The sequence below is a fragment of the Taibaiella helva genome (genome assembly GCF_003545695.1).
Classification (GTDB): Bacteria; Bacteroidota; Bacteroidia; order Chitinophagales; family Chitinophagaceae; genus Taibaiella; species Taibaiella helva.
The window spans coordinates 1-57,671 of sequence record NZ_QUZZ01000015.1 but is presented as its reverse complement, the minus strand read 5'-3'; the positions used below and the strand labels follow the sequence as shown (position 1 = coordinate 57,671).

45 protein-coding genes (1 of these 45 running past the window's edge) are annotated in these 57,671 nt (G+C 52.7%); 17 read left to right on the top strand and 28 right to left on the bottom strand.

Annotation, left to right across the window (positions count from 1 at the left end; translation table 11 throughout):
• The 3 genes from DZC79_RS18880 to DZC79_RS18870 form a co-directional block, all read right to left on the bottom strand.
• Nucleotides 1–2,750, bottom strand: partial view of an RHS repeat domain-containing protein gene (locus DZC79_RS18880; RefSeq protein WP_118953179.1) — the 5' portion only. It extends 856 nt beyond the left edge of the window; the window shows 2,750 of its 3,606 coding nt (coding positions 1–2,750); the start codon lies at nucleotides 2,748–2,750; the stop codon falls past the left edge of the window.
• A gap of 47 nt (nucleotides 2,751–2,797) precedes the next feature.
• A complete protein-coding gene (locus DZC79_RS18875) occupies nucleotides 2,798–4,330 on the bottom strand; it encodes a hypothetical protein (RefSeq protein WP_157977274.1) in 1,533 nt (510 codons plus the stop codon).
• Between the two features lie 129 nt (nucleotides 4,331–4,459).
• Nucleotides 4,460–7,510, bottom strand: coding sequence for a BamA/TamA family outer membrane protein (locus DZC79_RS18870; RefSeq protein ID WP_118953177.1), 3,051 nt, complete (start codon nucleotides 7,508–7,510; stop codon nucleotides 4,460–4,462).
• A gap of 69 nt (nucleotides 7,511–7,579) precedes the next feature.
• On the opposite strand from DZC79_RS18870, the gene DZC79_RS18865 reads away from it, so the two are divergent.
• Entirely contained in the window at nucleotides 7,580–8,446 is an 867-nt protein-coding gene (locus DZC79_RS18865; RefSeq protein WP_118953176.1) for a hypothetical protein, read from the top strand.
• Between the two features lie 11 nt (nucleotides 8,447–8,457).
• Here the strand turns inward: DZC79_RS18865 and DZC79_RS18860 are convergent, their stop codons facing one another.
• The 8 genes from DZC79_RS18860 to DZC79_RS18825 form a co-directional block, all read right to left on the bottom strand.
• Nucleotides 8,458–8,826: a rhodanese-like domain-containing protein gene (locus tag DZC79_RS18860; RefSeq protein WP_118953175.1), complete on the bottom strand. Its 369-nt coding sequence runs from the start codon at nucleotides 8,824–8,826 to the stop codon at nucleotides 8,458–8,460.
• Nucleotides 8,823–9,125, bottom strand: a complete 303-nt coding sequence (locus DZC79_RS18855; protein WP_118953174.1) for a DUF3817 domain-containing protein — start codon at nucleotides 9,123–9,125, stop codon at nucleotides 8,823–8,825. Before DZC79_RS18855 ends, DZC79_RS18860 begins: the two co-directional genes overlap by 4 nt.
• 2 nt (nucleotides 9,126–9,127) lie before the next feature.
• Entirely contained in the window at nucleotides 9,128–9,625 is a 498-nt protein-coding gene (locus DZC79_RS18850) for a hypothetical protein (protein ID WP_232831882.1), read from the bottom strand.
• An 80-nt stretch (nucleotides 9,626–9,705) separates the two neighbouring features.
• Entirely contained in the window at nucleotides 9,706–10,296 is a 591-nt protein-coding gene (locus tag DZC79_RS18845; protein ID WP_118953172.1) for a TetR/AcrR family transcriptional regulator, read from the bottom strand.
• 89 nt (nucleotides 10,297–10,385) lie between these two features.
• Nucleotides 10,386–12,179 carry a choice-of-anchor Q domain-containing protein gene (locus tag DZC79_RS18840; protein WP_157977273.1) on the bottom strand — a complete coding sequence of 598 codons (1,794 nt, stop codon included), beginning with the start codon at nucleotides 12,177–12,179 and terminating at the stop codon, nucleotides 10,386–10,388.
• Between the two features lie 306 nt (nucleotides 12,180–12,485).
• A complete protein-coding gene (locus DZC79_RS18835; protein ID WP_118953170.1) occupies nucleotides 12,486–12,902 on the bottom strand; it encodes an SRPBCC family protein in 417 nt (138 codons plus the stop codon).
• Between the two features lie 45 nt (nucleotides 12,903–12,947).
• The gene (locus DZC79_RS18830; protein WP_118953169.1) at nucleotides 12,948–13,451 is read right to left on the bottom strand and encodes an SRPBCC family protein; all 504 of its coding nucleotides are present in this window, start codon (nucleotides 13,449–13,451) and stop codon (nucleotides 12,948–12,950) included.
• Nucleotides 13,448–13,768, bottom strand: a complete 321-nt coding sequence (locus tag DZC79_RS18825) for an ArsR/SmtB family transcription factor (RefSeq protein WP_118953168.1) — start codon at nucleotides 13,766–13,768, stop codon at nucleotides 13,448–13,450. The genes DZC79_RS18830 and DZC79_RS18825 overlap by 4 nt, the downstream gene beginning before the upstream one ends.
• 267 nt (nucleotides 13,769–14,035) lie before the next feature.
• Here DZC79_RS18825 and DZC79_RS18820 point away from each other — a divergent pair, with 267 nt between their 5' ends.
• Nucleotides 14,036–16,006: a tetratricopeptide repeat-containing sensor histidine kinase gene (locus tag DZC79_RS18820; protein WP_118953167.1), complete on the top strand. Its 1,971-nt coding sequence runs from the start codon at nucleotides 14,036–14,038 to the stop codon at nucleotides 16,004–16,006.
• A gap of 65 nt (nucleotides 16,007–16,071) precedes the next feature.
• Here DZC79_RS18820 and katG read toward each other — a convergent pair whose 3' ends face one another.
• On the bottom strand, nucleotides 16,072–18,309 hold the full coding sequence (gene katG, locus DZC79_RS18815; protein WP_118953166.1) for a catalase/peroxidase HPI: 2,238 nt from the start codon (nucleotides 18,307–18,309) through the stop codon (nucleotides 16,072–16,074).
• 402 nt (nucleotides 18,310–18,711) lie between these two features.
• Between katG and DZC79_RS18810 the strand changes: the two genes are divergently transcribed.
• Nucleotides 18,712–19,446, top strand: a complete 735-nt coding sequence (locus tag DZC79_RS18810) for a siderophore-interacting protein (protein WP_157977272.1) — start codon at nucleotides 18,712–18,714, stop codon at nucleotides 19,444–19,446.
• Nucleotides 19,447–19,511: 65 nt separating this feature from the next.
• Here DZC79_RS18810 and DZC79_RS18805 read toward each other — a convergent pair whose 3' ends face one another.
• Nucleotides 19,512–20,399, bottom strand: a complete 888-nt coding sequence (locus DZC79_RS18805; RefSeq protein WP_118953164.1) for an SDR family oxidoreductase — start codon at nucleotides 20,397–20,399, stop codon at nucleotides 19,512–19,514.
• Nucleotides 20,400–20,476: 77 nt separating this feature from the next.
• The gene (locus tag DZC79_RS18800; protein ID WP_118953163.1) at nucleotides 20,477–21,058 is read right to left on the bottom strand and encodes a Crp/Fnr family transcriptional regulator; all 582 of its coding nucleotides are present in this window, start codon (nucleotides 21,056–21,058) and stop codon (nucleotides 20,477–20,479) included.
• A 163-nt stretch (nucleotides 21,059–21,221) separates the two neighbouring features.
• On the opposite strand from DZC79_RS18800, the gene DZC79_RS18795 reads away from it, so the two are divergent.
• A complete protein-coding gene (locus tag DZC79_RS18795) occupies nucleotides 21,222–21,545 on the top strand; it encodes a DUF3175 domain-containing protein (protein ID WP_118953162.1) in 324 nt (107 codons plus the stop codon).
• Between the two features lie 26 nt (nucleotides 21,546–21,571).
• Here the strand turns inward: DZC79_RS18795 and DZC79_RS18790 are convergent, their stop codons facing one another.
• A complete protein-coding gene (locus tag DZC79_RS18790; protein WP_118953161.1) occupies nucleotides 21,572–22,000 on the bottom strand; it encodes an SRPBCC family protein in 429 nt (142 codons plus the stop codon).
• Nucleotides 22,001–22,267: 267 nt separating this feature from the next.
• On the opposite strand from DZC79_RS18790, the gene DZC79_RS18785 reads away from it, so the two are divergent.
• Entirely contained in the window at nucleotides 22,268–23,959 is a 1,692-nt protein-coding gene (locus DZC79_RS18785) for a hypothetical protein (protein WP_157977271.1), read from the top strand.
• A gap of 267 nt (nucleotides 23,960–24,226) precedes the next feature.
• Nucleotides 24,227–29,077 (top strand): PKD-like domain-containing protein, encoded by a 4,851-nt coding sequence (locus DZC79_RS18780; protein ID WP_118953159.1) that lies wholly within the window; start codon nucleotides 24,227–24,229, stop codon nucleotides 29,075–29,077.
• Between the two features lie 155 nt (nucleotides 29,078–29,232).
• Here DZC79_RS18780 and DZC79_RS18775 read toward each other — a convergent pair whose 3' ends face one another.
• Nucleotides 29,233–29,940: a hypothetical protein gene (locus DZC79_RS18775; RefSeq protein WP_118953158.1), complete on the bottom strand. Its 708-nt coding sequence runs from the start codon at nucleotides 29,938–29,940 to the stop codon at nucleotides 29,233–29,235.
• A 194-nt stretch (nucleotides 29,941–30,134) separates the two neighbouring features.
• Here DZC79_RS18775 and DZC79_RS18770 point away from each other — a divergent pair, with 194 nt between their 5' ends.
• A complete protein-coding gene (locus DZC79_RS18770; protein ID WP_157977270.1) occupies nucleotides 30,135–30,383 on the top strand; it encodes a hypothetical protein in 249 nt (82 codons plus the stop codon).
• 152 nt (nucleotides 30,384–30,535) lie between these two features.
• Here DZC79_RS18770 and DZC79_RS18765 read toward each other — a convergent pair whose 3' ends face one another.
• From DZC79_RS18765 to DZC79_RS18745, 4 genes are all read right to left on the bottom strand, one after another.
• On the bottom strand, nucleotides 30,536–30,925 hold the full coding sequence (locus DZC79_RS18765; protein WP_118953156.1) for a hypothetical protein: 390 nt from the start codon (nucleotides 30,923–30,925) through the stop codon (nucleotides 30,536–30,538).
• 186 nt (nucleotides 30,926–31,111) lie between these two features.
• Complete coding sequence (locus DZC79_RS18760; protein WP_118953155.1) at nucleotides 31,112–33,244, bottom strand: gliding motility-associated C-terminal domain-containing protein; 2,133 nt, start codon at nucleotides 33,242–33,244, stop codon at nucleotides 31,112–31,114.
• 400 nt (nucleotides 33,245–33,644) lie between these two features.
• Nucleotides 33,645–34,349 carry a hypothetical protein gene (locus DZC79_RS18755; protein WP_118953154.1) on the bottom strand — a complete coding sequence of 235 codons (705 nt, stop codon included), beginning with the start codon at nucleotides 34,347–34,349 and terminating at the stop codon, nucleotides 33,645–33,647.
• Between the two features lie 368 nt (nucleotides 34,350–34,717).
• The gene (locus DZC79_RS18745; protein ID WP_118953152.1) at nucleotides 34,718–34,993 is read right to left on the bottom strand and encodes a hypothetical protein; all 276 of its coding nucleotides are present in this window, start codon (nucleotides 34,991–34,993) and stop codon (nucleotides 34,718–34,720) included.
• Nucleotides 34,994–35,141: 148 nt separating this feature from the next.
• Between DZC79_RS18745 and DZC79_RS18740 the strand changes: the two genes are divergently transcribed.
• Nucleotides 35,142–35,558, top strand: coding sequence for a helix-turn-helix domain-containing protein (locus tag DZC79_RS18740; RefSeq protein WP_118953249.1), 417 nt, complete (start codon nucleotides 35,142–35,144; stop codon nucleotides 35,556–35,558).
• Nucleotides 35,559–36,111: 553 nt separating this feature from the next.
• Here the strand turns inward: DZC79_RS18740 and DZC79_RS18735 are convergent.
• A complete protein-coding gene (locus tag DZC79_RS18735) occupies nucleotides 36,112–37,662 on the bottom strand; it encodes a M28 family peptidase (protein WP_118953151.1) in 1,551 nt (516 codons plus the stop codon).
• A 23-nt stretch (nucleotides 37,663–37,685) separates the two neighbouring features.
• On the opposite strand from DZC79_RS18735, the gene DZC79_RS18730 reads away from it, so the two are divergent.
• The 4 genes from DZC79_RS18730 to DZC79_RS18715 all read left to right on the top strand — a co-directional run bounded on the left by DZC79_RS18730 (nucleotide 37,686) and on the right by DZC79_RS18715 (nucleotide 41,304).
• Nucleotides 37,686–37,868 carry a hypothetical protein gene (locus tag DZC79_RS18730; RefSeq protein WP_157977269.1) on the top strand — a complete coding sequence of 61 codons (183 nt, stop codon included), beginning with the start codon at nucleotides 37,686–37,688 and terminating at the stop codon, nucleotides 37,866–37,868.
• Nucleotides 37,853–39,829 (top strand): tetratricopeptide repeat-containing sensor histidine kinase, encoded by a 1,977-nt coding sequence (locus DZC79_RS18725; protein WP_118953149.1) that lies wholly within the window; start codon nucleotides 37,853–37,855, stop codon nucleotides 39,827–39,829. The genes DZC79_RS18730 and DZC79_RS18725 overlap by 16 nt, the downstream gene beginning before the upstream one ends.
• Complete coding sequence (locus DZC79_RS18720; protein ID WP_157977268.1) at nucleotides 39,814–40,686, top strand: hypothetical protein; 873 nt, start codon at nucleotides 39,814–39,816, stop codon at nucleotides 40,684–40,686. The genes DZC79_RS18725 and DZC79_RS18720 overlap by 16 nt, the downstream gene beginning before the upstream one ends.
• Before the next feature lie 108 nt (nucleotides 40,687–40,794).
• Nucleotides 40,795–41,304 (top strand): VOC family protein, encoded by a 510-nt coding sequence (locus tag DZC79_RS18715; protein WP_118953147.1) that lies wholly within the window; start codon nucleotides 40,795–40,797, stop codon nucleotides 41,302–41,304.
• Here DZC79_RS18715 and DZC79_RS18710 read toward each other — a convergent pair.
• The 5 genes from DZC79_RS18710 to DZC79_RS18690 form a co-directional block, all read right to left on the bottom strand.
• Nucleotides 41,301–42,032 (bottom strand): alpha/beta fold hydrolase, encoded by a 732-nt coding sequence (locus DZC79_RS18710; protein WP_157977267.1) that lies wholly within the window; start codon nucleotides 42,030–42,032, stop codon nucleotides 41,301–41,303. The two genes, DZC79_RS18715 and DZC79_RS18710, sit on opposite strands and share 4 nt — an antisense overlap.
• A 422-nt stretch (nucleotides 42,033–42,454) precedes the next feature.
• Nucleotides 42,455–43,435 carry a T9SS type A sorting domain-containing protein gene (locus DZC79_RS18705; protein WP_118953145.1) on the bottom strand — a complete coding sequence of 327 codons (981 nt, stop codon included), beginning with the start codon at nucleotides 43,433–43,435 and terminating at the stop codon, nucleotides 42,455–42,457.
• 98 nt (nucleotides 43,436–43,533) lie between these two features.
• Nucleotides 43,534–44,283, bottom strand: a complete 750-nt coding sequence (locus tag DZC79_RS18700; protein ID WP_118953144.1) for a hypothetical protein — start codon at nucleotides 44,281–44,283, stop codon at nucleotides 43,534–43,536.
• A gap of 222 nt (nucleotides 44,284–44,505) precedes the next feature.
• Nucleotides 44,506–45,147, bottom strand: a complete 642-nt coding sequence (locus tag DZC79_RS18695) for a response regulator (RefSeq protein WP_157977266.1) — start codon at nucleotides 45,145–45,147, stop codon at nucleotides 44,506–44,508.
• A gap of 16 nt (nucleotides 45,148–45,163) precedes the next feature.
• Entirely contained in the window at nucleotides 45,164–47,011 is a 1,848-nt protein-coding gene (locus tag DZC79_RS18690; protein WP_118953142.1) for a tetratricopeptide repeat-containing sensor histidine kinase, read from the bottom strand.
• A gap of 147 nt (nucleotides 47,012–47,158) precedes the next feature.
• On the opposite strand from DZC79_RS18690, the gene DZC79_RS18685 reads away from it, so the two are divergent.
• From DZC79_RS18685 to DZC79_RS18670, 4 genes are all read left to right on the top strand, one after another.
• Nucleotides 47,159–47,458, top strand: coding sequence for a hypothetical protein (locus DZC79_RS18685; RefSeq protein ID WP_118953141.1), 300 nt, complete (start codon nucleotides 47,159–47,161; stop codon nucleotides 47,456–47,458).
• A 3-nt stretch (nucleotides 47,459–47,461) separates the two neighbouring features.
• Nucleotides 47,462–50,713 (top strand): DUF7948 domain-containing protein, encoded by a 3,252-nt coding sequence (locus DZC79_RS18680; RefSeq protein WP_118953140.1) that lies wholly within the window; start codon nucleotides 47,462–47,464, stop codon nucleotides 50,711–50,713.
• A 170-nt stretch (nucleotides 50,714–50,883) separates the two neighbouring features.
• A complete protein-coding gene (locus tag DZC79_RS18675; protein ID WP_118953139.1) occupies nucleotides 50,884–53,037 on the top strand; it encodes an SBBP repeat-containing protein in 2,154 nt (717 codons plus the stop codon).
• A gap of 171 nt (nucleotides 53,038–53,208) precedes the next feature.
• Entirely contained in the window at nucleotides 53,209–53,856 is a 648-nt protein-coding gene (locus tag DZC79_RS18670) for an START domain-containing protein (RefSeq protein ID WP_118953138.1), read from the top strand.
• Nucleotides 53,857–53,890: 34 nt separating this feature from the next.
• On the opposite strand, the gene DZC79_RS18665 is transcribed toward DZC79_RS18670, so the two are convergent.
• Both DZC79_RS18665 and DZC79_RS18660 read right to left on the bottom strand, forming a co-directional pair.
• On the bottom strand, nucleotides 53,891–54,550 hold the full coding sequence (locus DZC79_RS18665) for a response regulator (RefSeq protein WP_118953137.1): 660 nt from the start codon (nucleotides 54,548–54,550) through the stop codon (nucleotides 53,891–53,893).
• A gap of 73 nt (nucleotides 54,551–54,623) precedes the next feature.
• Nucleotides 54,624–56,303, bottom strand: coding sequence for a sensor histidine kinase (locus DZC79_RS18660; RefSeq protein WP_157977264.1), 1,680 nt, complete (start codon nucleotides 56,301–56,303; stop codon nucleotides 54,624–54,626).
• A gap of 621 nt (nucleotides 56,304–56,924) precedes the next feature.
• Between DZC79_RS18660 and DZC79_RS18655 the strand changes: the two genes are divergently transcribed.
• A complete protein-coding gene (locus tag DZC79_RS18655) occupies nucleotides 56,925–57,275 on the top strand; it encodes a response regulator transcription factor (protein WP_198666949.1) in 351 nt (116 codons plus the stop codon).
• Nucleotides 57,276–57,671: the final 396 nt, after the last annotated feature.

Genomic DNA, 57,671 nt, shown 5'->3' with positions numbered 1-57,671 from the left:
GGACTGCCGCTGCCCGGTAGCCAGAGCTGGGTATATTGTTCTATGGGTATGCTGTGCATGTGCTTTTGCTGTAGCTGACTGATGAACGCAGCATCGCCGATGGGTGCACTGCTAAGGGCATAATCTGTAGGATATTTGATAAACGTCGTACGGCGGCTGCCATCTGAGTTATAGGTCGTTGAACGGGTCGGCTGCCGATGGTTGGGATTATCATAATCGGTCACTGCGATAGTGCTGGTCCCGGCAACGAGGTCATAAGTCTTTATGGTATCCACATAAATCCAGTCGCAGGGGAAACTATATGTCCTTTGGCGATATAAGGGGGCGAAATCAGAAACGCCGATAAGGCCACTGTTAAAGCAGGGATAAGAAGTGATGAGCTTAGCGGTATGGCCGGCGAAATTCTGTGCCGGGTTGAGCACCGTCCTGTTATTGTAGATCGTGCGCTGTACTTCTACATTGGCGTTAGTGAAGACGCTTTTGGTTAGCATCCTGCCAAAACGCCAGGATGCGGGAAATTCACCAGCTGGTTCTGTAAAAGGGGTAAAAGTATATACATTGTAACCGCCTTCTCCGTGTTCCCCGATCACCTCTCTCACGGTATCATAGGCGGCCTGCGGACCGGCCTGGAAATTATGGGTGCTGTTGGAGCTTACAACCAGGCCCTGCGTTTTACCATATTGACAATCGTTAGGATCATTGGTCGGCAACTTGTACCATTTATAGATTTCTTCGGTATAATTGGGTGCACTATATGCCCGGCAATTGGGGTAGCCATACTTTTTGATGATACTTTTATCTGTGAAATTATCGTATAGCGTGATCTTCGCTATGCGTAAGCCACCCACAAATTCTGTGGGCGGTGTATAGGTATTCAATACCTTCTTTGGCCATTTCACTTTAAGGGTTTGTCGTACGCCCCAGCCTTCATCCAATACGTGGCCAAAAAACTTATAGGATTTCCCGGGATAAAGGGTCAGGTTGGTGGAATAAGCCCAGTTGGCTGTATTTGTATTATAATTATAGGTAAGGTCATATTGCGCCCTTGTCACAGGACTGCTCATCGGGTTAAGGCTGCTATATTCATAAAGCTTTCCCTGGACACTCGCATGGGTCAGTAGTAAAGGATAGTTACCACCACCGCCAATGCCTACGCCGCTTGCCGTGTACTTAGCAGACAATCCAGCGCCAAACATATCTGTAGGTAGTGTGGGAATAGTAATGATGTCTTCCCAGGTGCCATTGACCGGATGGCCGGTATGGATCATTTCCGCGTACATCGTCGAGTCAAAATAGATAATGGCGCTATCCAGCAGCTGTGTCGGATAAACTTTGGCATGGGACTGCCAGCTGAATTCGGCGTAGCCTCCTGTCGGGTAATTGACCTTGGTCAGCATAGCAGCCTTTGCATAAAAGGGATTAACGTTTCTGTCGGCGCCGTAGTAATGAATGCCAGGCTTTGTAAAGCTGGGAATTAAGCCCCTGCTTTCATTACCAATGGCTCCGTTGTAGAAGCCCCAATGATCGATCTGGTTGGAAAGCTTGCCGGGCAGTGGCGTCTCGTTGTATTCAAAGCTGTATTGATAAGCATCCGGCGAGGTCAGTGTCGCCAGGCTGGGCGCAAAGGTTACCTTCTGCAGGCGGAGGCGCTTGCCCATATAAGGTTCGTTGTTACCCGGCGTCACAAAGTAATCCTGGTCAAAATGGATCACGCGTTTCAATAGCGCATCTGTACCGTACAACAATAGATTTTTAATACGCGGCACCCGGTCGCCGCCAAGGTCTTCCCTGTCGCCCCAGGCGATGTCATATTCCAGGCTGCCATTGTTCCATATGATCCGCTTCAGCTGCCAGCCCGTTGTGGTCTGGCTGATCTGGCTAAAGGTACCGGGTATGGGCGGATCGTTCGGCGCCATATCGATGCTGTAGGGAGATAAAGGAAACCCATCTGGCCGGAAAGTGGTGAAGGAATAGCTGCGGCCTACAGCTTGTCCTTCCTTCATATTCTCATATTCCAGCACAATAGAATCCACATTGTTAGCGTCCCTGATCTTGGTGAGGTACCATGCCCTCGAAAAAGAGCTGGAAGATGCATCACGGTTATGGGTATACTCCGTAAGGGTGAAAAAATATTGTGTACCATTCTGGTCAACGATCGTCCAGGATTGATCAGGGCCGTTGTATGCTGTAGAAATGGCAAGATTTTGCTGGGGCAGGCAGCGGAAGGAATCGGCATAGATAAATTTACCACCATTGCCCGGGAAGCTAAAGGTATACACATCTGGTACGCCATCCAATCCGCCCGTATTAAGCGACTCTAAAAGGTGGTAGTCGTCTGTGCTGGTAGGCAATAGAGCGGCATTGGTCCATTGCAGTCCATATTGCCGGTAGGTACCGTCATCCTCTAGACCAAAAATTCCTTGCTGAATGGCACCTTCAGCCGAAAGCGACCATCCCAGGCCAACTGAACCTGAGTTTTCCGCGACGCGGATACCTGAAGCAACATACTTCAGCGTGACCGGCAGGGTCAGCTTACCCGTATTGATCGTATATATCGGGATGGAAATATCGGGCGTGCCCGTCGAGTAGTTGACCGGCAGCTCCGTAAACTTCAACAGGCTGGATACATTACTCGAAGGCGTTGTGATCTTGGTCAGGTCTTCACCATAGTCATTTCCCTGCGCCATCGCAGTACCACCTCCAATAAGCATGGCAATGACCATAGCTGCTTTACCAAAACTTGTTTTCATATTGTGATAGCCGTTTTTTGTTATGATATTTTATTTCTGTTTTCTTATCATTTACCCCACCCAAACCGTAATACCCACGGGCTTCTCAGGTTTTCCTGCTGCCAGAGGAAGTTGTAGCCGATCAACAGTGTGCCGCTCCAGCGGCTGCTGATACGGTAGCGTTTCATTACGCCGATATAGGCCGTTTGCTGCTGGCCGCCAAAGGCTTCTTTGAGGGCGTTATCATTATTGTTGTCCGGCTGCGGCTTGTTCTGCTGCTCCGGCAGGTAAGCCCGGTTACCCGGCCGGAAGCTGCGCTCGTAGCCGGCCTGGAAGCTGAAGCCATAGATCCATTTCCAGTCGGCGAAAGCGCGCGCGGTCAGTCCTTCATAGCTGAAGCGTATATGCTGCCAGTTTTGTCCCAGTCCTGCGCTGAGTCCCAGGCCCAGGCCATAGCTCAGACGCGGCGTATGCTTAAAGGCTACGGAAGCGCCCAGGTCCAGCATGGCCGGGCGCAAGCCATCGGTGCCGGCACGGCTGGTCTGGAAATTATATTGTGTCTCCAGCCGCTGCCAGAAAGGTTTTCCCCGCTCGGGGTTCTTCCTGAAGGAAGGTTTTTCGATATGCTTTAATTTGTCTTTGGCCTGACGGGCTTCCTGCACACCCTGCCTGGCCTGGTCTACACCGCTCTTCACTTCGCTGAGCTTTCCTTTCACGCCCTCCAGCTGAGCAGTATAATCCTGAATCTGCTGACCCATCTGCTGCTGCACGGCGCCGAGGCTGCTGCCGAGCTTTTCCTGCAGCATGCCGTTCACCTGGTCTTTGGTTTGGTAGCCGATGCGCTGCAGGTCGGCGGCAGTGGCTTTGTTGCCCAGTCCGCTGAAAGCCTTATCGGTATTGAGATAGCCCGAAAAGCCTTCGGTACCCTGCAGGTATTCCAGGGCTTTTTCTTCCGCAGCATCCGGGTCATCGGAAAGCTGCTTCCAGGCTTTCATTTTCTCCTGTGCATAGTAAACGTTTTTCTGTATCTGCTGCAGGCCGCCCAGGTTCTGGTTTCCGGCCAGGCGCTCCAGCGAGGAGGTCCGTTGCCGGATAAGCTCGTCGAGCTGCTGCCCCGAACCCAATTGCTGCTGCAGCTGATCCAGCTTATCGGTATAGGGAAGGTCCACTCCGGCTTTACCGGCCAGCGAAGAAGCTGCGCCCAGCTTGCCCGATTGCCGCTGCAGGAATTGCTGTACCCCGCGCAGGCTGTCGATCACACGGCTTTTCTTATGCGACAGCCGGGCCAGCGCTGTGGTATCGTTGGACAGGTTCGCTATAGAATCATAGCTGAGCTTTTGCCCCATATACTGCCGGTACAGCGCAGAATCTTTTGCCGCCAACTGCCGGGCGATCTTTTCTTCCTTGCGCTTGAGCTTGCGCAGCAGCCGCTGCCGTATCTTATCGCTGTGCTTCAGATACCGGTCCAGTCCTTTGGTGCGGCTATTAAGATAGGTGGTCGCGGCTGCAATAGACGCCTCTGTCTCCTGGGCAGGGCTGCGCAGGGGCATACACAGGATAAGCGCCAGGATAAGGGCACAGGCCCGGGAGCGGTTTTTCATAAAATCATTTAGCCACTGTCCGGCTTGCTTCATGACAGCAAACCGAACCAGAAATGACAACGGGAAATTAGCCATAATTTTTAATACTAAAAAAAATTAAAGATATTTTTTAGTTATAAAATACAAATATTATTTGATTGTCATCGACAGGTACCATACGGGCTGCTTACCGAAGCTGCCCGGCCAGGCCATATCGAAGCGCAGGGGATAACCGGCCAGCAGCGTCCTGGCACTGAAGCCATAAGCGTATTTAGGGCTGCTTACAGCCGGCAAAGTCTTATCGGAAGACACTGCCGCGATATCGGCAAATAAGCCCAGCTGCAGGTTGTACACCGCGCTGATACCGGTACGCAGCGGGACCAGGTTCCGGAACAGGGGGACATACAGATCGGCGTTCATCAGGGCAAAGCGACTCCCGTAAAGGCTGTTCTGCTCATATCCCCGCAGGGGGGTAATGAGCGACTGGAAAGCATAGGACGACTGCTGCGGAAAGCGCACCGATGTATCTGCCCGTGGTACGATGTTGTTGTCCAATCCGCCGAAGTTGTACAGGATATGGCTCTGTCCGCCACTGTAGCCGGCCTGCGCCTGAAGCACCAGGGTAATGTGGCTGACGAGCGGCTGATGCCAGGCCAGCTGGCTGCGCAACCCGTATAGCAATGTCGACTGCTTGCCGGTAGAAGCCATACCATCAACAAGCATTTTACCTTCCCAGCCTTTGTACAGGAAAGGTACCGTCGGCTGCAGCTTCTTCACCTGCAGCGCGAGGCTGCTGATGCTCCACCACGATTGCAGGGCTTCGAAGTTGAGGCTGTAATGGTCTGTGGCCAGGAAGACGGTACGGTCGCGCCGGGCCGCCGTATTGAAGTCCAGCGACCAGTCGTAATGCAGGGGATAATGAAAGCCGAGTTCGTAATAATGCGTCTTTACCTTAGCTGCCTGTGGGTAAGGAAAGCCCTGCTTGTCTTTCCAGTCGCGGCCGGGATCGGGCTCCAGGCTTTCCACCTTGCGGAAAAACAGGACATGCCAGTCGAGCTTGCGCGCCGTGTTCTCATAGCGCACGAAAAAGTCGCTGCCCTCCGTTCCGGCCGGCAGCCGGTAGCCGATATTGAAATGATGGTTCTCAAACAGGTCGCTGAAGCCGCCGCTGGCCATCGCCCCCACGGAAGGAAATTTAAAGGTGCCCAGATAGGCCTGGAACGGCTGATAACGGTTGATGTAATAGTCGTTGTTGATCTGCGCCGAAAAATAGGCGCCGTAGAGCTGCAGCAGGTAAGGCTTTACCTTTTTGCGGCTGTAGGCGAGCACCCTGCGCAGGCTGTCCCTTTGCCGGCCTGCCAGCCCGGGGTCCTCGCCCGGACTCAGGATGCCGCGCAGCAGGGAAGGCGTTTCCGCAGCCTTGGCTTTTCGTAAGAGGGCATCGATACTGTCTTTACGTGCCAGAGCGCTAAGGTAGTCCTTCAGCCAGGGCGCCTCATTCGCAGTAGTCCCTCCCATACATCGTTCATGGGCAGGATCCATAGCAAACACGCCTGTGCAGTTGCTGCCTGTATACAGGACTCCGTCTCCCGCATATACCGGCCGCTCCCGGCGCAGGTAGCCGGTATCCTTCAGGATAAGCAGGCCCTTGTTCCCCTCGGCCATTTTCGGACTATGGATCATTTGCTCATAAACACCGTAGGCCCTTACAGCCGTATCCTTGTGAAAAAGGCTATCGGGCGGGTAGCCCGAGCGGTAGGCTATACGTGTCCTCCCGCCGTATTCACTTACTGCAAGCTGGATATGCTCTGCGAGGCCCGATGTGAGCGGCTCATAGCGCAACCGCTGTCCGTCGAAGATCACGATGTCGCTGCGCCCTCTGCGCGAAGCCGCCAGCAGCCATTTATTGTTATCGTAAGGGAACAGGCTGCTTACACCATCCACACCATATAAAGTGCGGCTGTCTTTAAACGTGCCGTCGGGCCGGAACACCTTCAGCAGCAGCCTGCCTTTGTCCGGCATCACCACGCTAATGTCGCTGCGCACCACAGGCCAGCAGATCACCGGGTAAGGATCATTACCGCCATCATTCAGCCAGGGTGGCAGCAGGTAAGACAGGAAGGGCCTGGGATGATAGCGGCGATCCCCGAGTTGCGCAAAGCGCAGGCTGTACGCCTCCCGCCGGTTATCCCGCTGCAGTACAAAATAAAGGTAGCCATCAGCATCGTTCCGGGCCAGCGACAACAGCTTCGCGTTAAAGCGTTGCTCCAGGTACAAGGGCATCGTGTCGGCCGGCAGGCTGTCGCGCCAGCAAAAGCGGCCCAAAGAATCCGGCTCCGCTCCGGGTTCCGGCACCTTACGATAAAGTGATCCCGATACGGCAGCATAACGTTCCCTGTAATAACGTTCGCATTGTACCAGCAAGGTATCCATGCTGCGCTTCGTGACCAGCCGCAGCGAACGGGCAAGGCTCTTCTTTTGCTTCAGCTGGAAAAATACCTGCAGAGCAGCATGTTCTCCATAACGTTGCTCCATGAAATAGCAGAAGGCCTTGCCGCCACCGGGCGCCGCTTCCACAAAAGGGGCGTTGTCTCTAAAAAGATAACGCAGATAGTAGTATAGTTTCGTTTCTTCTTCCGCGCTCCAGCCGGCAGCAAAATAGCCGGTCATGCCCAGCCGGAACCAGGCCGGTATTGGTGGCTGAGGGGTGTTGAGCTGGTCGGTCATGTCGCCCTGCAGCTGCTCTTCCCAGGTAAGGTTGACCCAGGCTTCCTTCAGCTGCCGCCTGAATTGTTCGTAGGAACCGCCGAAGGCCAGCACCACGCGATTCCCTTTCATTTGAATAGTAGGAAAGGTTTGCTGTTGCTGGCTGTACAAGCCTATATTGGACTCGTACAGCTGATCCGTCGAGGGATAAATAACCAGGTTGGGAATGCCTTTGACCGGCACACCCATTTCCTGCTTTACCGTAGTCATAATATCGGGTAGCTGTACCGAGGCAAAGCTGGCCAGGCTGTCGTATCCTTTGGGAAAATAGAGATGGGAAGCCGGTGTATGCAGCGTCTTCCAGGAATAATGATGGTACTGAAAGCGGTTATAGACGGCGGGTTGCTGTGCTCCCAGGACAAGAGGTAGCAGCAGTACTCCTATCAGCAGATAGGTAATAAGTCCGCCGGAGCAATGTCGTGATTGGGGTGTCATGGTAACGGGCGCTGCAAAAATCAATAATTTATTCAGAAACCTGTAACATTGCAGTGTTTTTTTATCCCCATGAAAAAAAATATAGAACTTATTCTTATTCTGATGCTATCCTGCTGTCCCGCCGGCCGGGCGCAGCAGGTATGGGAAGGGGGTAAAGAAAAGCTGGAGCAGGTAAAAGAGAAGGGTGAAAAGAAGATCAGCCGCCTGAAACAATGGAAGCAGCACATAGCGGAATGGGGCCTGGATCCTGATTTTAACCATGCGTTGTCCCTGTCGGGAAGGCTCAACACCAACGGCTGGAGCACAGGGCTTTGCTATCTCCACCAGAAAAGTCCCGGCAATAAAGTCCTTTGGCAGCTTCATTTTTCCGAGATCAGGCACGAGAAGGAGGCTAAGCAGGAGCAGACCCGCGACCTCTATCCCGGCCTGGGCAAAAGAACTGCTTATATTTTCGGCAAGATCAATAATGCTTACACCCTGCAGCTGGCTTACGGCAGAGAGCAAATGCTCTTCCCTGCCCTGCTCGACGGCAACCTGTCGGTAAGCCTGCGCTATTCCGGCGGGCCAGCGCTGGCACTCCTGAAGCCTTATTACCTCAACCTTATTTATGTCGACTATGTACCGGAGCCACAGGCCCATATCCAGACAGAACGCTACAGCAGCGGCAACAGCGACCACTTCCTGCAGCCCGGCTTTATCCGGGGCCGGGGCAAATGGAGCAAGGGATTGGGTGAGATCCGGTACTGTCCGGGCCTCCTTGCCGAGCTGGCCTTTGTTATAGAGCCGGAAAAGCCGAAAGCCTTTGTAAAGGCCATCGTCATCGGCGGCAATGCGGCGTTCTACACTTCCCGTATCGAGATCATGGCCGAACGCAAGGCCTATCCTTACCAGGCCGCCTTCTTCGTGGGCCTTACCCTCGGTAAACGCTGGCGCTAGGCACTGCAACGCTATCTTCCCCGCACCTTCAGCACAACCTGTTCCAGGTCGGTCCAGGCTCCGCCATTATAAACATGCCTGAAGCCCCGCGCCTCCAGGAGCTGCTGTACCTTCACGCTGCGCAGGCCATGCGAGCAGCAGGTGATATAAGTCTTACCTGTATCCAGCATCGTATAGCGCTCGCGTATCGTTCCCAGGGAAATATTAACCGCCCCGGCAATGTGACCGGTCGCAAACTCGCTTTTAGTGCGCACATCGAGGATCACGGCGCCGGCAGCGATCTTTGCTTCCAGGCCTTTGTCGAGCTTTACAAAACGATAAGTACGGTAAGCGATATAGATCAGCAGGACGATACCCACAGAAAGAAACATGGTCTTCATAATTTGCGCAGGATCTTTTTGTCGATGTAAAAAGTACCGAAAGGAATAATACAGGCCAGGAGTACCTTCCAGGTTACCGAGCGGAAACGCCAACCCTGCTCCACGCCCATACTCAGGGTATTGAACACAAAAAGCAGGAAGAAGACGCCGTGTACCGGTCCCAGCGCCTGGGTCAGCCGCGGGTCGGAGCAGCCGTACTTTAAGGGCAGGGCAATAAAGACCAAGGCCAATAAGGAAAGGCCTTCCAGGAAGCCGACAAGACGCAGCCTGCCGATTTTGGTTTCGAATAGATAGAGCATTACTATCGGAGATAAGGCCGGTAGGCCAGTGGAGAAAAAGGCCAGGGAATGGCCAGGAGTATGATGAAAAGAGCCAGCGAATACCAGGCCAGCATGGTGCGGAACTGTCCTCTGCCTGCCGGTCTTCGTTTCGTTAATGCCGATCCAGCAGTAATGATTGCAATAGCAGTAAGCATGAGCAGGATATGGATTGTACCAAAGAATAAGGTGTCCGGGTTTTTCTTTGCTTCATCAAAGTGCTTCCAGAAATACTGCACGATAGGGCTGCGTATATACAGCAGCATGCCGATCACCAGCTGGATATGGGCTACCGTGGCCGTCCAGTGCCGTACGGCATTGTCGGTAGGGGTAAAAGATCGGTTGCTCCTGTAGCCTCTGGAAGCCCTGCAAACCGCGTAGAGTAAGGCGATCAGTACGAGCCAGCGTATAATGGAATGGTAAAAAATAAGCGCCTGGTACATGAGTAAAAAACTTGCGGAGCAAAGGTAAAACAAAAACATACTAGTCGGTATGTTTTTGTTTTAAAAAAACTGCAGCCAGGTCTTTGGCTGCAGTTTTTTACGGTTTTGTAACGAAGCGTTTAGCGGAGCGCATCGAGGTATTGCTTCAGCGCTTTCAGGAAAGGAAGATAAACCGACTTGCTGTTTTCCAGCTTCCCGAAATTGCGGATACCCCAGTAGCCGGACATCACGAATAAAGTGACCTGCTTTGCATGCACGTCTTTCCGCACCAGACCACCTTTTTTTCCTTTTTCGATAGCAGCGCTCATAACCTTTTGCCACTGCTGCGTCAGCTCCTCCAGGGCCTTGCTGAAATCCTCGTTCCAGGGTGTCATCTCCTGTGTAAGATTGGCTGCCGGACAGCCATATTCCACTTTGAGAAAATCGTTCTTCATCAACAGCCCATACATCATATCATAGATGGCCTTCAGCGGGTCGGGCTGCCGGAGCAACGGCTCTATCAGGCCTTCAGTCAGGGCAGGCTTCATGATCTCTTCGATAATAGCCAGCCCCATTTCATCCTTATTCCGGAAATGATAATAGAAAGCACCTTTGGTTACCTGCGTGGTCGCCAGTATATCGTCGATGCTGGTGGTCTGATAGCCCTTCGTATAGATCAGCCCGAAAGCTTTCTGCAAAATATCGCGCCGTGTCGCCGCTGCTTTTTTCATAAAAGATACCGCCTGGTCTTTTTTGCAAAAGAAAGGAATATTCCTTGCTTTATCAAGAAGACCAGGCGGCAGACCAGCTGTGATGAGGCTTAGTGATGTACAAAGGAAGCTGTTCCTTTCAGGGTCTCATCCCACCATTGCACATAGTAAAGACCGGGAGCAAAGGATTTCAGCGAAAAAGAAGCTTCGCGTTGCCCGGCTGCCCGGCTGGACAGGATCTTTCCCGTCGCATCGGTGATCCTTAAAGTACCGCCAATGGCCGGCAGATTAAACGTAATGCGATCAGTAGCAGGATTGGGATAGCCTACCAGGGCGATCCCGCGGGATAGCTCTCGCTCTCCTATACCTGTGGTGGTGTTTTGGAGCTCATAAGCACCGATGTCGATTTTACCCAGCGCTATACGGCTATGGCCGGCAATGTCCGTACCCAGCATATGACACTCGAGCGTATCGCCTTTATTGATGCAGGTTGAAACGGTCTTCAGGTTAAAATTGGCGACGGTGGCATCAACGCTTCCGCCGGGTACAAAGGTCGGCGCCTGCAGCCCGGGGTCACTGCCGGTGATGTTCGATGTCGTGTCGCCCAGCAGGTGCACCATGCCCGGGTCGCCGCTAACCATATCGGCAACAGCGGTATTGATGAAATTATGGTCAAACGTGATCCTGGCTTTCATTTCAGCGTAGACCTCGCTGGTATTATAAAGCTGTGCGGTATTTCCCTGGAAAATATTATTCCGGATGAGGGCCTTGCAGGTATCATTCTTCTGCGGACCGCCGCCATCAGGGCCGATATGGATGGAGGTGCCATGATGCCGCGCCGTATTGTTGATGATCGTGTTGTTGGTGATAACAGCGCTGGCATCTTCCAGGTTAATAGCGCCACCTTTATAGGTCGAGGCATTGTTGGCAAAAACATTGTTGCGTATCCGGGTCATGAATTTTGTGCTCAGGATCTCGATCGCACCGCCCCCGTTGTCACACAGGTTGGCTCCCCAGGCATAGTTGTTGCAGAAAAAATTGTTGTCGATATCCACGGGGCCTTTGGGCTCCTGGATAAACAAGGCCCCGGAACGTTCCCCTTCGTTGTGATGGATCTTATTGTTTTTAATCACGATCTCATCTGTCCAGCCGATAAACATAGCGCCTCCCGATTTACCCAACCGGTCGCCCCCCGGGTTATCGAAAATCTCACAGCCGGCTACGGTTAGCTTGCCACCGTTGGTATAGATGGGCGTAACATCCCGCTCCGTATTGTGGATCTTGCTGTTGCGGAAGTAGGACATCCCTTCCGTTTCAGACATGAACACATAGCCGCCCAGTATGGTATGCCCATAATTAGCGTCAAAATCACAGCTGTCGACAGTTATAGAGACTGCCGGATCTTCGGAGAATAATCGCACAGCCGGCATATCGCGGTTGTGTGTAAACCGGCAATGTACAATGCTCATACTGCGTTCCATCCGGATACCTTCGGCAAATGCAGCGGTGCTCTTGATATCCCTGATATCGCAATAGCGCAGAACGGAAGGATCGGCCAGGCTGCCGCCCGCTTTGAAGTATATGCCCCGCCAGCCGCCGGTAGAGGCCAGGTAATTGCTCCAGCCTGTAGTATCCTTTACGCTGAAGCTGATCCGCTGCGTTGCATTGCCATTGGCCTGCAAGGTGCCGTTGACCGTGATCAGGTAAGGGCCGTCGACCACCACTTGCACACCGGGATCGATGCGCAGCTTGCTGCCGGCCGGTACCGTAAGATCGGTACGTACAAGATAAGGCGATCCCGATAAGGTCCAGGTGCCGCTGACCGTGGGGCTGGTTATTGAGGTTTGTGCCTGCGCCGGCTGCAAGCCGAGCGCAACAGCGATCATCAAGTAGATCTTTTTCATTTTGGGTTGGTTTAGTGAATGGCTTGGAAAAATGTAGCAATAGCTGGCTCTGTTCAGGAACATAGACCGTTGGTACGCTGTCCCGGAACGGATTACGATCCGGCTCTTCCCGCAAAGACCGCTGCCCCATCAGTCCCTGTTGGTACAGGAAAGTGGGTATATTCCTGTAGCTTTATCCCGGTAGCACGCAAAGCTGTCCGCTCAATGAAACAAAAATGAACACTTTGCAGACAGGCTCAGGTACAGCAAAGCCGGGCAAATAGCTGCCCGGCTTTGCGTTGAATAAGATCTAATGCTCTTCAGACCTTAATGCGATTCGGTGTACTTCTTAAAATTATCGAGGATCGCCTGCCAGCCGCCCTTCTGCATGTCCACCGGGTTCTGTTCTTCCGCATCGAAGGTCACCACAACCTCAGTCTGGCTGCCCTGGCCGTTGAACACGACATTGGCCTTCCTGCCATCGCCCATGGTATAGGTAAATTCTTTGCCCTCATCTACCTTATCGTACACGGCTTCGAAGTCAAATCCCCAGCTGCCGTCCTTAGCCTCCATGCGGGCGCTGTATTTACCGCCCGGCCGCATATCATTCTCAGCACGGGGACATTGCCAGTCGTCTGAAGCAAAGTTCCATTTGGTGATGTGTTCGGGGCTGTTATAATAATTCCATACTTTTTCCGCGTCTGCCGCGATAACGTTCTGAACTGTGATCTGAGTTGCGCTCATTGCTTTCAATTTTTAGAGGATATTGATTTAAAAAAATAGATGGATTTATGGGTTCAGGGAAGCCAGCAGCTCGTCGAGGCGTTCCAGCGTTGAAGTCAGGCCTTCCTGCATGCCCATCTGCACCACGGTTTCGAGATCGGCAAGCGAACCATAAGTTACTACAGTGTCTACCCTGGCATGTTCGCCCAGGTCGGTGAAGCTGACAACCCAATTGGCGCGGGGCAGCTGCGGGTTGACTTCGCCCTGCTCATTACAGAAAGCGTCCATTGCGGTATAGCTTTCGATCGGCTGAATACTGAGGTAGTCCATACGCCCCCAGTATTCCGTACCATTGGGCTCTATCATGGCATACAGCCAGTAGCCGCCTTCCCTGAAGTCCATGGACCTGGTTTTGGTCGTAAACGGCTTCGGGGCAAACCACTGGTCCAGCAATTCGCTTTTGGTATAAGCATCCCATACCAGCTGGCGGCCGGCCCCGAACGCTTTCCTGATGGTAATTGTGTTTCTTTCTCTGTCGACAAGGAAATCGAAAGGCAGGCTGTTTCTCATTTGTTTTGATTCTTTAAGGTTAATAATAAGCTGTCAAGCTGGTCGAACCGGTCTTCCCAGATCTTCCGGAACTGCGCCAGCCAGTGATCGATCTCTTTCATTTTAGCGACTTCAAGCTGATAATAGATCTCGCGTCCTTCATGCCGCTGATGCACCAGCTCGCATTCGGTCAGTATTTTTAAATGTTTCGATACCGCCTGGCGCGTGGTATCGAAGTGGGCAGCTATTGCGTTGGGCGTCATTGCCTGCAGGGCAATGAGGGCAATAATGGCGCGCCGTGTAGGATCGGCGATGGCCTGGAAAACATCTCTTCTCATAATTTCGCAACTATTCAGTTGCAAATATAAATGCAACTTTTCAGTTTCGCAAATTTTTTATGGAAAATTTTCATTAGCCTCTTCCGCCTTCTTCACAACGGACGTTGCGCCCGGACAGCATTGCGGACCGTGTCGCCTCCCGAAGTCCGAATGTCCTCATTTCTATCAGACGCCTGTCCTAAAAATAATTTTTTTGTACAGGTTTATGTATAAAATTTGCGTGCGTGCCGGCAAGCGGCGCGTAACTTTATATTCTATTCCTGTGTCATGAGATATTTGCTTAGTTTCCTGGCAATGCTGCTTTGCCTGCTGACGGCTGTCAGCGCACAAATACCGGTGAATGAGGACGCTTACAGCGACAGCCTCAGCACCTTACTGTCCCATACACAGCCCGACAGCGCCAAAGCGCGGATATGCTACCTGCTGGCCGATGCCTGGACCGGCCGCGATAGCGCCAGGGCGCAACGCTACCTGCAGCAGGCAGCAGCCCTAAGCGGATCCAACCCCTACCTGCGTGCCCTGGCGCCACTTTATACCGCCATGTCCTGTTTCCAGCGCAATCCCGCGAAGGCCGAAGGCTTGTTTATGGAAGCTGAGCAGCTGCTGAAAGCTTTTTCTTCCAGGGAAGCCCTTCTTTTCCGCGCTAAGCTATGGACCAATTACGGGATCCTGCAGCAGATCAAAGGCAATACCAGCGGCTATCTCAAAATATTAATGGAGCAGGCCATCCCCTATGCGCAACGTTCGGGCAACGAAGGGCTGCTGGCCAATATTTATACCTATGTCGCCCATGTCTTCAAAGAGCAAGGCTATTACCGCAAAGCCGAAGACTATTATACGATGGCTTTCCGGCTGTTTGAGAAAGATGCCTCCTATGAGCAGGCGCTGGTCTTTGCCTGTCTTTCCGCTGCCGAAACCTACCTGCTGGACAGCAATACACACCAGGCCGGCCTGCTGCTGACCAAAGTCCGGAACAAGCTGCGCTATGGCCCGCCCTCCCGGCTGAAAGCGACCTTTTATAAGATCAATGGTGAATATCTTATCCGCCGGGAGCAGTACCGCGACGCGATCAGCAGCCTGGACAGCGGTATCCTGATCGCAAAGGCTTCCGCCTCGCCTTCCTATACCATCAGGAATATGCTGATTGAAAAGTATAAGGCGCTGAAAGCCTCCGGGCAATACAGGCAGGCGAAAGAACAGCTGCTCCGGACAGTGAAGGAATATCCCCCTTTACCCACTAACCGGATCGTGGATGCCTATGAGCTTGCGGATATTTATGCGCTGACCGGCGATATGCGCTTGGCTTACCAATGGCAAAAAGAATATGGCCGGTTGAGCGACAGCATTTACGACAGCAAGCTCAGGAACGAGCTGAGCGAGCTGGATCTTAAATACAGGACGGCAGAAAAAGAAAAAAGCATTATACGCCTGCAGTCGGAAAAGGATAAAGCCTTGCTGACGGCACGCAACCACCAGGCCACGACCTGGTTCCTGGGCGCGGTGAGCCTGCTGCTGCTGATAATGCTGATATTGGTCTTTCTTTTTTACCGAAACAAAAAACGTACGCTGGCGCAGAAGGAACAGATCAGAATGGCACAGGCCATGCTTACGGCACAGGAAGAAGAGCGTACAAGGATCGCACGCGACCTGCACGACGGCCTGGGCGGTATGCTGGCCGGCGTTAAGATCAGCCTTTCAGGCCTGTCTCTCACCGGGGAAGAACGCATCGATGCGCAGGCGCTACACAGCGTTACCAGCCAGCTGGATCATTCGATAACGGAGCTGCGCCATATCGCGCACAATATGATGCCTGAAATATTGCTGAAGCTGGGATTGGAAACAGCGCTGGGCGATCTTTGCGGCTCATTGCAGCGCCACGGCCTTTCCATACGGTTCCAGAGCCTGGGCATACAAAATGATATTCCCCGGGAAAAGCAGGTAACGATCTACCGCATTGCCCAGGAGCTGCTCAACAACATTGTCAAACATGCGCAGGCCCGCAATGTATTGTTCCAGTGCTCGCAGAATGGCTCCGTCTTCCTGCTCACTATCGAAGATGACGGCAAAGGCTATACCATGGACCGCTTACCGGCCGGACAAGGCATGGGCTTAAAGAATATTGTGAGCAGGGTCGCCTACCTGCAGGGCAAGATGGAGATCGTCCCTTCCGACCATCACGCTGCCGGAACAGCCGTCAATATTGAGCTGGACGTCAGCCATCAGGGCGCCATCCCGTAGCTTATATAATGAGACACGAAAGCGGGCTGTTTCCAGCCCGCTTTCGTGTGCGCTATTGCTTTATCTTACTGCAGATCGAAACGATCCAGGTTCATCACTTTAGTCCAGGCCGACACGAAATCCTTCACGAACTTCTCTCTGGCATCGTCGCAGGCATAAACTTCGGCAACGGTTCTCAGCTCTGAGTTGGAGCCAAAGATAAGGTCAGCGCGGGTGGCCGTCCACTTTACCGTACCGTCTGCACGGTTCCGGCCTTCGAACAGGTCGCCGGCATCGGAAGTAGCGTGCCAGGTAGTGCCGCTGTCGAGCAGGTTCACAAAGAAATCGTTGCTCAGCGTTCCCTGCTGCTGCGTGAAGACGCCGTGTCTTGAATGATCGAAATTGGTATCCAGCATGCGCATCCCCCCGACCAGCACCGTCATTTCAGGTACCGTCAGTGTCAGCAGCTGTGCTTTGTCGACCAGGAAAGCTTCAGCCTTGCCGGCATACCGCGGCTCGGCATAGTTGCGGAAGCCATCGGCTACAGGTTCCAGCGCATCAAAAGATTCTACGTCGGTCTGTTCCTGTGTCGCATCGCCGCGGCCGGGTGTAAACGGTACCTTCACGGGGTAGCCGCCATTTTGTGCGGCCTGCTCCACGGCGGCACAGCCGCCCAGTACGATCAGATCGGCCAGGGATATCGCTTTACCGCCTGTTTGTGCGTCGTTGAATTCCTTTTGGATCGCTTCCAGCTTTTCCAGTACTTTGGCCAGTTGCGCAGGATCATTTACCGTCCAGTCTTTCTGAGGCGCCAGCCGGATACGGGCGCCGTTAGCGCCGCCGCGACGGTCGGAGCCACGGAACGTTGATGCAGATGCCCATGCAGTGCCTGCCAGCTGCGACAATGTAAGGCCTGACTGCAGCAGCTTCGCTTTTAATGCGGTAATATCCGCTTCATCGACAAGGGGATGGGTTACGGCGGGAACAGGGTCTTGCCAGATCAGCTCCTCTGCCGGCACTTCAGCGCCGAGATAGCGGTTGCGCGGTCCCATGTCGCGATGTGTCAGCTTGAACCAGGCGCGGGCAAAGGCGTCAGCGAACTCGTCGGGATGCTCGTAGAAACGGCGTGATATTTTTTCATAGGCAGGATCAACCCTTAAGGATAAATCGGTGGTCAGCATGGTCGGCGCATGCGTCTTTCCCTGCTCATGCGCATCGGGCACAGTGCCAGCGCCGGCGCCATCTTTGGGTTTCCACTGGAAAGCGCCCGCCGGGCTTTTGGTGAGCTCCCATTCATACTCAAACAAGTGCTTGAAAAAATCGTTGCTCCATTGCGCCGGCGTAGTGGTCCAGGCGCCTTCGAGACCGCTGGTAATGGTGTGGCTGCCATGGCCATTGCCAAATGAATTGCTCCAGCCCAGACCCATGGCTTCAATGCCGGCCGCAGCCGGCTCTTTGCCTACATGCTTTCCCGCCTCGGCCGCGCCGTGTGTCTTACCGAAGCTATGTCCCCCGGCGATCAGGGCTACCGTCTCTTCATCATTCATCGCCATACGGCCAAAGGTTTCGCGGATGTCCCGGGCGGCGGCCAGGGGGTCGGGATTGCCGTCGGGACCTTCGGGGTTCACATAGATCAAACCCATCTGCACTGCGCCCAACGGGTTTTCCAGTTGGCGGTCGCCTTCATAGCGCTTATTGCCCAGCCATTCCCTTTCCGAGCCCCAGTAGGTATCCTCATTCGCTTCCCAGGCGTCTTCGCGACCTCCGCCAAAACCAAAAGTCCTGAAGCCCATGGATTCCAGCGCGCAGTTACCAGCCAGCACGATCAGGTCGGCCCAGGACAGCTTCTTGCCATATTTCTGCTTCACCGGCCACAGCAGTCGGCGGGCCTTGTCCAGGTTGGCATTATCGGGCCAGCTGTTCAGCGGCGCAAAGCGCTGCATGCCCCTGCTGGCGCCACCCCGACCATCCTGGATACGATAGGTTCCGGCGCTATGCCAGGACATGCGGATCATGAAGGGACCATAATGCCCGTAATCAGCGGGCCACCAGTCCTGTGAGGTGGTCAGCACATCAATAATGTCTTTTTTAACAGCACCCAGGTCCAGTGTTTTAAAAGCTTCCGCATAATTGAAGTCCTTATCCATCGGGTCCGAGAGGGAGGAATTCTGTCTCAGGATGTTCAGGTTCAGCTGTTCGGGCCACCAGTCTTTGTTCCTGGTGCCGCTACCTGCGCTCTGTTTCAGCAGCCCCCCGGTAAACGGGCATTTGCCGGGCGTACCCGGATGATGTTCCGACGCGTAATGAAGTGTGTTGTTTTCCATAATTGATTGTTATGTGCTTTTGTACAACTCAAATTTATCGAAGTTTGCCCGGGCGGGCTAACCTGCAGGGATAGGTTAATTCAAAGCAGGAATAGAGCATCTCGATAGCCAGGTACCTCCCCGGCTCAGGAAAAAGCAGCCGTAAAGATGGTTTATGTATGCTGTCTTTTTTGTTTTTACAGGCGAAGCAAAGGACACCTTTCGATCATAACGACCCCGCGATAAGCGTGTCGGTCGTTCTGTAAAAGGCCTGCACATTGCAAAAGGAGATAACCTTATGTCACGGGCTTGTCAAAACAAATACAGCATTCCCGATTTTGAAAGTCTTTCCCATTTGTGCCGGCTACCTTTGCCCGCGCAACGGTTCCGGTCGCAATTGATGACAGTAAAAAAATCAAACCTATGCCCAGCGTTCCCAAATGGATCGGTAATGTAATGGAAAGTGTATTCAGCGGCAGCTTCACGCCCGTAACGGTCGACACGGTATCTCTTCCTGACGAAGGATTAAAGCAGGTCCGTTTCAAGGGAAATTTTTCGAAGAGCAATATCAGCTTCGTTCCCGGTCAGAAGATCGAGTTCAGGGTCAGCGATACGGATTACAGGCATTATACACCTGCTTATTTCAACAAGGAAGAAGGCATATGCGATGTCTTATTCTATCTGCACGACCAGGGCCCGGGAAGCCGCTGGGCCGCTGCCCTGAAGGCCGGTGATGAAACGAAGCTGATGGGACCGGGAGGCCGGATGCGGTTGGACCGGCAAGCGGCTATGCATGTCGTGTATGGAGATGAAACCTCGCTGGGATTGTTTCAGGGTATGGCCCATGAAGCGGCGCATCTGAAAGTCCCCTATTTCTGTATTGCAGAGATGGATGCTGCTCATCAGCATTGGGGACACCTGGTGCCGGCAGCCATCCATGCAGTAGAAAAGCATACGGCATTTAAGGCGTACAATGCGAAGAACCTTTTGCAGCAATGGCTGCAGGACTATAAAGAACCAAAAGAACAAATTGCTTTTTATCTCAGCGGGAATGCCAGGGCCATACAGGAGTTCCGGAAAGCGCTCTTCAGCCAGGGCTTTAAAAGCAGCCAGGTACAGGCTGATCCCTATTGGTCCGAAGGCAAGCACGGACTATAATCGTCTCCTTCTGCCATAAGCATCCTCCTCCGGCGCGCCGGAGGAGGATGCAGTTGTATACAGTCTTAGCGATAGACACCTGCATTCAGTTCAGCAAGCAATCCCGGCTGCTCTGGCTTCCAGCCGGTCGCCTCCTGTGTTTTTACTGCAGATGCCGGGCAATCCATACCGGCAAAGTGTGTGAACCAGGTGAAATGTGCTTCGGCCTCCAGCCCGCTTTTGCCAGCTACCGGGAGCTGCAGCTGCTGTCCGATGGCGGCGGCAATTTGCCTGAAGGGAATACCTTCTTCCGCCACAGCATGATAAACACGCTGCTCCGGCTGCTGTTCAATAATAAGGCGATAGAGCACGGCGGCATCGTGGCGATGCACTGCCGGCCAGCGGTTACCGCCTTCGCCGATGTACGCCGATACGCCATTTTCTTTAGCCATAGCCACCACCATAGCAATAAAGCCATGATCGCCTTCGCCATGTACCGTAGCCGGAAGCCGTACGATATAGGTATTGACGCCTTGTGCAACTACAGCCCGCGCGGCTTCTTCCGTAGCAGCACGTGGTACGGTAGCCGAGCCGGCAGGTACATCCTCTTCCGTCACCGGCCGCGCTCCATGCAACAGACCTACACCTGAGGTAATCACCAGCGGCCGGTTGGACCCGGCGAGTATTTTACCCAGGGAAAGAATGACCTTGCGGTCGTCTTCACAATTTTCTTTATAACGGCTGAAATCATGATTAAAGGCCGTATGGATAACCGCATCGCAGTGCGCAGCGCCGCTTTCCAGGCTGCCGGGATCATTGACATCTCCCCGATGCGCCTCTGCGCCCATGTCGGCCAGTGTCTGTGCCGCTTGTTCCGAGCGGACCAGTCCGAGCACCTGGTGACCGGCATCCAATAATTGCTTAATGATGGCGGAGCCTACAAAGCCTGAGGCTCCTGTTACAAATACACGCATAAAATGTCTGATGTTTTATCAGCACAAAATTGCGTCGGCATGCCGGACTAAAGATGGTCATTTGACCATAATCGGATTTAACGTTGCTGCCATTGGGCATGGCGGATACGGGTCAGCGTCTTCAACGAAATGCCCAGGTAAGCAGCGATCATGTGCAGGGGCAGCCGGGATACCAGGTCGGGACAATCCCGGACAAAACCATTGTACTTTTCTTCGGGCGTGGCGCTGAGCGCGGCGAACAGGCGTTGCCGGCTGTTGTAGCCGTTCCTGGAGATCAGCTGCAGGGAAAGTGCATGCAGCTCCGGTATTTCTTCCAGCAGCCGGTTAAAGACAGGCCTGGTCCAGAGCAGCAGCTCGCTGGGTTCTATGGCCGCGATATTGAAAGCCGAAGGTGTGCTGCGGTCATAGCTTTCTGCGTCGAGCGTCCAGGTATCTTCCGGTGAGAACTGCAGGATATGCTCGCTGCCGTCGGCAACAACACCGAAGTTGCGTAGCAGCCCCTTTACCACGAAAGCCTTATGGCGGCAGATCTGCCCTTCCTGCAGCAACAGCTCGTTGCGGCGAAGCGAGCGGGGCGTGGCTGCCAGGGCAATCCGGGCAATTTCTTCATCGCTCAGCCGGGTATGCGTGTGCAGGTAAGCTTCTATTCCGGTCGTCATCAGAACAAAATTAACGGATCCGGACGGATTGGAAAAGTAGCCGGGAAGATGCTCTTAAAGGACCTCCTGCTGTGCGCACCGGCGGTCATTGCAAAGAAGCGGGAGCTTATGAAACATTTAAGAGCGGCCATTTGTTTTCGCAGCAAATCAAACTTATCATACAATGGCCAGACCCCAACCCAGGCACAACAAACAGAAGAAGACCGGCAGGAAATGGTCGGCAAGGGTAACCCAAACCAGTGATGCCCTGGATATTAAAGGTGGCATCTTCGCTTCCGATGATCCCGCCAGGATCGCCCGCTCCCTGAAAAAATCGGCGCAAAAGAGCCGGCGCAGGAAAGGTACACCCTTCCGGTCAGCCATGTCGATGCTTAACTTTTATATTAATCGTGCCGGCGACAACCTAACGGCAGCACACAAACAAGTGCTCGAGCAGGCCAAAGACGAGCTGCGGCGTGTTTTCGGAAAAGAACCTAAAAATGGCTAAGCGATACCGATGCAAGCCGCTGCCTTTTAAAGATACTGATGCGGATAAGGCAGACCCTTGCCGGTTTCACAAAGGATCTTCAGGCTTCTTAAGAACATGGCCCAATCGTAGCTGCATACGGCAAAGCCCCTGGAGTAGGCTTTCCAGCCATCGTGATGAAAAGTCAATACCGCTCCCTGCTCATGGGATTCAATGTCGAACGTGATCGTGGTCCCGATCCACTCTTCAAACCCGGTAATGCAAAGCCATTGCACCTGCTTTGAGGGTTCAAGTGTCGTTACTTTCATTTCCTTGTAGTAGTCGGGGCCGAAAGCAAAGCGGGCAATGCTGCCCGTTTCGGGAGTCGCGGTGGTCTCGGGCGTCCACCAGCCGGCAAGCCCCTGCTGTGTGGCCAATGCCTGGTAAACGGTTTCAGGTGAAGCTTTGATCGTTAGTCTGTGCCAGATGCTGTTCATGATTCTTTTATTTTGTTGCTACAAAATTATCATACTACGATGGGCTTAAAGAGGTGCATACCGGACTTTGTCAAGGGCTGATCCGGACAAAAATTATTTTCATCCTGCTGAACGCTAATAGGAAGCTCCCGGCCAAAGAAAGGTTATGAGATGAGCGGACTTTTTACCATCTTTGTGCCGATTTAACCGCCTCTACCATTTCCTGTGATGCCTTTTCCCCCGAAAACCGACAGTGCCTTTATGAAGGCTGCTTGTGTCCGGTTATTCATGAGCATGCTGTTACTGGCGACAGCCGTTTTTGAAAGCAGGGCATCAAACTACAATGCGATCCTTCATAAGCCTTATAAGGATAAGGTATGGTGGATCGACTCGTTTTACCGCGCCGTAGTAGCCATCAGGGATTCATCGCAGGCCTTTGCGGTCAGCAGCCGCCTGAGGGAGGAAGCCATCGCCGCCAAAGACAGGGAGCTGGCGCTGGAAGCCGATCTGTTCGATGCTTATTATCGCTGGTACCATTACCGCGAGGATAAGACGCACCTGCTTGACCGCTTTATGCAGCTGCGGGAAACCGGCCGCAAAGAGCATTACCTCCATATAGAAGCCAGATCACTCTATGTAATTGCCAAAACGTACTGGCGCATCATCCAGAATTACGAGCTTGCCTTTGAATACTACCTTCAGCTCGATCAGCTGATGCAGCAGACAAATGCTTACAGCTTTCCCGACATTACCGAATATTATCATGAGATCGGCAAGGCCTATTATATTTTTAAAGATTACCGGACGGCCCTGGCTTATCTGCACAAGGCTTCCGCCATCAAAGAAACCCGTTTTAGCTACAATGCGCACTGGGCCTCCGATAATACAATGGGACTTTGCTACCAGAAGCTGAACCGCCTCGACTCTTCAGATCATTATTTCAATAAGGTGATCCATTCGCCTTATATTGAACCATCCGATGCCTACTACAGCATTGCGAAGGGCAACCTGGGCTATAACCGCTATCTCAGCGGCGACTTTGCGGCAGCAATTCCCATGCTGCAGGAGGATATCGCTTTCGGCCTGTCGCGGAAGGACAGCGGTCTTGTTGCCGGTTCAGCGATACCCCTCGGCGATATCATGATCCGCCAGGGCCGGCTGGATGCCGCGCAGGACCTTATCCGGCTGGCGCAATCCAGTATTATCAGCTCGCGCCAGTATGACCGCATGGAACGGCTTTACCCTGTTCTGTGTAAATATTATGCGGCACGTGGCGATATCGTCCGGGTAAACCGTTACCTGGATTCCACCGTCCGTTTCAGCGAAACAATGGAAAAAAAGTTCAGCGCCCTGCAATTGCTGCGGGCACAGCAAAAGATGGACCGGCTCGAGCTGCAGGGGCATCGCCGTGCCCTGCAGCTCGAGCGCCGCTTGAACCAGGTGCAGCGGGGCTTTTTTCTTTCGACCCTCCTGCTGCTTATTGTCGGCGTCCTGTTTGCCTACTACCGGATACGAAGAAAGCATAAGTACAGGCAGGCTGTGCAGGAACAGAAAGTAAAGGCTTTCCGCGCCGAGCTCAAAAGGGGTGAAGAGCAGATCCGGGAATTCGCGGAAAGGCTGTCGGAGAAGAATCAGTTGATCGAAAAACTGGAAGAGGAAGATACCCGGAAGCAACATACCGATATCCTGTCGCGGCTCAGGGAAAGCGCCATTCTTACAGATGAAGACTGGACCCGTTTCCGGCAATCGTTTGATATAGTCTATGGCGATTACATTAATAATGTAAAGCAGAAATTTCCACATATCACCCCTGCCGAGCTAAGGCTATTGGTCCTTGGCCGCCTGAATTTCTCCACCAAAGAAATGGCTACCGCGCTGGGCATTTCTCCCAACAGTGTACGGGTGACCTGGCACCGGCTCAGGCGTAAGCTGGAACTGGGCGAAGAAACCAGCCTGGAGGCTTTATCTCATTCTCTTTAATCATACTTTTCTTATTGAAAATCAATTTTATTGCAAAATGTAACGCTTTTGTAACTGCCTGTTCTATACCCTTTGGCCTCTGCCTGAGTACTTTAGCGTGGCAGATAAGATTTACGTGTTATCCGGGATAAATCTACCAGGACCAGGTAGTTTCACTCCTTTTGAAAAAGAGGTGCTTTCACGGATCATTCAACGCGGTGTACCCTGCTAATTTTGCCTCAGATAACGACTGCCGCTCTCTTACACACCATTCATAATACATGCTTCATGAAGAGACTTTCTACCTTATTAATGTTATGCCTGTTACTCTCGTATTCCCGGAATACCATGGCGCTTAATGTCCTGGTAACACAAACGGCGGGCGGTGTCTATTCCATGCCATCCCGCTGGCAAGCCGTGCTCACGGCAATGGGGCATACAGTGAATATCCAACCCATCAGCGTTCTGGACAACAACAGTTTTTTCAGCAGCACCAATGTCCTGATCGTGTCTGATGGTACCGCCGGCTATTCCAGCACGCAGATCAATACGATCAAGGCCTTTCTACAATCGGGGAAGCCGGTGTATCTGCAAACCGAATACCTGAGCGCCTACGGCGGCAATACGGCCTTTGCCCAGATCGTTGGCGCGCTGGGCAGCAGCTTTACCTGGGGCGCCTCACAAAATGATGACCAGAACCCGGTGATCAACGGTTCTTTCGCTACGACGAACAACGCTGTGCCTTCGCTGCCTTATTTCTGGTATGGCTGCACCGGCACGGCAGGCGCCAATATCTTTACCTTCGTCCGCAGCACACCGGGCAATGTCCCGCTCGGCTGGTGCTTTTGCCCGGCCAATACCAGCTATGGCAAGCTGATCACGACGTCAGACCAGGACTGGATCCAGAATGCGACGACCTATCCTGCTGCGGTCGACCTGATGGAAAACATCTTTACCCACCTCATTACACCAGGCCTCTGCGGTCCTTCTTTCAGCGCCAGCATCACGGCGCATACCGATGTATCCTGTAATGGCGGCAGCAACGGCTCGGCCACCGTTACAGTCTCAGGTGGCAATCCACCCTACACCTATTTCTGGTTCCCCTCGGGTGGCAGCAGCGCTTCGATCGCCGGCCAGCCGGCCGGCACGTACACCTGCACCGTTACCGACGCGTCCTCTCAAACCACTACGGCAATCGTAGCGATCGGTCAGCCGGCGGCTCTCAGCGCCACCAGCACCCAGAAAGCAACCTGCGCACCGCTGAGCAGCGGCAGCGCTACAGTCACAGTAAGTGGCGGCACAGCGCCTTACACTTATTCCTGGATCCCTTCGGGTGGCAATGCTGCAACAGCCACCGGGCTGGGCGCAGGCACTTATACCTGTACCTATACCGACAGCAAAGGTTGTTTCAACAGCCGGAGCTTTACGATTGCGCAGGCGCCGGCGCTCGACCTTACCATGAGCCATACCGATGTATCCTGCGGAGGCACCGGTAATGGTACCGCTACAGTAACCGTCACCGGTGGCCTGGGCGCTTATACCTACACCTGGTCCCCTTCGGGTGGCAATGCCGCTACCGCCAGCGGACTGGCGACAGGTACTTACAGCGTGATCTGCCACGATGCCAACTCCTGTATCGATACGCAAACCGTGACTATAGGCCAGGAGCCGGCGCCGGTACCGGTCGTTTCCCTTACCCATCCGACAACCTGCCTGGGTACGGACGGTACGATCGTCCTGACTGGCATGACAGCCAGCGCTGCCTATACCGTTACCTATAATAAGAACTCCGTACCGCAGGCTGCATTGAACCTGACGGCTACTACCGGTGGTGTGCTCACTCTTCCCGGACTGGGCGCCGGCAGCTACAGCAATATCGCCGCCGCCCGGGGCACCTGCATCTCCAATGTTCCCGGCAGCTTTGTTCTTAACGACCCTGCGGCGCCGGCCACACCCGTGGCAGGCAGCAACGGACCGATATGCAGCGGTACCAACCTGGCCCTCAGCACAGCGACCGTCAGCGGGGCCAGCTATTCCTGGACAGGGCCCAACGGTTTCAGCAGCGCCCTACAGAATCCGACCATTGCCGCAGCGACCACGGCAGCCAGCGGTACTTACCAGGTTACGGTAACCGTTGCCGGCTGTCCCTCTGCGCCCGGAAGTACTACCGCCCTGGTCAATCCTACCCTGATTCCCTCGGTAACGATTGCCGCAAACCCCTCCGGCAATATCTGCGCCGGTACTAATGTAACCTTTACGGCAACGCCTGTCAATGGCGGCTCGGCGGCTTACCAATGGCTGAAGAACGGCCTGGTTACCGGTACCAGTAGTCCCACCTACAGCGACAATGCGCTTAATCATAATGATGTCGTCAGCGTGAAGCTGATCTCCGATGCCCTTTGCCGCAGCGTGGATACTGCTGTCAGCAACAGCATTACGATGTCAGTAACGCCCTATCCTACCCTTACCATCACACCAGATACCCAAACGATCTGCAGCGGCGCGACAACAAGCCTTGCTTTATCGGCGCCCCAGGCAGGCGCTACCTATAGCTGGACGGTTGTGCAAAGCGGCGTCAGCGGGGCTGCCTCCGGCAATGGCAGCACTATTGCCCAGGCATTGACCAATAGCGGTACGGCAACCGGGATAGCGGTCTATACCGTTACTCCGGCCATCGGCGCCTGCGCCGGCAATACCGCAACAGCGACCGTTAAGGTCAACCCGCGGCCGGTAGCGACAGCGACACCTGCAGCCACAAACCTGTGCTCCGGCGCAACGGCCAATATCGCGCTCAGCGCCAACCTCACCGGAACCACCTACAGCTGGACGGTAGCGTCAAGCAGTGTCAGCGGCGCCATAGCAGGCAACGGCAGCGCGATAAGCCAGGTGCTCACCAATACCGGCACAGCACCGGGAACGGCTACTTATACGATTACGCCAACCACCAATGGATGTCCCGGAACGCCGGTAACCGTAACAATAACCGTTACCCCGCTACCGGTATTAACGGTTACTCCCACTACGGTAAGCCTGTGCAGCGGCACAGCGACCAATATCGCATTGTCGGCTCCGCAAACGGGCACGACTTACTCCTGGGGCATCATGCAAAGCGGCGCTACCGGCGCTGCAGCCGGCAGCGGAAATACGATCGCCCAGACCCTGACTGCTACAGGTACTACTGCCGGAACAGTTACTTATATGATACGGCCTTCAACAGGCAGCTGCAACGGCGCCTCCGTTAACGCTACCGTTACCGTGAAGCCCGCACCGGCCCTGACCGTCACACCCGCCAGCCAGGCTGTCTGCAGCGGCGCAGCAACCAGCCTGGTCAACAGCGACAACCTCACCGGCACCACTTATGCCTGGACCGTAACGCAAAGCGGCGCCAGCGGCGCGACAGCCGGGGCGGGCGCAACCATTGCCCAAACCCTGACCAATACCAGCACTACTCCGGGAACCGCAACCTATACGATAACGCCAACGACAAACGGCTGTGCCGGCACGCCGGTAAGCGTAACGGTCGCCGTGAATCCGAAACCCGCCGCAGTAGCGACACCTGCTAACCAAACGCTCTGCAGCGGCGGCGCGACGGGCATTGCTTTATCCTCGCCCGTAGCCGGCGCTACCCTTAGCTGGACTGCAGCTCAAAGCGGCGTCAGCGGCGCCGCAACCGGATCGGGCAGCAGCATCGCCCAAACCCTGACCGCGACAGGACCAGTTACCGGCACCGCTACCTATACCGTTACCGCCAGCGCAAACAGCTGCGCCGGTAGCAGCATTACCGTTCCCATAACGGTCAATGCGATCCCCGCTGTACCTGGTACGCTTACCGGTCCTGATGCCCCTTGTACCGGCAGCACACAAACTTATTCCATCGCCAGTGTTGCCGGCGCCAGCAGCTATACATGGGCCCTGCCGCCGGGCTGGACAGGCACTTCAACCACCAACACGATTAACGTGGTTGTCGGCAGCAGCAACGGCAATATCAGCGTTCAGTCTGTCAACACCTGCGGCAGCTCCGTTGCGATGACCAAGGCTGTAACAGCCACACCGATGCTCACGCCCACAATCTCGATCAGCAACAACGCCCCGGCCCTGCTGTGTTCCGGTACCCAGGTCACCTACACGGCTTCCGTAACCGGCGGCGGCAACCTGCCTGCCTATCAATGGCAAGTCAACGGCAGCAATACCGGTAGCAACAGCGCAGTATTTGTCTATGCGCCCGAAGATGAGGATACCATCACCTGCACCCTGACGAGCAATTATCCCTGCCTGAACAGCAATAACATTGTCAGCAATGCCATGATCATGGACGTTACGCCAACTGTAGATCCCTCATTGAATATTTATGTGCCGGAAAACCACATCTGCTCCGGCATACCAGTCACCTTTACCGCTACCCCCACTCATGGCGGAACCACGCCCGCTTATCAATGGAAACTTAACGGCAGCAATGTGGGCGCTAATACCACCACTTATACTTATACACCCGGCGATGGGGATATTGTGCGCTGCGTGATGACCAGCAATGCCATCTGCGCCAGCGCCACGACGATACACAGTAATGAGGTGCCGATGAGCGTCGTGACCGTAACCCATCCTTCGCTGGCAATAATTGCAAACCCGGGCGTTCAGCTGACTAACGGACAGCCCGTTACCTTTACCGCACAGCTCAATGATATCGGCGATCAGGGCTACCAGGTGCTGTGGTACCGCAACAATACTTTTACGGGCATCAGCGGCCTTACCTGGACGGCTGTTGCGGGCACCGATATCAAAAACAACAACCAGGTAAAAGCCTTCCTGCGCAGCTTTTCTTCCTGCGCCGACCCGGATACGGCCTGGAGCAGCAATACCCTTACCCTGATGATAGGCACCAGCGGTATCGGTAATACCGGTATGCCGGCGGGCTTTAAGGTATTTCCCAATCCGGCACAGGACAAGGTCTACTTTGAAGGCTTAAGAAAAGGCGCCTACGTCAGCCTCTGTGACCTCTCGGGCCGCATCCTGCGCGCCAGGACCATCGTACAGGACAGCGACGCCTGGATGGACCTCTCGGGCTTTGCGCAAGGAGTGTACCTGCTCCATTTCAACGATGGCAAACAAGGTCACTGGCAGGTTAAAATAACGAAGAAATAGAACCAAGGCGAACCGCCCGCGGCGCTTCCTTCAGGGGGCGCCGCATTTTACTAATCACAAGGAGAGAAAATAATAGTATAACATACAGCCGATACAAGCCGCATGGGCTGTAATTGCAGCCGGTAATGCATCAGGCCTGATATGCTTCCTGTTGCTTATTTACCGATCAGCTGTCCTGTTTCATCCAGCTGCTCGATATGGGCCTGGTTGTCTTTGCCCACATAGATCTTCAGGCGTACACGCCCCTTATCATCACGCAGGAATAGTCCTACTTCCCCATTGGAAAGCTTACCAGCAAAGAGACGCTCCTGCGCCAGTTTGCCCTGTGCCCTCAACCAGGCGTAGGCATTGCGGGTAGCCGCCGTATCCTTCAGCGCTTTCAGGGAATCTTCAAATTTCATGATCGCTTCCATGGGAAAATCATCGGACCTGTCCCATAGTTTCAGGCCATAGGTTCGGTACTTATGCTCACCTGCACCCTCAAGGTACTGCAGCTGCATGATCTGGTCGGTATTCCGCGGATCTACCGAGTAGACCATCGCCGACTCTTTATCGTTGCCATCGTAGACAAGGCCGCCGCATTCGTCGCCCAGCTCGTTGAAAAAGATCATCCCCGCTTCCCGTGTCCTGGGCTTAAGCGATTTACCATTGAACATACCGGGATGCTGGCGCTGCTTGTTGCTGATGACCATCTTCAGGCTGCCATCTTTTTCTACAATATTGATCCGTTCTACATCGATCTCCTCAAAACGCTGCTTTGAGTGATTCGGCTTAAAGGCAAAAAAGAAAAGCAAGCAGCATACCAGGGTAAGCATTGCTGAATACAGCTTAAGGAAGCGCACTTCTTTAATCAATTTTTCCATAGTAGCTTCTTTGGGGTAGACAAAAGATACTTAAGTTAAAAGTTATTGACGGGAACAACGCCAGGAGATTGGTCCCGGCAGGACTTACTTTACGAAAATTCTTGCGGGAACCATCCCGAAATCCCTGTTTCCGGGTATTTTTCAAAGAAGACACATGGTATACCTTCATTGTTCACCAAATGAAGCACGATTTTATGAAAAAGCAAAACCAACAAGCCAGGCTGCGCTTGAACAAGAAGACGATCGCCTCCCTCACCGGTACCGATGCCATCAGAGGAGGCGCAGAGACCCGCGACGGGGATCTGTGTGTACGGACAGTGCAGGAAACCTGTATGGCCAGCTGCGGCGCCCACACCTGCATTATTACCCGCGTTTCCCAATGCTTCACCGAGACTAAAGTCAATTGTGGCCGGGAAACCGATATCTACAGGTGCATTGATTAAGCGGTCTTTCCTTTGACCATAAAGAAAAGCAATAGCAAGCGGCACGTAAATGTGCCGCTTTGTTATTACTGTTACTGCAAAAGAACCACAGTGCTCCAAGACAAAAAAAAGCCGCAGCAATTGCTGCGACCGTAAATGATCTTCGTTGCCGCTTACTCTTCCCAAAAGACCAGCTGAACAGGTACGGGATCGCCCTGCATAGATGCGTCAAGGGTTACATCTACCTGGTTACCGCCGCACCAGGGATTGCTGATCGTACCAAAAGTGTATGTACCCGGAGGCAGGCCAAGGAACAGATCGGGCGTATGCGTATCTGTTTCATACAGCTCACCCGTCAATACATTAAGCGCCCAGTAGCCATGCACGCCCGAGCTGGTTACAGGATTGCCCATATTGTCGACCAGGTACATCTCAACCGTAAGCGTAACCTGGTTGGGCATGGAGGCTTCCGCTGCGCCGACGGCAACAGCTGTGTTGGCATAGGCAGCACCTGTGGTCAGCAAGGCCAGGGAAAAGGCTCCGGAAAGAATTGCTTTTTTCATATTTACCAGTTTAAGTGTGGGATCAAAAATAGCAGATTCGATACCCTGGGCTTTCCTGGATGCATTACCAATTCGTTAACCGCCGTAAGATACCTGCTTTCGGGGATGCATGACTCCCGTTGTACAGGTAGTTACAAGGATCATCCTCTCAGGTACAGATCCCTTACGACCAAAGCCATAATACAGCTACCGGAGCAAAGTCAGATCGCCCTTCCTGACAATATTTTTTCGCGAGCGCAGGCCCTGGTATTTCAAGTAGTAAAAATAAGTTCCGAGTTCGGAAGGCACTCCTCTAAACCGGCCTTCCCATCCATTATCGCTGTCATTGGAATAAAACACCCTTTGCCCGTACCGGTTATAAATGCTTAATGAATAGAAAGACAGCCGGCAGTTTATCCTTGGCCGGAACCACTCATTGACCCCATCGCCATTGGGAGAAAAAGCATTGGGAATAAACACCGGGCAATCGCAATCTTCGGAAGCAACCCCAAGCGATGCGGAAAAGGTACCACAGGCATTAACCACGGAAACACTATAACTACCTGACCTGCTGACCACCAGCGTATCCGTATTGCTCCCCGTATTCCATAGGTAAGCGCCTGGCGGGAAGGATGCTGCACGGAGGATTACCCTGCCGCCATCGCAGATCAGGGAGTCGTCGCCGCTTAGCTTAAGATAGGGATCAACTTCCGCAATATGGATCGTATCGGTAAGCCTGCAACTGTTATTGCTGATCGTCACATAGTAGGTACCGCTCGTATCGGCACGATAGGTTTCGCCCGTGCTGCCGTCCTGCCAGCGATAATTGGCTCCCGGGCTTCCAGCATATAGCAGCATGCCTGCTGAGCCTTTGCAGATAAAGGTATCCCCGCCAAGCCGGGTATCCAGCTTCAGGAAGCTTACCCGAAAAGTATCCAGGTAGACATCACAATCTTTAACCCCTGATACCCAGTAACGCCCATCGTCCCGCAGTGTCAGCAGGGCGTCAGTACTGCCGTCACTCCATAAATAACGGGTACAGCCCGGGTGTCCTGCCACCCTTACGGAATCGCCTGCGCAGATAGCGGTATCCCTGGCGGTGGTATGAACGACAGCCGGCATATCCGCGATAACAACGGCACTGCCAAACCCGAACCCATACAAGCCAAGCCCCGTATAAACCTGAGCTGCGGGAACGGTAATGGCCAGCGAATCGAAGCCGCAGGCCAGCCCCGTATTGTTGGGCATATTAATACGGGCAATATGCGCCGGTATGGTAACACCATACCAGTTGGTCCGGGCCACATAGATCTTGTTGTCAGGTCCCATACGCATACCGAAGATGAGGCCCCTGACAGGAAACCCCAGTGGTGGCGCCAGTGGCTCCTCGGGCGCGATGATCGTTCGTGTCGCCGCTACGGCCGGCATAGCCGGAAAGGCCGTCAGGTCGTACTGCACCATCCTTACCCATTCGCTGCAATAGAGTTTGCTGTTGTCGGGAGAGAACTCCAGGGCGTAGCGGCTTAGCACATTGTATATGCTTCCGGGTGTAAATGCCGGTCCCAGCGCCTGCGCACCCGATACGGTTCCGGTAGTGGCATCGAACGACGCGACCTCTATAATATTGGGTATCGTATCCGTGACAAAGGCGATCATCTTCCGGTTGGGAGAGACCTTCATTTCCCCGGCACCACTACCGCCCAGGTACAAGCCCGTTGAGATAACCGGTACGGGGTCGACGCTCCCCCTGATGCTGAAGGTTCTGTACTGGTTCGACTTCCTGCGATGCGTAACCAGCCAGTAGTTGCAGGCTGTTCCCCGGACAACTACCATTTTCTCAGTGACAAAGGTATCGAGCACTATATTTTTCTGCCCGGGTACCACATCGCCGCGCCCGCTGTTCAAGGTCATATCGATCGCCGAATAGCGCAGGTAGGCCGGCGAATTGTTGTAGATCACATCCTCGTTACAATCCAGGGTAAACAGGAAGTACCTTGCGGCATCTTCCGTCGATTGAACAATGGCGACGCCCTGGGTAGTGGAACCGGGGCCATAGAAGCCGGCACCGTTTCCCAGGATGCCCGTGCCATTGGGCATCACCGCGCCTGTAGCATCCCATATACTATTGCCATTCGAATAGAAAAGGAGCTCCCCCGATGCGTCGGAAACAGCGGCACATCCTTCCTGCGTGATCAGGTTGGCCGAAGATAATACCGGCGTTGGTGTGTTAAAGTTAAGGCGGGAATGATAGCCAAATACCCAATTGTTGTTTTCGCCCTGCCCCGAAACGTTCAGGGCACAAAAGGCCACAGCGGCGATACAAAGAAGATAACGTGTCATTGCGGCGATATTAAAGGTGTTTCCTATATTGCCAGAGACAACAGGTTATTCCGCTAAAGTTGGTCGTGCGTTCCCGCACTGTCTATTTTCATGGTTTACGTGTAGCCGGGTAGCTCAAGGTTTTCATTTAGCGGCCAGTCTATTTCGCATTCTTGTCCAGGTAGCTTTTCAGATCGCTGATATAGCCGTCATAGTAATCTTCAATCATTTTTTTTGTTAACCGCGTTAACCACCTCCCCCAGGGTTCAAAAGACACTGTCGGGATAAGCCAGCTTATACTGCTTCTTCCTTGAGGTCGCCAACCCGATCGATCCCCCGCCGCCTTGATCGCCGAAGCAGTGGGGCAGACCCTTATCTGATCACACCCGACGCCAAAAGGATTAAAACCGCCGCAGCTTCTTTAAAGCGATACGAGCCGGATCAGCTCCTCGCCGAAACCCATAGCCAACAGGTGCCGTTTCGCCTCTGCGTTCGCGACAAAGTGAATATTCTTAACGCCGGACAACCTTTTAAAGCAGCCGTAGAGCAATGTACCCATGCCTTGAAAGTTCGTCATGTCGATCAGGAGACCAGGCTGCTGTAGCGCCTTTTCAATCACCTGCTCCAACTCCCTTTGTTGAAGCGATGAGAAGCTACCATAAAATTTTATCCTCAGCGGCGACTCGTCAAAGATCTTTACGGGAAGCGACTCGGAGAAATAACCTTCAAGCAGCTCAATATAATTGATAAAGGCCTGATTGTCCCCTATGCATCGCTCCGCAAACATCAGCACCGTCTTCATCAGCAACGCTTCCGCCGTCTGTGCTTCAGGAGAAGCAAAAGTATAGTTGCTGTCCATCCCCGCCCCGGAAAGATGACAAGTCACACGGACACCATCTAAAACAAACCGGCTGTCCACTCGGGCCTCTTTAACGACCCGGTCGGCCAGCCTGTACAGGTTACAGGCGCCCTCATTATCCTTCACCTTTACCATCCATTCTGCTGCCGCTTCATCCTGATAGGCAAATGCTTTCTTTCCAAACGTAAGCAGCCATTCTTTTCCCTTCTGCTCAAGCAGCAAATAGCTCGAAGCAATAAAAGAAGGCATGATTTCTATTATCAGCATAGTTATTCGGCTTAGTAGATGCTCTGTGATAAAGTCTGGGGCAAATATACCATTAGGGTACTTTACTTCCATACAAGTTGACATTAAGACGCATTATCGCACGACAAGGTTTATATATTTTCCCGTCATAGGCGTTGCGGAAAAATAGAAGTATCATTCTCTGTGCCGCCAGGCCTTTGCGGAAAAAATTCTCCTGCTGGTTGACGCCCTCGCGTGTGCCTTGGTCCGCGTGAACGCGCGTGAACCAGCAGCATTTTTCCCGCTGCATCGCCGCAGCGCTGCGAGAAAAATACATCATCCTTACACAAAACGCTGTAAGGTTTCAACTCCTTACAGCGATTGAGACGAATCTCCGGGGGCCATCCACATTATATCACCTTCTTCTCTTTTCCGTCCTTTTCCAGCAGCAGGTGATCCGTTTGCAGCAATATGCCCATCCATTTGCAAAAGCGATGCATAGCCTGCTGCTGTTCTAAGCTCAGGCGGTCAAGGTGCTCCGTCAGCCAACCCTGGTACAGCGCTTCGAGCAGCAACAGTCCCTTATCTGCAGGATAGTAATCGAGCGCGGCAGCGCGCATGTTGATAAGTGTGAGCGGCGGGCTGCAGCGCAGCTCGGCCAGCTCTTTACGGGTATGGCGATCCATAAAAAAAGCTTGTATTTTTAAGTCACGGCTTGGTTAGCTGCAAAGCAAAGGCAAGCCTGTGGCATATGCAAACCACCAGGCTATGCTTGTTTTGCATCTGTCAGATGCCCGGCGTACATTTGGTATGAATAACCCTTATATTTGCCTCATGACACACGAACGCCATATACACCAGGGGCGCAACATCAGGAAGTTTCGCGAGATGCTGGGCCTTAAGCAGGACGACCTGGCCGATAAGCTGGGCGACGACTGGACCCAGAAAAAAATATCGCAGCTCGAAAGCAAAGAGCAGATCGACGATGCCATACTCGAGCAGGTATCGCAGGCGCTGCATATTCCCAAAGAAACGCTGCAAAACCTGGACGTGCAGGAAGCCGTGGTCAACATTCAACAGAACTACGAGAACTCTCACAACAAAGGAAGCAACGGCGTTCATTACAATTTCAATCCGATTGATGAATGGCTAAAAGCTCTGGAAGAAAATAAAGTGCTCTACGAACGCCTCTTAAAATCGGAGCAGGAAAAAGTAGCCATGCTGGAAAAGCTGCTGCAGGCGAAGAAATAAATCTCCACTTACTAACTCTTATAGGGTTTAAAACCCTATAAGAGTTAGTAATAACGCACTACAAATTTCCGACAACGCAACTAGAATCTGCAATAACGCACCGCAAGTTTCCGACAACGAAACTACAATCTGCAACAATGCACTGCAAGTTTCCGACAACGAAACTACAATCTGCAACAATGCACTGCAAGTTTCCGACAACGAAACAACAATCTGCAATAACGCACTGCAAGTTTTCGACAACGCAACTAGAATCTGCAATAACGCACCGCAAGTTTCCGACAACGAAACTACAATCTGCAACAACGCACCGCAAGTTTCCGACAACGAAACTACAATCTGCAACAATGCACTGCAAGTTTCCGACAACGAAACAACAATCTGCAACAACGCACCGCAAGTTTCCGACAACGAAACAACAATCTGCAACAACGCACTGCAAGTCTCAAACAGGCATCAGAGATTTCAGGATAAGCACCGTTACCTTCCGGCCTGACGCTGTAAGGGTTTTAAATCCTTACAGCGTTAACCGAAGCCCTTACAGCGTTTCTCATTAATATCCCTCTCCTGTTCTGTTCCCGTCGTTAGGCTCAGGCCATTTCATGCGCTCCCCTTTTTCCAGGGGCAGTTCGGCTTTCCGGCGGCTGAAGGCAGCAGGCTCCTCGCAGGCCAGGTAGACCAGCGTGGCTATAGTTACCGCATTACGCTTCACCTCTTCCCATACAATCTTATCGTAGGTATCGAGCGTGGTATGCCAGGTGTACATGCCATAGTCCCAATTGTTGCTCAGCAAGAAGAAAGCAGGCACATCGTAAGGAATAAAGGCAGCATAGTCTGAGCCGCCGCGCCCACCCGGATCGCCGGGAAAAGTGGTCTCTATAGCTTTCCTGTTCTCTTCGGGCAGGTAGCTGAACCAGCGGCCAAAGTAATCGTAAGCATCCAGGAAGCCCAGGCCGCTCAGCTTGCTGATGCGCCCCGTACCATTGTCCTGGTTAAAGAGCACCGATATTTTCGGCATCAGGTCCTTATGATCGGCGGCAAAGGCCTTGGAGCCGTTCAGCCCCTGCTCTTCGCTGCCCCAGTGCCCTGCCATAATGCTCCGCCTGGGATTGGGGTAATATTTCTTCAGTATACGCATCACTTCCATCATCAGTATACTACCGGTGCCGTTATCCGTAGCGCCGGTACCACCGTCCCAGCTGTCGAAGTGTGCCGAGAGCATCACGTATTGTTCCGGGTTCACGCTGCTTTTGATCTCGGCAAGAGTGTTCTGCGCAGGCATGGGCCCCAGGTGCTTCGAGCTGGTCGTGATCTGCAGGCGTGGCCTTATGCCTCTTTGTGTAAACCGGTACAGCATCTGGTAGTCTTCCATCCGCACATCTACATGCGGTATCTTCTTGGTCTTGGTACCGAAGATACGGTTGGCCGACCAGCCACCCGTCCAGAAGGAAGATACCAAAGCGGCCGCCCCGGCGGCTTCCAGCTGCGTCTGTATCTTATGTGTATTGGTGCCCATGGCCTTCAGTCCGTCGGACCAGGCATTAAGAGCCTTTTCCTTCCGCTCCAGGTAGCGTTTATAATCGCCTTCCAGCGCATATTCCTTCCAGCTGGCCTCGGGCCTGCCCGATACCTGCTGTTGGGAGATCAGCACGATCTTACCTTTGGCCTGAGGCAGCCAGGCTTGCAGCGCCAGAGAATCCTTAAGCATAGGCAACGCGATCACTTCGGCCTCTATCGGTTTGCCTTTGGGTGTTTGGGGCGACCAGGCCAGCTGTATGCCGTCCAGCTGATCCCTACGTGGAGCAGTCATCACGATGTTGGTCTGACCACGTTCCCAGCCCGGCCAGGTGCCGTACTTTTCATTGTGCGCGCTGATGCCCCAGCTTTTATAAGTATTCACCAGCCAGTCGTTGGCCTTCAGCAATTGCGGGCTGCCCACCAGCCGCGGGCCGATATCGTCCATCAATTGCTGCGCCAGCATTTCCATCTGGGAATGGTTGATGGCTTCGCTCTGTATGTTCTTAATGATATTGGTATCGATCTGTGCGCCTGAAAAAAAAGGTTGGGCCGCCAGACAACCGAGCAGCAGGTAATTTTTGATCATTGATAACGATTAAACAGGTGTGTGTGAGGCGACTAAAATACGCAAAAAAATACGAAGACCATATCCGGAAGCTAAAGCTTGTGACCACGCACAGCACAGGGCAGGCGCAGCCTTTGCTGTTCCTGTGCTATTACACCGGGCCCTCTCCTGCAGAAATCGGTTTCGTTTATCCTGTATTTTTGCGGGCAGAATGGATAGACGAATAAAAGGACTGATACTCCTTACCTGCTTATGGGTATGCCACGGTAGCAGCTCCGGGCAAACCAGCGTAATGGACGACATCCGCAATGAGCTGAAGCGGCAGCAGCCCGATAGCACCCGGGCCTACCTGCTGATGAAGCTGGCCAACCGCAGCGAACCCGGCGACAGCGCTATTACCGGCTACCTCACAGAAGCATTGTTCCTGGCCCGTAAAACCCAAAAGAAAATACTGACAGCAAGGATCTACATCGCAACAGGCTCCTGGCATTTTGAAAACCAGCGCTACGATAAAAGTGCCGCAGCCTATCAGCAAGCCTTGCAGACCCTCGGCAACGATCGCAGCAGGGAAGCTACCATTCTGAAAGCGCAGGTAAGCATGAACCAGGGCGGCCAAAGCTACAGGCTGGGCCGGCCCAATGAAGCCATAGATGCCTATTACCGGGTCATACCCCAGCTGGAAGCAATACACGATACGTTCACGTTGGCTACCGCTTACGAGCACCTGGGCAAGCTTTTCTTTAACCAATTGGCGTATGCAAAAGCAGCCTTATACTTTGGTAAAAGCATTGCAGTCGATGGTAATGCCCCCAGGAGCAGTCAAGGCCTTGCCAGCAAATATGTAAGCATGGCCTTCTGCATGCTGTCGCTGGATAGCATGGCCAAAGCGAAGCAATACCTGGAGCAGGCCAGGATAAGGATGGAAAGCGTAGGCGATCCGCTTCCCGAATGGGGAAAGTATTATTATATCCTGGGGCAATTGCAGCAAAGCAAAGGCCGGCAGCAAGCCGCCCTGCAATCCTACCTGAAAGGCCACGCCGTAGCCCGCCGGTTTAACGACCAATACCTGACCGGCGACCTCCTGGAGGTCGAAGCGCTTCTCTATAAGGAGATGGGCCGATACAAGGAAGCACTGAATGCCGTAATCCAGCTGAAAACGCTTTCGGCCAAAGTACCGGAAGTCCCTTTTAACCTGAATGCGCTCAGGCTGCTGGCCGACCTGGAATTCAATACGAACAACCCCGGAGAGGCTTATCGGCACCTGAAGGCCTACATCGAGCTGGCCGACAGCCAGCAGCGCAATAAGGTTACCGAACGCATGCACGAGCTGGAAGCGCAATACCAGTCGGCACAAAAAGAGCGCAGGATCGCGCAGCTGCAACGCGATAATGAACGGAAAGGCTTTGTGCTGAAACGGCACCGCCTGCTGCTATGGCTGCTGACCGTTGCGGCAGTTGCCCTGCTGCTGCTCGCATTACTGGCAACCTTGTTTTACCGGCGGGGCCGCAAGCTGCTGGTGCAGGAGAAACGGGTGCACGAGCTTGAACTGGACAAGGTAAACCAGCAGCACAGCATTGCTGTGCTCTCGGCCATGCTGGAAGGCCAGGAACAGGAGCGCATCCGCCTGGCGCGTGACCTGCACGACGGGATGGGCAGCCTGCTGTCAGGCGCCAAGATCGAGCTGTCCGTTTCCGCTGCACCCCGCGAAGTGCTGGTAGCGCAAACCATGAAGCACCTGGACCATGCTGTGGATGAGCTGCGCCGCATCGCCAGGAGCATGATGCCGGAGGTCCTGCTTACCTACGGCCTGGGCGAAGCCACCCTGGAATACTGTAACGCGCTGAGGAAGACAGGCGCACCGCTTGCCTGCCAGGTATACCACTATAAGAACGACATGAGCCATGGCCGACAGGTGACCTTATACCGCATCATGCAGGAGCTGGTCAATAACGCGATCAAGCATGCGGCAGCCACACAGATACTCGTGCAATTGCAGCAGCGCGGCGACTGCATCTTTCTTACGGTAGAAGATAATGGCAAGGGATGGGACACAGGCAGCCAGGAGCAGCTGAAAGGCGCCGGCTTATCCAATATTACGGCCAGGGCCGAGCTGCTGCAAGCCAGGATGGAGACCGGTTCCACACCCGGTGTAGGCACCACCGTTACCATTGAATGTCCGGTGATCTAAGGAGAGCAATTGTAGGCAGCGAACCTGCTACAGTCTCTTCCAAAATCCCCGTCTCCGGGGTTACCGGTGACGCCTGCCTGCATTACCTTTGCCTGATGCATTGCAACAACAATTTTTCTGCAACACGCTTGGGCTTCCTGCTTAGCCTGTGCTTCCTCTCTTTTAGCCTGCACGCCCGGGAGCCCGGGGAAAAGCTCGATGTTTATAGAATTGCTTTTAGCGCCACGGGAAAAGTACCCACCGGAAAAAGACAAAGGCCTGCAATGGAGGTTTATTACCATCCCGGCTATTTATATGCAACGCAAACGGGCAGCGATCAGGTACAGACGAGCTGGCTCATCTGGCACAAGGCAGAAAAGCTGCTTAAAATAGAGGGCAAACAAGGTTTACCGCTAAACTATACACGGCAGCTGAAGACCAATGTATACCTGCCGGGAGAAGCCATCGACAGCGTACAAAACGCCGCTGCAAACACGAATAATACGGGGGATTGGGATAATGAGAACGAATACAACGCGCCGGGCTACGGTACCCTTGCACTTACAGAAGATACCGCCACCATCCGCGGCTATCTATGCCGGAAGGCAGTGATACAATACCATTTCGACGCACAGGACAGCGAAGGGCTGATCCGCGGGATAACCATCTGGTACAGCCCCGGCCTGCCACCTTTTTTCCTGCCACCTTTTTCCTTTTTACAGAAAATACCCGGAGCAGCATTGTCTATAGCCATTGAAGATTTCAACAGGAAAACAGTAACGCTTCGTGCCTATAGCATTGTGAAGCAGCAAAAGGATATTACCTTCTTCAGCCCATCGAAAGACCTTTATATACTATACCCGCCGAAAACAGATTAAGCAGCGACGCTGCTTTTCGTCGTAAAGCACCCTTACATTGGCGCGAATCCCCCCGCAGCAAAGAACCTTTGCATGCTAACTTTGTTGCGTCATTAAACGGTAACCGACATGAACAGTATCGACAAAACCTTTTCGGGGCTTGAATTTGCCCAGATCGGCTGGGTGGTCCCCGACATCCGGGCAACGGTAAGCTTTCTTTCCGGCACATTGGGTATCCGGGGTTTTCCCCCACCCGAACAAGTCCGTGCTCAGGACCTGAACATGAGCTACTATGATGAGATCGTGGATGCCGAATGGCTGACCACCCAGGCTTATAACGGCGGTATTTTCATCGAGCTCATACAGCCCCTTTCAGGAAGGAGTATGTTTCATGATTACCTTGAACGATGTCCCGCCGGCGGCACACAACACCTCGCTTTTCGTTTGCCGGTCAGCGATTTTGAAAGGATTACCGGCGAGCTTCGTACACAGGGGCATAGCGTGATGAGCGAAGTAGACCACCCTATTGCCAGGATGGCTTTCTTTGATACTTACCAGACAATGGGTGTTGCGACAGAGATCATGGGTATCACACCCGAAGGATGGACGGCTATCGAACACATGCAGCAGGCACACTAAGGAATGCTCCGGTGATCCGGCAGGGATGCTTCGCGAAAATAATTCACGATGATCTTGCTTATGGTATCGGCCCGGTTTAATACCATAAGGTGTCCCCCGCCTTTAACACGGTAATCGGGATGCACATGCTTGCTCGAGATCACCCGGTCGGCGGTGCCATGTATCTGGATCGTTCGCGCCGGGATCTCATGGTTGTCCCAGAAGGCAATGCTTTTCAGCGCCCAGCGAAAGAGCTTTACATCTGTGTTCTGTAACAGGTAGGTCAGCGCTTTCTTGTCTTTGGAGGAACGGGCGCCGAAATAACGGTAGGTAAGAAAATTGGTACGATTGATCAAAGCGCCGGGAATGATACGGTACAAACCTAAGCGCATAAAGAAAAACTGCACCTTGCTCAGATCGTCCTTGGTTCTGGCCGAAGAGATCAGCACCATCTTCTCTACCCTCATTTGCCGAGCCACTTCCACCGCTACGATGCCCCCGAAAGAAAGCCCGATAATATAGGGGTTCTCTTCCGTGATCTGGCTCCTGATCCGCGCTGCGTATTGTGGGATCGTTTCGTCAGGTGAAGCAGGGATCCAGGTGATGTATACTTTGCGGTAGCCGGGGAGCTTCAGGTTGGTGAATACCGTTGAATCAGCGCCCAGGCCGCTGAAAAGATAGATTGTCTTGTGCGTGCTTCCCGCAGCATCCTTCGCGGTTTGTGCAAACCCAAAGCAACTGACGGACATCCATAAAATAAAAAAACATATTCTGATACCTTGCACCATAAATTTCCGGCTTCCTGCCAGGATAGACACATTAATGATACAGAAGTTTACGATAATGCCGGAAAAAAGTTCAATCATTAGAACATATACTTCAGGTTTCAAGATGCAATAAAGCATGGCTACCCTGCCCAAAGCCACACAATATTTCTGTTAAGACAATTGAACAGCCTTTTTCCCTTTCTGCAGCTTCCCGGATTTAAAGGCTACTCCTGAAGAGTAATCTGCTTAAAGCGCAGCCCTTGCAGGCTGCAGATACCACATTGGAGATCGGGTTTATTTCCAATACGGTTTCTCTACGGCTCCGAAACGCTTTTGGGGCGCCGCCCGCGCAAACAATAAGAGCGACACCGGGTGCCGCTCTTATCTTCAACGCCTATGCCGGCTTAAAGCTTCAGTATCCTGACGCTTTCCTGCAACGACCCGTTATGTATCCTGAGCACATAGCTGCCCGGGGCAATACCTTGCAGATCCAATGTATTTTCGGTGCTGGCGACGCTGAAAGTTTTCAGTACATTTCCTGTAATATCGAGCAGATCGATTGTAGCCGCGCCATCCTGTAAATGATCCAGGATGACCGTCACAGCATCGTTTGCCGGATTGGGATAGATTTTCAACTGAGCAGGCATCGCGCAGGGGTCAGCGATCGTGATCACATTGCTGTACAATAAGGGCTCGCCTTCCTCTGCAATCGCCAGCCGGTAAATGTTCCTGCCCGGCAAAGGAGCAGCATCGGTCAGCGAAAACTGTTCATCCGACCGCGATACAGGCGCCGGTACCGTATTGAATGTTTTACCGTCGGCGCTGCGTTCGACCCGGAAATGATCTGCCTGCGCCTGCGCTGCAGACCAGCTCAGCACTATCGAGCAGGAGGGACCAGGTACCGCTGTAAATCTATGATAGCGGATGGGTAAAGGTACCGATGCACTGGTAGCAGTGATCCGGTTCAAGGTCACCACCGGCATCCCGGACTTATACACATAATAGCTGTTGTTGTTGCTCGCCGTGCTGATAAAGCTAAGAAAACCGGCGCCGGGACTGGCATTGAGGACCGAAAGGGTGCCTTCCTGGTTGCCGTTCAGCTCAGGAGCGGTATACTGGATACCCAGAGTACCCGAAAAAGTAAGGGAAGGAGCAATGGTATATACTCTTGCAATGCTGGCGCCGGTACCAGTGCTCACCGCTGTTCCCGACAGGCGGATGGTATCATTCTGCAAGGTCAGGTCTGTGGCAGGCGTCAGCACAAGCCCTTCACTGCTGAAGGTCGTGCCGGCTTTGATCAGCAGCCCTGCAGGACCCGTAGCAAGCTGGGCCCTGGCCACAGAAGCCAGGCCTGCCAGACCGATTATAATTGCTGTGCGTTTCATGTTCGTTTATTTTCAGGTCTTGTGGTTTTCATCATCTGCCCCGCAGCTGTTGAAAACATACCTGGATTCAAAAAAATGAGGTAGGTTCCAAAAGCGACTTAATAGCCCTTCAGCATCACGGTAAACAGCGTAGCCGGCTCCTGGTTGGTTTGGGTAAAGCTGTAAGAAAGTATATCTCCCGGCACCACGGAAACCGAGCCTACGCTGCTTTCGCCGGATCCTGTCGAACCCACAGCCAGGGCGGATGTCGCCGAAACGCTGAGGCCGGTCGATACCCCGTTCTTGTATAAAGTGATGGTAATGGTATTCGCACTTCCAATAAGACTGCCACCGGGTACGACGCGGGTCGCCAGCTTCAGGCGGTTAATAGTGCAGGCGGCAGGTACGATATAGGCCGTAGCTTGTGTCGTGCCATTGGAACTTGCTCCCGAGGTATTGGCAAAGTTGACGCTGGCCTGTGAGCTTTGGTAAGGCACAAGGCTGAAAAAATAAGGGCCCAGGGCCGGAGAGCCCGAGCTGTAGGCAGCGACCGCCGGCGTAAGGATCGTAATAGAATCCCGGGTAGCAGCAGGAGCAGAAGCCGTAACCGGCGTCCAGGCGGTACCGTTGTATACATAGAAACCCGGCGTGTTATCCGTCTGGTAAATGAGCAAGCCGGTTGCCGGAGCGGCAGGACGGCTGGCCATAGGCATACGCGGCACCAGCAGGCCTTTCCCGGTGGCAGTGATGTCCAGCATCGCCGAAGCATGTGGTGTGGTCGTTCCAATAGCTGCCTGGCCCGAAGCATGGTTCGTTTTCAGGAGCAATAAGGAAGACAGAAGCAATGAAGTGGTGGTAAAGATTTTCATAAATTGATTTATTGGTGCTCAAAAATAATTGTTCAATACAAGAAGAATGCATTTAATATTCAATCAAAGAAGACCCTTTGGTGTATCCGGGGTATCCGCATACGGCGACTAAACACCAATTGATTCCTGATAGCAATATTGATCCTCTATGCAGATCATTATTTAGGTATCTTCAAATACTGTAGCAAGTGTTATTAAAGGGATATCCCGGTAAGGAGACCCCTACCCCAGGGGCAAGCCCATCTCCAGGGCTTTGGCCACCAGGCCGGTTACATTTTTTACATCCAGCTTCTGGAACAGATGATAACGGTGACTTTCCACCGTTCTTAAGCTTAAATAGAGCTTATCAGCGATCTCCTTGCTCGAGGCATGCTCTTTTACGATAAGCCTTAATATTTCCTTCTCTCTCCTGGTGAGCGAAGGAATATGGCCTTTCAGTTTTTTCAGCTGCAGGGATTCATTGATGATCTGCTCTTTAAGACCAGGCTCGATGTATTGTTCATCACGATATACGCAGCGGATCGCATCCACCAGTGTATTGTGGTCCGTATTTTTAAGCAGGTAGCCTTTTACGCCGGCCTGCATCATCTTCGTCACATATTGGGTGGTATCAAAGTTGGTTAACGCCAGCACCTTTATCCGGGGCCATGCTTCCGATAGCCATTCCGCAATGCTGATGCCATCTTCATCCGGCATCCTTATATCCAGCAGCAATACATCCGGCGCTGCAGCCGCCAGGCCTTCCATCAGCTCGGCTTTGCTGCGGAACATACCGCTAAGGTGCACCGCTGTGTTACCGGCCAGCATCTGCTGTATACCGTTCAATACTATATACTGATCATCTAATATGGCAACCCTGATCATAATGCTGGTATTATTGTCAGCAATCAATTTCGATATAAACCTGTGTCCCTTCTGCCGCAGTGCTTTCAACACTCATCAGCCCGTTAAGCATACTCACTTTCTCTCTGATGCTGCGCAGGCCCATGCCGCCCGCATCCTCCTTTCCCGGTATCCCACGGCCATTGTCTTCCACCGCTATCATCAAAAGCCCATCGCTGTAATTGATCTGCACCAGGGCTTTTGCGGCCATAGCATGCTTCACGATATTACTGACCAGCTCCTGTACGATACGGTAAACCAGCAAGGCCATATCTTTTTCTATCTTACCGAAGTCCCCGTTCATCTGGCATTCTATCTGCAGCAGCCGGCTCTGCTCCATCCTTTTGCAAAAATTGCGGACAGCAGCTTCAAGCCCTTCCTGTACCAGTATTTCAGGCATCAGGTTGTGCGCAGTAGCCCTTATCTCTTTGGCAGCTTCATCCAATAACACCATTCCTTTATTGTAGATATCCCTGTTCTCAAAATGAGCAAGCTTCAAGATGCTGAAGTTCATTTTTACCGCCGAGATGATGCTTCCGATCCCATCGTGAAGATTACCAGCGATGCGTCCCCTTTCTTTTTCTTCTCCCTCAAGCATAGCTTTCATTACAGCGATCTGCTTATCCTTCTCCAGCGTATGTACATGCTGCTGCTGTATTTTTTGCTTCTGCCCGTAGCTGCGGAACATGACAACGAGGATAATGCTTACCAGGAGCGCGATGACCGATATCAGCAATATCCAAAGGTTCCGGTTCTTGAGCAGGCGTTCCTGCTGCGTACGCAGGAACCGGCTCTCTGCCAGCTTTTTATCCTTTTCGACGATGCGGTACCTGGTCTCCAGCTGCCTGATCTCGCTGGCCTTTTCATTTTGCCTTATGCTGTCTTCCATTTTCTTATACTCAAAATGAAACCGGTAAGCCCTTTCATAGTTTCCCGTTGCGGCGTACAAGTCGGACAGGTAATGGGCGGCTTCAGACAGGCCATCGCCTATCCCGCTTTTTTGAGACAGGGCCAAAGCATCCTCCAGGTATCGGCCGGCAAGCTTATATTTCTTCAGGCTCAGATATACCCTGCCCAGGCCCACCAGGTTGGGTACCTGGTAATAAGGGTTGGACCGTGACGACAATAGCTTGCTGCTCTTCTGCAGGTAATACAGGGCCGTTTGCATATTGTTTTGTGCGATGTACAGCTGTCCCAGGTTGGTATAGCTGATCTGCTTTATTTCCAGCGCGGAGATACCCAACAGATTGCTTTCAATGGTAACCGTATCGAGCAGGAGCAATACCTGATCAAACCGGTCTTTGCTTTTCACCCACAGCTGCATTTCTTTATAGATACGGCCCTGGTTGATCAATATACCGGGCAGCATTTTTACAAGACCATGCTGCGTCGCGATCGCTTCTGCTTTATCCAAATAATGCAATGCGCTTTCATTTTCAGAAATACGGTTGAGGGCTACGGAAAGATTATTGTATATCCTGATGAGGAGCATGGAATGTACAGCAGGACTATCGATCAGCCTGGATGCCGCCAGGGAAAGGTATTGCACGGCATGGTCAAAATTGCCTTTAAAAATATAGGTGGAGCCGATATAATTGTTGATCAGGGAAACGATTCTCGTTTCATCATTCAGGCCTTTGCACAACGGTAACAAATTGCGGAAGAGCACGATGGCCGAATCGTATTGCCCATCCTGGATCAACTCCTTACCCGACTCGATACCGCCTTTCAGGCGGCTTTCGGCATTGTTCCCGATCACCGGCAATTCTTTGGGCTGCGCCAGCCCGGCTACAGGCATCACCAGGAGGATAAAGCACAGCAGCTTTAATATACGCGTATTGATCATGGAAATAAATCTACCACAAGTTAGGAAAATAAGGCTTGAAAGGCTCGCCCCAATGGAAATTCAGTAGAAACACTGAATTTCAAAATCAGTGTAAGCCGTCTAGGTATGAATTATTGAATACAGCAATTTTGTGATGAAGCATAATCCATGATCTTTAAAAGCATGCGGATACAAAAATGGTGGCTGGTCCTGATGGTGGCCGTCTGCGCCTGCAAGGCGCACCAGGAAAAACACCCGGCACCCGGGCGGGAAAGCGGGAAAGAGAAGGCAGCGCCATCGCATCGCTACAACAATACGGGTATGTTCTTAATGGATAACGGGATGATATTAATGTTTGGCGCCGACAGGCCCCGTAAATATAAGGATAGTACCTGGCGCCATTTGGCCCCTATCATAAACCAAACAGAACGTGGCGGCAATGAAAATGTCCACCATAAAGTTCCTTAAGAGATGAAACCAATTTACTGTTTAGCGACGGCCCTTTTGATCAGCCATATCCTTTGCGCCGGGCCGGGACCCGGAGGAATGGCTTTCCGGGAGAATGCCGGGCAGATCACCGATCAGTTCAGCCACCCGAGGAAGGATATACAATTCCAGCTCAGCGCCAATGGGCTCTCGGTGTTTATCGGCAAGGGGAAGATCCATTATCAATGGAACCAGCTCCTGCCAGCAAAAGCGCAGGGGCCGGATGCAACGACCAGTAAAACAGACAGGCCTGAACCACCTTCCTACAGCAGCTTTAACACCTATCGCGTGGATATGACGTTATTGGGGTGTAACCCCGATGCGCTTGCCCTTAAAGAAGACCCGTTTCCCGACGCCACGGTTTATTATGCTTATGGCCTGGACGGGGCCAGGGCTGCCTCCTGCCGTAAGATCACCTACAGGAATATTTACCCCCATATCGACTGGGTATTGTATATCCATGGCGAAGCGCTGAAGTATGATTTTATCCTTCATCCCGGAGCCAGGGTAGAAGATATAAAGATGCGCTATGAAGGCGCAGGCGACCTCGCGATCGAGGGTGGCATGCTGATCGCCACCACACCTGTGGGCAGCATCAAAGAAGAAAAACCTTACAGCTACAGCAAAGACAAAGGCGATACCGTCGCCTCCCGTTTCGTGCTGAATAAGGGTATCGTTGGCTTTGCTGTTGGCGATTATGAAGGTACTTTGGTCATAGACCCCGCGTTGCGTCTGCAATGGGCTACCTATTACGGTGGAAACGGCATGGAGTCGGGTCAATATTCCGGGAATAGCTTTCAGGGCTATTATTCCTACAGCAATAGCGTGATTACCGATTACAAGGGCAATGTCTATATCTCCGGTACTACATCGAGTATTGATAATATCGCTACACAAGGCACGCACCAGGTCGCCTTATCCAATGGCAACTGCGCTTACCTGGCTAAGTTTAATGCATCGGGGCAACGCTTGTGGGGAACTTATTTCGGCGGGTACAACGGCAGCCTGGACGAAGATGGCGCTTATATGGGCACGGTATCGGGCCGGGGGCATTCTATCGCCTGCGATACGCTGGGCAATATCTACATGGCCGGCAATACGTTTAACGACAGCGGCATTGCCACACCCGGCGCTTATCAGGTGACACGAAGCGGCATCTACGGCTGGCCCGACTTGTACCTGGCCAAGTTCCGGAACGACGGCACACGGGAATGGTCCACCTTCCTGGGCAATCCGCGCGTGGAAGAAGGCGGCTCAGTAGCTGTAACGCAGGACGGCAGCAAAATATACCTTGCCGGGGCATCACAGTCTTTTCTGCCTCCTACAGACGTCATTGCCACGCCGGGCGCTTTCCTGGTGCCACCCGGTCCGGGCTCAGCATTATACTCCGGCTTCCTCACCTGCTTTAATGCCCAGGGGCAAAAGCGATGGGGCACCTATATCGCTGATGTGGAAAATATCCTCAGCACAGTTTTTGATATTACCTTAGACAAGGAAGAATATATTTATATTACCGGCTATGCCATCGGCGATGGTATCAGCGCTACGGTCTCAGCGGCAACGACCGGAAGCTTCCAGTCGCAATACGGCGGCTGTACCTTCTCTTCCTGGGGGCCACCCTACTGTACACCCGATGCTTTCCTGCAGAAATGGGACAGCGCCGGCAACCGCCTTTGGGGCACGTATTATGGCGGCGACGCTCCGGATGGCGGCTTTGCCGTAGCCTGCGACGATAGCAACAATGTCTACATGGCGGGATATACCAGTCCTTTTACCAACAGCATTAACGGCACCTGGAGCGTGGCTTCGCCGGGAAGCTTTCTCCCTGCAATATCACCCGCCGCCGGCTCTTTCCTGGCTAAATTTTCGGGCCAGGGCCAGCGCAGATGGGGTACTTACTATTATGGGAACACGGGAAAAATGAGTGCAGGCCTGGCCTGTAATAACAATAAGATCTTTCTCCTGGTCAATTCGGACGCTGCCGGATTAGCAACACCTTGCGCTTATCAGACCGAGAATCCCGGCATTTTTACTACTGGCAGCAGCCTGTCCGCCTACCTGAGCATATTCGATACGGCGGGTAACCGTGAGTACGCTACGTATTACGGCGGACAGTTCGAAGACTGGGGCTGCTCCCTGGCAGCGGCGAATACGACAAAGGGTACTGCCGTTTACGTGGCAGGTACCACTTACAGCCCTACACGCATAGCAACTCCGGGAAGCTTTAAGAGTGTGCTGGGCGGGCAGCTAAGCATCCAGCGCGATGCTTTCCTGGCGAAGTTCATTATGCCGGTTACCGAACAGGTTGCTATCCCCTGCTTCAGCCAGGATAGCGTGCAGCTGGTGGCCGACGATACTTCGGGAACCGGCTATACATGGGCGCACGGGGCTTCCGGCTTCCGCACGCGGGTGAGCACTTCCGGAACCTATGTGGTCCGCTTCCAGCGTGCGGACGGCTGCCCTGATGCCGATACCTTCCATGTAAAGATCGCTCCCCTGCCGGTACTGACGGCCCTTGAAGGCTGCCCTGCTGCTGGTATGGCCGTTGCCTCCGTTGCGCCGGACAATAACAATGTATATACTTACAATTGGTACGACGATTCCGGGAGCCTGATCCGCTCGACGCACAGTGATAAGGGAGATACTGCTGCAGGGCTTGCCGCCGGTCACTATAAAGTACAGGTGCTTGCCGCGGATTGTGATACCACCCTACCTTTCACGATCAAAACGTTTCCTGAAGTTGTACTGGAAATTAGCAAAGACACTACGATCGCTGCAGGGCAAAAAGTACAATTGTGGGCTACCGGCGCCAACCTCTACCGGTGGCTGCCAGAAGACGGGCTGGACAACCCGGCTTCCGCACATCCCATCGCTCAGCCCCGGAACCCTGTTACATATACTGTTACCGGCTACAGCGAGCACGGCTGCAAAGCTTCTTCGGCAGTGCATATCGATATCCATGATGCCATTTTTATGCCCAATGCTTTTTCGCCGAACGGCGATGGGATCAATGATCTGTTTAAGATCGGTAACTGCGGCTATCACAAGCTGGCCGAGTTCCGCGTGTTTAACCGCTGGGGCCAGGAAGTCTTCTTCACTACAGATCCTGCACAGGGATGGAATGGCCAGTACAAGGGCCGGCCGGCCGATGTGGGTACCTATCACTACTATGCCCGGTTGCGTGGCACCGGCGGCGAAGAGAAAGTATTCAAAGGAGACCTGACGCTGATCCGCTGACAACAGGTGTTGTTCCTTCTACAGGCTCAGGAACCGGAAGGACCTATCGAAGCCATGGTTGCTGAGCTTGCCGAAGCACCCTCGTATAGCTGTCCTTTCGATGAGCCCGGAGCCGGGTAGATATTGATCATAAGAACCAATTCATTTTTAAATTATAAAAAGAGACGACGATGAAACAAAGTTTATTCACCATAGCAAAGAAGATGCTCGCGGGACTCGCGTTGTGTTGTTGTTCTGCTGCCGTACCGGCACAGGACCTGTCCTGGGCAAAACATCTGAGCAGCGAAGGATACGATGCTGCCGGCGCTACGGCTGTGGATGCCTCAGGGAATGTTTATATAGCCGGCCATTTCAGCTATATTACCGATTTCGATCCGGGGCCCGGTACGCAGTATTTAACCTCGTCCGGATGGGATGTGTTCCTGCTGAAGCTGAATGCGGCAGGCGGCTTTGAATGGGTAAAGCAATTTGAGGCCAGCAGCCCTGATGTGATGTCTGAACCCAATGATATAGCCGTCGATGCTTCGGGCAATATTTATATCAGCGGCACTTACGGTTCTTTCGGCGCGCCCGGTACGGTCGACTTTGATCCCGGGCCGGGCGCCTATACCCTGAATACAGGGGGAAATCCCTATACCACCGACGTTTTCGTGGTGAAGCTGAACGCCAACGGAGAATTTGTATGGGCAAAGCAGCTCGGCGGAGACAAAAACGATGGCAGCACCGGCATCGCATTGACCGGCACGGGCGATGTGCTGGTGACCGGGAACTTCAGGGGCACGGCAGATTTCAATCCCGGTGCAGCGGTAGACAATCTCACAGCCGGCAGCAGTCTGGGCGATGTATTTATCGCCAGGTTGGACAATGGCGGTAATTATATATGGGCCAAAAGGATCGGCGGTACCGATCAGACGACCTCGAAAGGGATACGGACAGATGCCGACGGGAACATCTTTACGCTGGGCGCCTTTGCCGGGACTACGGACTTTGATCCCGGCGCCGGCGTGGCGAACATGACCACGGCCCCCGGCCCTTTCAGCTGGCCGACAACGAATATATTTGTATCCAAGCTGGACGCGGCCGGCAATTATATATGGGCCAGGCAAATGGGCGTTCCTGAAAATATATACAGCGGCAGCCCGATGCCCTTCGCCCTGGCGGCTGACGTATCGGGCAATACCTATATTACAGGTAGATTTTCCGATACGGTCGATTTTGATCCGGGTGCAGGAACCCTAAACCTCGTTTCTACCTTAACCGGCGTGGGCGATGCAGACATATTCGTATGCAAGCTGGACAGCAGCGGCCATTTAGCCTGGGCAAAAGGTATGGGCGGCATTACTGCTGATGTTGGTTATGGGATTACTGCCGATCCCGCCGGCAATGTGTATACCATAGGTACCTATGGCGCATTGGCCGATTTCAACCCTTCGGATACCGCTACCTATATGCTGACACCGGCATCTTCAAGCGCCCTGTTTGTATCAAAGCTCGATTCGGCAGGTCGCTTTGTATGGGCGGCCAGTGTTAGCGGCGAGGGCAACAGCATCGGGATCAATGGCGAAGATATCGCGCTGAGCCCGCTGGATAACAGCATCCATATTGTCAGCGAATTTTCCGACACCGTCGACTTTGATCCGGGGCCCGGCATCTTCAACCTTGCTGCGGCAAGCAACAATGTCTTTGTCTTAAAGCTGGGCAATTGCAGCCCGCTCTCCACAGCGCTCACAATATCTGCCTGTGATAGTTTCCGGTTCAACGGAACGACATACACGCAAAGCGGAACCTATACCCAAACCTTTACCAACGCCGCCGGCTGCGACAGCAATGTCGTCCTTACCTTACAGCTGAATGTGCTGGACCGTTCAGTAAGCCAGGCCGGGAATGTGCTTAGCGCTGCCCAGGCGGGCGCCACCTACCAATGGATCAACTGCGATCAGCAGCAGCCGGTAGCCGGGGCAACACAGCAAAGCTATACCGCGACACAGAACGGCAGCTACGCCGTCATCCTTACAAAAGGCGATTGCCGGGATACCTCCGCCTGCCTCCAGGTGACCGGTATGTCCATCGAAGAGGCGGCCGGAGCTGGTGGCATAACGCTGGCACCCAACCCGGCAAAGAATAAAGTGACACTGTTCTCTGCAGTTCCGCTTCAAAAGGCCACTTGCCGCATCCTGAATATGCCGGGACAGCAAGTATTGCAATGGGACAAGCTCCAGGGAACGCAACATACGATGGACATTGGTACCCTGTTGCCCGGTGTTTATATCGTAGAGCTTCGTACAGGAGAAAAGGTGTTCAGGACACGGCTGGTGAAACAATAAACCAGGTGCATCAACTCTTATAAAAGGGCCGTCTCAGCAGCATGAGGCGGCCCTTGTTTTCTATCGCTAAATCCGGCATCAGCAGCATTCCTCCATAAACGGCGCTGATACCCTTATCAAAGATAACCTTACGGCCCAATAGCAATTGCCCCTAACTTTACCGCCCAAAAAATGCGCCGTCATTATATCTTCCTGGTTTTGCTGCTTCTTTGCGCCGGTTTAACGGTGCAGGCTCAGTCCGATTGGAAGTTCGTTACGGAAAAAGAAGGAATAAGGGTCTATTCGAAGTCTGTACCGGGGTCTAAAATAAAAGCGCTGAAAGTAGAATGCGTCCTGTATACAACCGCCTCCGCCCTGGTTACCCTGCTGCTCGATGTGCCCGCTGCGGTAGATTGGGTTTCCCATACCAAGAGCTGTACCCTCCTGCGGCAAGTCTCTCCTGCCGAACTGTATTATTATTCGGAAGTCAGCCTGCCCTGGCCGCTTGAGAACAGGGACTTTGTTGCTCATGTGAAAGTATCGCAGGACAAGATCAGCAAAGAAGTATCTGTGAATGCGCCGGCCATACCCGGCTGGGTCGGCAATAAAAAAGGAATTGTCAGGGTAAATCATTCCTTGGGCCTCTGGACCATTATGCCGCTGGATAAAAGCAGGGTAAAAGTATCGTACAGCCTGCAGGTCGATCCGGGCGGCATCATTCCTGCCTGGGCAGTCAATGCCCTCTCCTCCCAGGGACCGATCGACAGCTTTATCAAAATGAAGCAGAAGCTCCAATTACCGGTCTATAAAAATGCCGTGCTTGATTTTATACAGAATTAAACGGTGTATTGGGAGTAATGATCCGGAGCAAAGCTTATAGCTCTTCCAATTGGATAACCCCGTGCTGCAAGGCAAATTTTATCACTCCTGCAAGGTTCTTGGCCCCGATGCGGCGCGTGATATTGCTCCTATACTGCTCTACCGTCCGTTCGGAAAGGTGTAAATGCTTGCTGATCTCCTTTGTTGTTCTCTGCTTGCAAAGCAGCCGGACCAGCTCCAGCTCTTTACCGGAGAATTTTGTATTCGCAATCAGGTGGCTGTTCATGTAATCGTCGGAAGAGCCGGAAAACCGGTTCACGATATGTATCCGCGCTTCCTTACAAAAGTAGTCCCGGCCTTCCATGAGCAGGTGTATCGCACGGATAAATTCATCGTCGTCATCTTTCTTGATCACATAGCCGTTGATCCCCGACTGTAGCATTTTTATAATCGCATCGGGAGAATAGGAAAAAGAATAGGCCAGCATCCTGGCGGCAGGCAGCTTACATTTCAGCTCGCGCACCAGCAGATCGCCCGTAATATCAGGTAACAGAAAATCGACGATCACCAGCTGCGGGAAATGCTGCAGCGCTTTGCTCATACCGCTTGCGCCGTCATGGGCCATATGAAATTTTTCAAACAAGGGTCCAAGGAGCATCTTGATGCCATTGGCCACCATTTTATGATCGTCTATTACTAATACAGAGCTATACATGTTACTTTATTGTTCATAAGGTGAAAGTTCATTTCAAAATCCGGTTCTGCATACTAAGCACCGGGCAGATAGCTTATCTCAGCAAACAGGAAATATGAATCCGGTAGCCATTGGGATAATCATTGTCTATTTCCCATTCCCCGTTCAGCTGTGCGATACGCTCTTCCATGTTCCGCATACCTATTCCCGCGCCTGCATGCCTTTCCCAGCCTTTGCCATTATCACTGTAAGTGATCGCCAGCTTGTTGCCGTTATTGGCAAAGGTCAGGTTGATCTTATCAAAGGATGCATGCTTGATCGTATTCGTTATGCATTCATTCAGCACCGACATTAGCTGAGAGAACTGGTAATGGCTGATAAAGCGTTTTTTATCGATGCCCGATCGAATACTAATGGCAAACTCATTTCCCGTGTTCAGCTTTTTCAGTGTTTGCTCTGTTTTGGCTACCAGGTCATACAGGATGTACTGTTTATCCGACTTCAGGTCATGCGACAGGCTTCGGATCAGCGCCATCGTATGACCTATATGGCTATCCAGCTCGGCAGTGACCAGCTCCCCGTTCCCGTTCTCAGACCGCGAAGCTTTTATTAATGCCTTGGCATACAGTAATGCCGGATTGGTCTCATCATGGATGTTGCGCGCCATATTCAGCTTAAATTCCATGAGCCTATTTTTTTGCCTCCTGCGTATATACCGTATGATAAACCACCCGGCGATCAGTAACAAAGCAATAAGGGCGCTGGCTGCGAAGAGCCGTTTTTCTGCTTCCTTGTTCCGGGCTGCTGCATCCGCCAATAATATTTGCTGTTCCTCGGACTGGGCCCTGGCGTACATCATGTCGTCGATATCCCTTACCAGCAGGGTGCGGGAAGTATCCAGGGCGTTCATGGCCTTCTCATAGGTGTCGGCGCTTTCCTTATATTTTCCTTCCGTATACAGCAGCCGGGCTTTGTATTTTCTTGATACGAACACACTGTAAAGGTTCGGATCGTCTTTCACCATCTCCTCGTACCGGCCCAGGTAAAAGGAAGCGCTGTCGATATCGGCATAATGAATATAATAGGCTGTTTTTAGATCCGCTATAGTGCGGTAGAGATAAGGCTTCATATACTCCAGCGTGTTCTTGTCGGACAGCATGGCGTCCAGGCACTGGAAGGCTTCCCGCATCAGCGGAGCGTTATTTTCGGCAACAGCTCTCCGATAGAAGGAGAGTATCTGCGCAACGGCAATTCTTGCCATTACATTAAGGTCATCTTTGTATTTCGCCTTGGCCAATGCCGCTATTGCCTCCAGGATACGCTCTGCCTCCTTCCCCGAAAGCGTATCATTCAATTCATAAAGCGCCCTTGCCGACTGCTCCAGCAAAGTTATCGCCTGTACGAGGTCGTATTTATCCAGCTTTTCCTTATCGGCTATCACCGGGATGCCGCGCAAATAGCCTTTTTCTTTTTCATAAAGGGCTTTTATCTTTTCGTTGGAGCGCTGTCCTTCGTAATAGATGGCAATAATCGATAGCGCGGTAAGTGATCGGCGGTGCTTGCTTTCCTGCTCCAGCTTATCAAACTTCTCGGCATAGTAAAGCATTTCACCATCCCTGCCCGACATCTGCGCCTGGTTGCTCAGTATCCCGTAGTAATCATGCTTACGCGCTTCATTTTTCTTATCCCTCCATATTACCTGACGGTAAGGGTCCAACATATCCAGCAGCTCCTTATGGGTAAAAAAAACCTGCTCCGATAAACAATTGCGCATGATGACCGGAATCGTATCCAGGTAAGCTTTTTCAGGCAATTTCCCTTTCTGAAAGGCATTGGACAAGCTGTGTAAAATCTGGACTGCTGAATCTTTTGTGTTCCTGCTATAGGCTGTATGACAGAACGATCCCAGGAAAAGGATCAGTAGAAAACCCCACTGGTGCTTCATTTTGGACTTGCGGTTATTGGCTTGAGATAGTATTACCTATATCTGTATAATATAAAATGTAGGTTATTGTACAAATGTAGCAACAACTTTCATCTGTGCACACAGGTATAGTACTTATTGTATTGCCCTATTGAACATTTTCTATGAAGAGCACCATCTTCAGCTAAGAACCACAAAGACAGGGCCCTTTTGCATCATGCGAAGAAGAGCTGCCAAAGCGCGAAGCCGGGATGCGGTTACGGATGCCTACAGCCGGCATCGTGCCAGATCAGTTATAATCCTTCTCCTGATTGTAATTATTTAACTGAGGCCTTCAACTACTACTATACTTTTTTGCCAGGTCTGATGACCGTATAAATTTGGAATAAAAATATCGTACCCTTACGGAGTATACTAAAGTTTACCTGGATTAAATATAGAAAGATGCCGATCTTTTTGATTACATGCAAGATGAACATTATGCGTTTGGGCATAGCTTCTGCTATCCGCGCTCTTTTTTCTGACGCCGTTTTGCTACATGCCGGTTCCCGCCGGGAATGCCTGCGCCTGCTCACACACGAAAAGGTTAGCCTGATGATCTCTGACGGTACCGTGGATAGCGGCCCCAACCTGGGTATGCTCCGGGATGTACGTGCCTTGCAGCCCAATATTAAGACAATCATGTTGCTGGACGACCTGAAGACCGATGATCTCAGGTGGATGTGCCTGGCCGGAGCCATCGACGTATGTCTCAGGAAAGATGCTGCTATTAAAGAGATACATGAGGCTATTCTGCAGGTGCTTTCAGCCACAGAAGCCTGATCTCCGTATACAGGCTTTTATTCTTTAGTAACGGGACTGATCAGCAAACCACAATATCCCGGCAAGCATATATTACCAGAAAAGGGCTTCCAGCCTCTGAATAGCTGATTCAACTTCCTGAACTCAAACACTCAGGTTATGCTATGACCCCGGAAATACATATAAACCGGTTTTATCTTTGACCCGTTCGGCTGTGGCTGTTGATATTTTCCATCAGCAGCACCGGATGAAGCGCAACAGGCTTTCCCCTTTTTCCATCAAAAAACCCTCTCTATAATGAACGCAAAATTTACTTTAAAGGCGGTATTGCTTACTGCTGCTGCTGTGCTCCTGGGCGCAGGCATAGCCCTGGCGCAGGATTGCACCGCCAATGCCGGTGGTAATGCTGTTGTATGC

Excerpts from the sequence above, each read along its gene's own strand:
- DZC79_RS18875 (WP_157977274.1), bottom strand. The coding sequence starts at position 4,330 with ATGAAAAACCGCTCCCGGGCCTGTGCCCTTATCCTGGCGCTTATCCTG.
- DZC79_RS18870 (WP_118953177.1), bottom strand. The coding sequence starts at position 7,510 with ATGACACCCCAATCACGACATTGCTCCGGCGGACTTATTACCTATCTG.
- DZC79_RS18865 (WP_118953176.1), top strand. The coding sequence starts at position 7,580 with ATGAAAAAAAATATAGAACTTATTCTTATTCTGATGCTATCCTGCTGT.
- DZC79_RS18860 (WP_118953175.1), bottom strand. The coding sequence starts at position 8,826 with ATGAAGACCATGTTTCTTTCTGTGGGTATCGTCCTGCTGATCTATATC.
- DZC79_RS18855 (WP_118953174.1), bottom strand. The coding sequence starts at position 9,125 with ATGCTCTATCTATTCGAAACCAAAATCGGCAGGCTGCGTCTTGTCGGC.
- DZC79_RS18850 (WP_232831882.1), bottom strand. The coding sequence starts at position 9,625 with ATGTTTTTGTTTTACCTTTGCTCCGCAAGTTTTTTACTCATGTACCAG.
- DZC79_RS18845 (WP_118953172.1), bottom strand. The coding sequence starts at position 10,296 with ATGAAAAAAGCAGCGGCGACACGGCGCGATATTTTGCAGAAAGCTTTC.
- DZC79_RS18840 (WP_157977273.1), bottom strand. The coding sequence starts at position 12,179 with ATGAAAAAGATCTACTTGATGATCGCTGTTGCGCTCGGCTTGCAGCCG.
- DZC79_RS18835 (WP_118953170.1), bottom strand. The coding sequence starts at position 12,902 with ATGAGCGCAACTCAGATCACAGTTCAGAACGTTATCGCGGCAGACGCG.
- DZC79_RS18830 (WP_118953169.1), bottom strand. The coding sequence starts at position 13,451 with ATGAGAAACAGCCTGCCTTTCGATTTCCTTGTCGACAGAGAAAGAAAC.
- DZC79_RS18825 (WP_118953168.1), bottom strand. The coding sequence starts at position 13,768 with ATGAGAAGAGATGTTTTCCAGGCCATCGCCGATCCTACACGGCGCGCC.
- DZC79_RS18820 (WP_118953167.1), top strand. The coding sequence starts at position 14,036 with ATGAGATATTTGCTTAGTTTCCTGGCAATGCTGCTTTGCCTGCTGACG.
- katG (WP_118953166.1), bottom strand. The coding sequence starts at position 18,309 with ATGGAAAACAACACACTTCATTACGCGTCGGAACATCATCCGGGTACG.
- DZC79_RS18810 (WP_157977272.1), top strand. The coding sequence starts at position 18,712 with ATGCCCAGCGTTCCCAAATGGATCGGTAATGTAATGGAAAGTGTATTC.
- DZC79_RS18805 (WP_118953164.1), bottom strand. The coding sequence starts at position 20,399 with ATGCGTGTATTTGTAACAGGAGCCTCAGGCTTTGTAGGCTCCGCCATC.
- DZC79_RS18800 (WP_118953163.1), bottom strand. The coding sequence starts at position 21,058 with ATGACGACCGGAATAGAAGCTTACCTGCACACGCATACCCGGCTGAGC.
- DZC79_RS18795 (WP_118953162.1), top strand. The coding sequence starts at position 21,222 with ATGGCCAGACCCCAACCCAGGCACAACAAACAGAAGAAGACCGGCAGG.
- DZC79_RS18790 (WP_118953161.1), bottom strand. The coding sequence starts at position 22,000 with ATGAACAGCATCTGGCACAGACTAACGATCAAAGCTTCACCTGAAACC.
- DZC79_RS18785 (WP_157977271.1), top strand. The coding sequence starts at position 22,268 with ATGAGCATGCTGTTACTGGCGACAGCCGTTTTTGAAAGCAGGGCATCA.
- DZC79_RS18780 (WP_118953159.1), top strand. The coding sequence starts at position 24,227 with ATGAAGAGACTTTCTACCTTATTAATGTTATGCCTGTTACTCTCGTAT.
- DZC79_RS18775 (WP_118953158.1), bottom strand. The coding sequence starts at position 29,940 with ATGGAAAAATTGATTAAAGAAGTGCGCTTCCTTAAGCTGTATTCAGCA.
- DZC79_RS18770 (WP_157977270.1), top strand. The coding sequence starts at position 30,135 with ATGAAAAAGCAAAACCAACAAGCCAGGCTGCGCTTGAACAAGAAGACG.
- DZC79_RS18765 (WP_118953156.1), bottom strand. The coding sequence starts at position 30,925 with ATGAAAAAAGCAATTCTTTCCGGAGCCTTTTCCCTGGCCTTGCTGACC.
- DZC79_RS18760 (WP_118953155.1), bottom strand. The coding sequence starts at position 33,244 with ATGACACGTTATCTTCTTTGTATCGCCGCTGTGGCCTTTTGTGCCCTG.
- DZC79_RS18755 (WP_118953154.1), bottom strand. The coding sequence starts at position 34,349 with ATGCTGATAATAGAAATCATGCCTTCTTTTATTGCTTCGAGCTATTTG.
- DZC79_RS18745 (WP_118953152.1), bottom strand. The coding sequence starts at position 34,993 with ATGGATCGCCATACCCGTAAAGAGCTGGCCGAGCTGCGCTGCAGCCCG.
- DZC79_RS18740 (WP_118953249.1), top strand. The coding sequence starts at position 35,142 with ATGACACACGAACGCCATATACACCAGGGGCGCAACATCAGGAAGTTT.
- DZC79_RS18735 (WP_118953151.1), bottom strand. The coding sequence starts at position 37,662 with ATGATCAAAAATTACCTGCTGCTCGGTTGTCTGGCGGCCCAACCTTTT.
- DZC79_RS18725 (WP_118953149.1), top strand. The coding sequence starts at position 37,853 with ATGGATAGACGAATAAAAGGACTGATACTCCTTACCTGCTTATGGGTA.
- DZC79_RS18720 (WP_157977268.1), top strand. The coding sequence starts at position 39,814 with ATGTCCGGTGATCTAAGGAGAGCAATTGTAGGCAGCGAACCTGCTACA.
- DZC79_RS18715 (WP_118953147.1), top strand. The coding sequence starts at position 40,795 with ATGAACAGTATCGACAAAACCTTTTCGGGGCTTGAATTTGCCCAGATC.
- DZC79_RS18710 (WP_157977267.1), bottom strand. The coding sequence starts at position 42,032 with ATGTCCGTCAGTTGCTTTGGGTTTGCACAAACCGCGAAGGATGCTGCG.
- DZC79_RS18705 (WP_118953145.1), bottom strand. The coding sequence starts at position 43,435 with ATGAAACGCACAGCAATTATAATCGGTCTGGCAGGCCTGGCTTCTGTG.
- DZC79_RS18700 (WP_118953144.1), bottom strand. The coding sequence starts at position 44,283 with ATGAAAATCTTTACCACCACTTCATTGCTTCTGTCTTCCTTATTGCTC.
- DZC79_RS18695 (WP_157977266.1), bottom strand. The coding sequence starts at position 45,147 with ATGATCAGGGTTGCCATATTAGATGATCAGTATATAGTATTGAACGGT.
- DZC79_RS18690 (WP_118953142.1), bottom strand. The coding sequence starts at position 47,011 with ATGATCAATACGCGTATATTAAAGCTGCTGTGCTTTATCCTCCTGGTG.
- DZC79_RS18685 (WP_118953141.1), top strand. The coding sequence starts at position 47,159 with ATGATCTTTAAAAGCATGCGGATACAAAAATGGTGGCTGGTCCTGATG.
- DZC79_RS18680 (WP_118953140.1), top strand. The coding sequence starts at position 47,462 with ATGAAACCAATTTACTGTTTAGCGACGGCCCTTTTGATCAGCCATATC.
- DZC79_RS18675 (WP_118953139.1), top strand. The coding sequence starts at position 50,884 with ATGAAACAAAGTTTATTCACCATAGCAAAGAAGATGCTCGCGGGACTC.
- DZC79_RS18670 (WP_118953138.1), top strand. The coding sequence starts at position 53,209 with ATGCGCCGTCATTATATCTTCCTGGTTTTGCTGCTTCTTTGCGCCGGT.
- DZC79_RS18665 (WP_118953137.1), bottom strand. The coding sequence starts at position 54,550 with ATGTATAGCTCTGTATTAGTAATAGACGATCATAAAATGGTGGCCAAT.
- DZC79_RS18660 (WP_157977264.1), bottom strand. The coding sequence starts at position 56,303 with ATGCGCAATTGTTTATCGGAGCAGGTTTTTTTTACCCATAAGGAGCTG.
- DZC79_RS18655 (WP_198666949.1), top strand. The coding sequence starts at position 56,925 with ATGAACATTATGCGTTTGGGCATAGCTTCTGCTATCCGCGCTCTTTTT.